Raw genomic sequence first — 57,671 nt, 5'->3', positions numbered from 1 at the left:
CGCTTTCGTGATGATGATGAGGCGGATTACGGCCGTACAAAAAGACAGCAGCAAGTTTTAACAGCAATTTTAGAGCAAATTAAAGATCCTACTAAACTTTTCACTGGTTCTGAAGCTCTTGGAAAGGTTTTTGCTATGACCTCAACCAATGCACCCTATACTTTCCTCCTAACAAACGGTTTATCTGTTTTGGATGGAGCAAAAAATGGTATTGAAAAATTGACGATTCCAGAACTGGGTGACTGGGTAGATGCCTACGATGTTTATGGAGGCTTAGGCTTGCTGGTCGATCAAAACAAGTATCAGAATAAATTAGCTCAGATGGGCTTGAGATAAGATAATACTCAATGAAAATCAAAGTTTGATAGCTATTTGGATAGCAATCAGGCTTTGATTTTTTACAGTCTGCAATAGATTTTCACCCCCTATTTGTGGTATAATGAAACGATACGATAGAAAGAATAATGAATAATATGACTGATTTAAAAGCAATTCAGGCTCGTAGTCTGGAGATGGCTGAATACTTTGTGGCCTTTTGCAAGGAGCATGATTTACTTTGTTATCTCTGTGGAGGGGGTGCTATTGGTGCCCTTCGAAACAAGGGTTTCATTCCTTGGGATGACGACCTAGACTTTTTTATGCCTCGTAAAGATTATGAGAAATTAGCAGAATTATGGCCTCGTTATGCAGATGAACGTTATTTCTTGTCAAAGAGTCACAAGGATTTTGTTGACCGCAATCTTTTTATTACCATTCGTGACAAGGAAACCACCTGTATCAAGCCTTATCAGCAGGATTTAGAATTGCCACATGGTTTGGCCTTGGACGTTTTGCCTTTGGATTATTATCCGAAAAATCCAGCTGAGCGGAAGAAACAGGTTCGCTGGGCCTTGATTTATTCTCTTTTTTGTGCGCAAACTGTCCCAGAAAAGCATGGTACACTTATGAAATGGGGAAGCCGTATTTTACTGGGTGTGACTCCAAAATCTCTCCGTTATCGCATTTGGAAAAAAGCTGAGAAAGAAATGACCAAGTATGATTTGTCTGAGAGTGATGGCGTTACAGAATTATGCTCAGGTCCTGGCTACATGAGAAACAAGTACCCAATCGCATCTTTTGAGGATAATCTTTTCTTACCATTTGAAGGGACAAAGATGCCTATTCCAGTTGGTTATGATGCCTATCTCAGCACTGCTTTTGGCGATTATATGACTCCTCCGCCAGCAGACAAGCAAGTACCACATCATGATGCTGTCCTCGCTGATATGGATAAGTCTTATACAGAATACAAGGGAGAATATGGTGGCTAAGAAAAAAATCTTATTTTTTATGTGGTCTTTTTCTCTCGGAGGCGGTGCAGAAAAAATCCTGTCTACCATTGTTTCAAATCTGGATCCAGAAAAGTATGATATTGATATTCTTGAAATGGAGCACTTTGACAAGGGATACGAATCTGTTCCCAAGCATGTAGGCATTTTAAAATCTCTTCAAGATTATCGCCAAGCTAGATGGTTACGAGCTTTTTTGTGGAGAATGAGAATTTATTTTCCAAGGCTGACTCGTCGCTTGCTTGTAAAAGAAGACTATGATGTTGAAGTTTCTTTTACCATTATGAATCCACCACTGTTGTTTTCTAAAAGAAAAGAAGTCAAGAAAATCTCTTGGATTCATGGAAGTATCGAAGAATTTCTTAAGGATAGCTCCAAAAGAGAATCACATAGACGCCAGTTGGATGCCGCGGATACTATTGTAGGGATTTCAAAAAAGACTAGTCATTCTATCAAGGAAGTCTATCCAGATTATGCTTCGAAATTACGGACGGTCTACAATGGATATGATTTTAAGACTATTTTAGAAAAATCTCAAGAGAAGATTGCTATCGAGATTGCGCCTCAAAGTATCTGTACTATCGGACGGATTGAGGAAAATAAGGGTTCTGACCGTGTGGTGGAAGTGATACGATTATTACACCAAGAGGGAAAATACTATCATCTCTACTTCATAGGGGCTGGTGATATGGATGAGGAACTGAAAAAACGCGTCAAAGAATATGAGCTTGAAGACTATGTACATTTCCTTGGTTATCAAAAAAATCCATACCAGTATTTGTCTCGGATGAAAGTTCTCTTGTCTATGTCTAAACAAGAAGGTTTTCCTGGAGTGTATGTGGAAGCCTTGAGTCTGGGACTTCCTTTTGTCTCTACGGATGTCGGAGGGGCTGAGGAATTATCCCAAGACGGACAATTTGGACAAATCATTGAGAGCAATCAAGAGGCAGCTCAGGCAATTACTGACTACATGACCTCTGCTTCAAACTTCGATGTCAATGAGGCTAGTCAATTCATTCAACAATTCACAATTGCCAAACAAATCGAACAAGTAGAAAAACTATTAGAGGAGTAGCATGGAAACTGCACTAATTAGTGTCATTGTGCCAGTCTATAATGTGGCGCAGTACCTAGAAAAATCGATAGCTTCCATTCAGAAGCAGACCTATCAGAATCTGGAAATCATTCTTGTTGATGATGGAGCAACGGATGAAAGTGGTCGCTTGTGTGATGCAATCGCTGAACAAGATGATAGGGTGTCAGTGCTTCATAAAAAGAATGAAGGTTTGTCGCAAGCACGAAACGATGGAATGAAGCAGGCTCACGGAGATTATCTGATTTTTATTGACTCAGATGATTATATCCATCCAGAAATGATTCAGAGCTTATATGAGCAATTAATTCAAGAAGATGCGGATGTTTCGAGCTGTGGTGTCATGAATGTCTATGCTAATGATGAAAGCCCACAGTCAGCCAATCAGGATGAGTATTTTGTCTGTGATTCTCAAACATTTCTAAAGGAATACCTCATAGGTGAAAAAATACCTGGAACGATTTGCAATAAGCTAATCAAGAGACAGATTGCAACTGCCCTATCCTTTCCAAAGGGATTGATTTACGAAGATGCCTATTACCATTTTGATTTAATCAAGTTGGCCAAGAAGTACGTTGTTAATACCAAACCCTATTATTACTATTTCCATAGAGGGGATAGTATTACGACTAAACCCTATGCAGAGAAGGATTTAGCCTATATTGATATCTATCAAAAGTTTTACAATGAAGTTGTGAAAAACTATCCTGACTTGAAAGAGGTTGCTTTTTTCAGATTGGCCTATGCCTACTTTTTTATTCTGGATAAGATGTTACTAGATGATCAGTATAAACAATTTGAAGCCTATTCTCAGATTCATCGTTTTTTAAAAGGCCATGCCTTTACTATTGCTAGGAATCCAATTTTCCGTAAGGGGAGAAGAATTAGTGCTTTGGCTCTATTCATAAATATTTCCTTATACCGATTCTTATTACTAAAAAATATTGAAAAATCTAAAAAATTACATTAGAACGGGGGTGAGCAAGTGATTGATGGGAAACGATTATTATTTAGTTTGACCATAGTCAGCTATGCCTTGACGCTAGTAAGTGGAATTGTGTATCTGTTTAATAATAACAATGTTAGCTTGCTTTCTACTTTATTGTTCTTACTGGTTAGTAGCTTAATTGCTTGTTGGAATGATATCAAGTATTACTTAATCCATTTTATTTTCTTTTTAACTATTTTTGTATTTCTGGTATCAAGGCCGACCATTGATTACTTTAGGGATGGTGCTTTGGATACCTATCATCCCATAGCCTATCGTTTTGCCTTTATAGTCGTCATGGTTTCGATTCTGGGCTTGACCACAGGAGGTCTCCTAGCTCGCTATTTTATAGCTAGAAAGAAGATACAAGTACCCAAGATAGGAAGTTCTCTAAAAGATGTTTACATCAAGCGGTTGCGCTTTGTATCACTAGGAGTTTTTCTTCTAACCTATCCTTTCTATTTCATTCGGTTATTTGAACGACTCCTGTATCGTTTGCAGACTTCCTACTATGCCTACTATGCAAATTTTGAAAGTAAGCTGCCTTATTTTACCTATATCTTATCAACCTTTACGGTCTACGCAATGTGTATGTATTTGGCAACCAAGCCAAAGAAATGGCAGGCAACAGCAGTGCTTGTCTCCTTTATTGCAGCCAATACAATTCATTTGGCAATCGGGACCCGAAATCCCTTTATTTTAAGTATTTTATTTGCTTTTGTTTATTACTTTATGCGGGAGCAAACTGAAAAAGGAAAATGGATTGGATTTAAAGAAAAGTTAGCGATTTTTGTAGGATCTCCTATTCTCATGTTAGCGATGGGAGTACTCAATTATGTACGGGATAATGTCCAAGTTTCCCATACAGGTTTCTGGGATATCTTACTTGACTTTATCTATAAACAAGGGACTAGTTTTGGTGTCTTGGCTCGAGGTTTTCTATTTAACAGTAGCCTCCCTTACCGAGATTTCCGTAATTTTACTTTTGGTCCTGTTCTTGATTATTTTGCAAGGGGGAGTTTGGGGGCCATTTTTGGAGGAAAAGCATTTGAGCATACAACCAATAGTGTGGAATTGGCTATTGATAGTAATAGTTATGCCCACAATTTATCCTATCTTGTTTTGAACAAGGAATATTTGAAAGGACATGGTATCGGAAGTAGTTATATCATGGAGTTGTATACAGACTATGGTATGATAGGAGTCTTTCTACTTAGTCTCTTACTCGGTATGTTATTCATAGCCATGCTGCAAGTAGCCTATCGCTCTAGAACAATCCTATTTGCCTTGTCCTTACTCATCTTGAATAATCTATTCTTTATGCCTAGAAGTAGCTTTTCAGAAAGTTTCTTCAATCTATTTACAATGCAATTCTGGGGAATTGTTCTTGTGATTATATTCGTAGCGAAAATGCTTACAAAGGAAAACCAGTATCTACTAAACAAAGGAGAAAAAAATCATGTTTGAACATTATTCAGTAGCTGATTTGTTTGCAAATCTTTATAAAAAACGAAAAGCAAATATTTTAGCTCTCATCGCTTTATTTGCTCTCATTGCTGTACCATTTACAATTAAAGCAGTTAAGAATAAAAATACTGTCAAAGACACAACAAGTTATTCAACTTATCTTAGCTATAAAATTACTCCTCCAGAAGATTCAGCGAAAACGATTTTGAATCATCAAATTGGTGGTTATAGTGATTTTTATGGGAAATTGATTGATGGGAATTTGAATGGAGCTTATCTTTTCAATGATGTAGAGCCCAGTGAGTTGAAAAAAATGGCCAGTGAATTGGATACGACAGAAACAACCTTGAAAAATTCTACGAATGATTATTGGTGGAAAAAACTGACCGTCTACTATATGATTGACGATGCAGGGGTCGGTGTGAAAATTTTGACACCAAGCAAGGATGTCAATGACTTGTTAGAGAGAAAATTTGATGGATTGATTGAGAAATTTAAACACACTTATGCAAATGTAAAAATTGAAAAATTGGAAACCATCAACTCTAAAGAATTGAATGCAAATGGTGAGACAGCGCTTGGATTAAATGTGAAGAATTTGATTCTCCGTTTAGCTGTTATTGGAGTAATCTGTGTGATTTTGGTTGTGATGGGAAATGTATTGGTTTATCTCTTTAATCCAACAATCAATAGAGCAGGTGATTTTTCTCAGTATCAAATTGATTTTGTAACAGAGATTACAACAATTGCCAACCTAGCAGATGTCTTGTCATACAAAAATGCTGGACAGGAATTGACCATCGTTAGCTCAAACAAAGCTATCCTAGATAAATTGAAACAAAATCAAGAGTCTTTAAAAGGAATGCATTTTGTCGATTTACAAGATGTGCCATCGCTTTTGGAAAGAGATACAGTCCTTCTTGTTGAAGAGTACGGAGTGACTCGTTATAAGAAGTTTGAGCAAAGTCTTCAAATTCTTCGAAACTTAAATCGCTCAATCCTCGGTGTAGCAACCTTTAAACTATAAGCTTTCTGATGTATTAGGTCTTCAAAGTCGGACAAGAGCCGATTTTGGAGGCTTTTTCTATTTGTTTGCAGAAATTTTCTCTTATACTCAATGAAAATCAAAAAGCAAACTAGGAAGCTAGCCGCAGGTTGCTCAAAGCACCGCTTTGAGGTTGTAGATAAAGCTGACGTGGTTTGAAGAGATTTTCGAAGAGTATTAGAGTCTTCTACAGAAGTTACCCTATGGAAAATCTATCCCGACAGAGGAGCCTTCTTTTGATAAAATCGTAAAAATCTAGTATAATAGATAGAACTGAAAGTATGAGGTTACTAGCAATGAAAATGAAACAAATTAGTGATACAACTTTGAAAATCACGATGTCTTTAGAGGATTTGATGGATCGTGGCATGGAGATTGCTGACTTTCTCGTTCCTCAAGAAAAAACAGAAGAGTTCTTTTATGCTATCTTGGATGAGTTAGAGATGCCTGAAAGCTTTTTGGATACAGGTATGTTGAGCTTCCGTGTGACTCCAAAACCTGATAAGGTTGATGTTTTTGTAACCAAATCAAAGATTGACCAAAATCTAGATTTTGAAGACTTATCGGATTTACCAGATATGGAAGAATTGGCTCAAATGTCGCCTGATGAATTTATCAAAACTCTGGAAAAAAGTATCGCGGACAAAACTAAGGATGATATCGAAGCCATTCAATCTCTAGAGCAAGTCGAAGCCAAGGAAGAAGAGCAAGAGCAGGTTGAACAAGAAGCTGAGAGCAAGAAAGAGCCTTACATCTATTACATCCTGTCTTTTGCTAAGTTGGCTGACTTGGTAGCTTTTGCCCAGACAGTGACTTTTGAAATGGAAACTTCTGAACTCTACAAGATGAATGAGCGCTATTATTTGACCATTTTAGTGGATATTGAAAATCATCCAAGTCCATATCCAGCTTGGCTGTTGGCTCGTATGCGTGAGTTTGCAGACGATAGTGATATCAGTCGCTCGGTCTTGCAAGAGTATGGTCAAGTCTTGATGAATCACGATGCAGTACTTAATCTGCAAAAGATTGGATAATCATTTCTGGAAAGCTATTTCTAGATTTCGAGAAGAGCGAATCGTCTGATTCGTTTTTTCTTTTCTAGATTGAAATAGTGATTTACTATAATAGGAATTTTCATAAAATTCTGTTATAATGGCTATAATAGAAAATTTCGAGGAGACAAACATGACAGTTAAAATTGCTTTACTAGGATTTGGTACCGTTGCAAGTGGCGTGCCTTTCCTCCTAAAGGAAAATGGAGAAAAAATCAATCAATCAGCACATTCAGAGATTGAAGTTGCTAAGGTATTGGTCAAGGATGAAGATGAAAAGAATCGCTTGCTTGCAGCAGGGAATGACTTTAACTTTGTAACCAATGTGGATGACATTTTGTCAGATCAAGACATTACGATCGTAGTGGAATTGATGGGGCGTATCGAACCAGCTAAAACATTTATCACTCGTGCCTTGGAGGCTGGGAAACACGTTGTGACTGCTAACAAGGACCTTTTGGCTGTCCATGGCGCAGAATTGTTAGAAATCGCTAAAGAGCATAATGTAGCACTTTATTACGAAGCAGCAGTAGCTGGTGGGATTCCAATTCTTCGTACCTTGGCAAATTCCTTGGCTTCTGATAAAATTACGCGTGTGCTTGGTGTAGTCAACGGAACTTCCAACTTCATGATGACCAAGATGGTGGAAGAAGGATGGTCTTACGACGATGCTCTTGCGGAAGCGCAACGTCTAGGATTTGCAGAAAGTGACCCTACAAATGACGTAGATGGGATTGATGCAGCCTACAAGATGGTGATTTTGAGCCAATTTGCCTTTGGCATGAAGGTTGCCTTTGATGATGTAGCCCACAAGGGAATCCGTAACATCACACCAGAAGACGTGGCTGTAGCCCAAGACCTTGGCTATGTAGTGAAATTGGTTGGTTCTATCGAGGAAACTCCTTCAGGAATTGCTGCAGAAGTAACTCCAACCTTCCTACCTAAAGCACACCCACTTGCTAGTGTGAATGGCGTAATGAACGCTGTCTTTGTAGAATCTATCGGTATTGGTGAGTCTATGTACTATGGACCAGGTGCTGGTCAAAAACCAACAGCAACAAGTGTGGTGGCGGATATTGTCCGTATCGTTCGTCGTTTGAATGATGGTACCATTGGCAAAGATTTCAACGAATACAGCCGTGACTTGGTCTTGGCAAATCCTGAGGATGTTAAGGCAAACTACTACTTCTCAATCTTGGCTCCAGACTCAAAAGGTCAGGTCTTGAAATTGGCTGAAATCTTCAACGCTCAAGATATTTCCTTCAAGCAAATCCTCCAAGATGGAAAAGATGGTGACAAGGCGCGTGTTGTCATCATTACACACAAGATTAATAAAGCCCAGCTTGAAAATGTCTCAGCTGAATTGAAGAAGGTTTCAGAATTCGACCTCTTGAATACCTTCAAGGTGCTAGGAGAATAAAATGAAGATTATTGTACCTGCAACCAGTGCCAATATCGGGCCAGGATTTGACTCGGTCGGTGTAGCTGTAACCAAGTATCTTCAAATTGAGGTCTGTGAAGAACGAGATGAGTGGCTGATTGAACACCAGATTGGCAAATGGATTCCACATGATGAGCGTAATCTCTTACTAAAAATTGCCTTGCAAATTGTACCAGACTTGCAACCAAGACGTTTGAAAATGACCAGTGATGTTCCCTTGGCGCGTGGTTTGGGTTCTTCAAGCTCGGTTATTGTTGCTGGGATTGAACTAGCCAATCAATTGGGCAAGCTCAACTTGACAGACCATGAAAAATTGCAGTTAGCGACCAAGATTGAGGGACATCCAGATAATGTGGCTCCAGCCATTTATGGTAATCTCGTTATTGCAAGCTCTGTTGATGGACAAGTTTCTGCTATCGTAGCAGACTTCCCAGAATGTGATTTTCTAGCCTACATTCCAAACTATGAATTGCGTACTCGAGACAGCCGTGGTGTCTTGCCTAAGAAATTGTCCTATAAGGAAGCTGTTGCAGCTAGTTCTATCGCCAATGTGGCGGTTGCGGCCTTGTTGGCAGGAGACATGGTGACAGCTGGGCAAGCAATCGAGGGAGACCTCTTCCACGAGCGCTATCGTCAGGACTTGGTGAGAGAATTTGCGACGATTAAGCAAGTAGCCAAAGAGAATGGTGCCTATGCAACCTACCTCTCAGGTGCTGGGCCAACAGTTATGGTCTTGGCTTCTCATGACAAGATGCCAACGATTAAGGCAGAATTGGAAAAGCAACCCTTCAAAGGAAAGCTTCATGACTTGAAGGTTGATACCCAAGGTGTCCGTATAGAAGCAAAATAAAGAATAGAAGATAGGATGGGGAAACTCTTGACCAGAGGGCTTCCTATCCTTTTTTTGAAAAGAAGTTTATACTCAATGAAAATCAAAGAGCAAACTAGGAAGCTAGCCGCAGGTTGCTCAAAGCACTGCTTTGAGGTTGTAGATAAGACTGACGAAGTCAGCTCAAAACAGTGTTTTGAGGTTGCAGATGTAAGCTGACGTGGTTGGAAGAGATTTTCGAAGAGTATTAGTTAAAAACTTGATAAAGGAGAAATAAAGATGGCAGAAATTTATCTAGCAGGTGGTTGTTTTTGGGGCCTAGAGGAATATTTTTCACGCATTTCTGGAGTGCTAGCAACCAGTGTTGGCTACGCTAATGGACAAGTCGAAACGACCAATTATCAGTTGCTTAAGGAAACAGACCATGCAGAAACGGTTCAAGTGATTTACGATGAGAAGGCAGTGTCACTCAGAGATATTTTACTTTATTATTTCCGTGTCATCGACCCTTCATCCATCAATCAACAAGGGAATGACCGTGGTCGCCAATATCGAACTGGGATTTATTACCAGGACGAAGCAGACTTGCCAGCTATCTACACAGTGGTGCAGGAGCAGGAGCGCATGCTGGGTCGAAAGATTGCAGTAGAAGTGGAGAAACTTCGCCACTACATTTTAGCAGAAGACTACCATCAAGACTATCTTAAGAAGAATCCTTCAGGTTACTGTCATATTGATGTGACCGATGCTGATAAGCCATTGATTGATGCCTCTAACTATGAAAAGCCTAGTCAAGAGGTGTTAAAGGAAAGCTTATCAGAAGAATCCTATCGTGTTACCCAAGAAGCTGCTACAGAGGCTCCATTTACCAATGCCTATGACCAAACCTTTGAAGAGGGAATTTATGTAGACATCACGACGGGTGAGCCACTCTTTTTTGCCAAGGATAAGTTTGCCTCAGGTTGTGGTTGGCCAAGTTTTAGCCGTCCGATTTCCAAGGAATTGATTCATTATTACAAGGATATGAGCCATGGAATGGAGCGAATCGAGGTTCGTTCTCGGTCAGGCAATGCTCACTTGGGTCATGTTTTCACAGATGGACCGCGTGAGTTTGGTGGCCTCCGTTACTGTATCAATTCTGCTTCCTTGCGCTTTGTGGCCAAGGATGAGATGGAAGAAGCAGGCTATGGCTATCTACTGCCCTACTTAAACAAATAAAACAGAGATGGTGGGTGCTTCCCACTTTCTTCATTTCTAGAAAACGAATAGAAGGGATTTATGAAACACTTACTATCTTACTTTAAACCCTACATCAGAGAATCAATTTTAGCACCCTTGTTCAAGCTACTAGAAGCTGTGTTTGAGCTCTTGGTTCCCATGGTGATTGCTGGGATTGTTGACCAATCCTTGCCCCAGAGAAATCAAGGGCACCTTTGGATGCAAATTGGGCTGCTCCTTATCTTTGCAGTGATTGGTGTTGTAGTGGCCTTAATAGCCCAGTTCTACTCAGCTAAGGCAGCGGTTGGGTTTACCAAAGAACTGACAAACGACCTTTATCGTCATATTCTTTCCTTACCCAAGAACAGTAGAGACCGTCTGACAACTTCGAGCTTGGTCACTCGCTTGACTTCGGATACCTACCAGATTCAGACTGGTATCAATCAATTCCTGCGTCTCTTTTTACGAGCGCCTATTATCGTTTTTGGTGCCATTTTTATGGCTTATAGAATCTCAGCTGAACTGACTTTTTGGTTCTTGGTCATGGTTGTCATTTTGACCATTGTTATTGTAGGGCTCTCTAGACTGGTTAATCCTCTCTACAGCAGTCTGAGAAAGAAAACGGACCAACTAGTTCAGGAAACACGCCAGCAATTACAAGGGATGCGAGTTATTCGTGCTTTTGGTCAAGAAAAACGAGAGTTACAAGTTTTTCAAACCCTTAACCAAGTCTATGCTAGATTACAAGAAAAGACAGGTTTCTGGTCCAGTTTATTAACACCCCTGACCTATCTGATTGTAAATGGAACTCTCCTCGTCATTATATGGCAAGGCTATATTTCTATTCAAGGAGGATTGCTCAGTCAAGGTGCTCTCATTGCCCTTATCAACTATCTCTTACAGATTTTGGTGGAATTGGTCAAGCTAGCCATGCTGATAAATTCTCTCAACCAGTCCTATATCTCAGCTAAGCGAATTGAGGAAGTCTTTGCCGAAGCTCCAGAAGACATCCATTCAGAATTAGAACAAAAGCAAGCTACCAGTGATCAGGTTTTACAAGTTCAAGAACTGACCTTTACCTATCCTGATGCGGCCCAGCCTTCTCTGAGAGACATTTCCTTTGATATGCAGCAAGGGCAAATTCTTGGTATCATTGGGGGAACGGGTTCTGGTAAATCAAGCTTGGTGCAAGTCTTACTTGGTCTTTATCCAGTAGATAAGGGAAGCATAGATCTTTATCGAGATGGATCTAGCCCTCATAATTTAGAGCAATGGCGGTCCTGGATTGCTTATGTACCCCAAAAAGTCGAACTTTTTAAGGGAACTATTCGTTCCAACTTGACTCTAGGTTTAGATCAAGAAGTAACTGACCAAGAACTCTGGCAGGCCTTGGAGATTGCGCAAGCTAAGGATTTTGTCAGTGAAAAGGAAGGACTCTTAGATGCCCTAGTTGAGGCAGGAGGGCGAAATTTCTCAGGTGGACAAAAACAAAGGCTGTCTATCGCACGAGCAGTCTTGCGCCAAGCCCCTTTTCTCATCCTAGATGATGCTACCTCCGCGTTGGATACCATTACGGAGTCCAAGCTCTTGAAAGCTATCCGAGAGAACTTACCAAATACAAGCTTAATCTTGATTTCTCAACGAACCTCGACTTTACAGATGGCTGACCAGATTCTCCTCTTGGAAAAAGGTGAGCTTTTAGCTATCGGCAAGCACGAGGACTTGATGAAGTCCAGTCAAGTTTATCGCGAAATCAATGCATCCCAACATGGAAAGGAGGACTAGCATGAGACGACAAACTGCAAACCAGACGCTTAAACGTTTGGCCAAAGATTTAGCAAGCCATCCCTTCCTCCTTTTCTTAGCCTTTATAGGAACCATTGCCCAGGTTGCCTTATCGATTTACCTACCTATCTTGATTGGTCAGGTTATTGACCAAGTCCTAGTGGCCGATTCATCATCAGTTTTTTGGCACATTTTCACTCAGATGATCTTGGTGATCATAGGAAACACTTTAGTTCAATGGATCAATCCTCTTCTTTATAATCGCTTAATCTTCTCTTATACTAAAGATTTGCGAGAGCGAATTATCCATAAGCTCCACCGTTTACCGATTTCCTTTGTAGATCGACAAGGAAGTGGGGAAATGGTCAGTCGGGTAACCACAGACATAGAACAGTTGGCAGCTGGCTTGACCATGATTTTTAACCAATTTTTCATTGGAGTCTTGATGATTTTGATTAGTATTCTAGCCATGCTTCAAATTCATCTCCTCATGACTCTCTTAGTCTTGCTGTTGACACCACTTTCTATGGTAATCTCACGCTTTATTGCTAAACGGTCCTATCATCTCTTCCAAAAACAAACAGAGACGAGGGGGATTCAGACACAATTAATTGAAGAATCGTTGAGCCAGCAGACTATTATTCAATCTTTTAATGCTCAATCAGAGTTTATCCAAAGGCTGCGAGAGGCTAATGACAACTACTCAGGTTATTCGCAGTCAGCCATCTTTTATTCTTCAACGGTCAATCCTTCGACTCGCTTTGTAAATGCACTCATTTACGCACTTTTAGCTGGAGTGGGAGCTTATCGTATTATGATAGGGTCCACCTTGACCATCGGGCGTTTAGTGACCTTTTTGAACTATGTTCAGCAATACACCAAGCCTTTTAACGATATTTCTTCAGTTTTGGCCGAGTTGCAAAGTGCCTTGGCATGTGCAGAGCGTGTTTATGCTGTCTTAGAAAGTCCTGAGGTGGCTGAAACAGGTAAGGAAGTCTTGACCAGTGACCAAGTTAAGGGAGCTATTTCCTTTAAACATGTCTCTTTTGGCTACCATCCTGAAAAGATTTTGATTAAGGATTTATCAATTGATATTCCAGCTGGTAGCAAGGTGGCAATCGTTGGTCCTACAGGTGCCGGAAAATCAACCCTTATCAATCTTCTCATGCGCTTTTATCCCATTAACTCGGGAGATATCTTGCTAGACGGACGATCCATTTATGACTATAGTCGTGCCTCTTTACGCCAGCAGTTTGGAATGGTGCTCCAAGAAACCTGGCTCAAGCAAGGGACCATTCATGACAATATTGCCTTTGGAAATCCTGATGCCAGTCGGGAGCAAGTGATTGCTGCTGCAAAGGCAGCCAATGCAGACTTTTTCATTCAACAGTTGCCGCAGGGATACGATACCAAGTTGGAAAATGCGGGAGAATCTCTCTCTGTCGGTCAGGCTCAGCTCTTGACCATCGCCCGAGTCTTTCTGGCTATTCCCAAGATTCTTATCTTAGACGAAGCAACTTCATCCATCGATACGCGGACAGAAGTACTGGTTCAGGATGCTTTTGCCAAACTCATGAAGGGGCGCACAAGTTTTATCATCGCCCACCGCTTGTCTACCATTCAGGACGCGGATTTGATTCTTGTCTTGGTGGATGGCGACATTGTTGAGTATGGGAACCATCAGGATCTCATGACTAGAAAGGGTAAGTATTACCAAATGCAAAAAGCTGCAGCTTTTAGCTCTGAATAATCCTTTCTCTTTTGAAATTTTATGGACGAAAAAAGTTGCCTTCAGGTGACTTTTTTGTTACAATAGCTAGAAAAATTATTCACTGTAAATTGTTTTTTAGAAAAGGAGCCTATAATGAAAGTCTATCAGCATGTAAATATCGTGACTTGTGACCAAGATTTCCATGTCTATCTAGATGGAATCTTAGCCGTTAAGGATTCTCAAATCGTATATGTCGGTCAAGAGCAGTCAGAGATTTTAGAGCAAGCTGAGCAGATTATCGACTATCAGGGAGCCTGGATTATGCCTGGATTGGTCAATTGTCACACCCATTCTGCTATGACAGGATTGAGAGGAATCCGAGATGATAGCAATCTCCATGAATGGCTCAATGATTATATCTGGCCAGCAGAAGCTGAGTTTACTCTCGACATGACTACTAAGGCGGTCAAAGAAGCGCTGACAGAAATGCTCCAGTCAGGAACAACAACCTTTAATGATATGTATAATCCCAATGGAGTGGAGATTGAGCGGATTTATCAGGCAGTGAAAGATTCCAAGATGCGTTGTTATTTCTCACCTTCTCTTTTTTCTTCAGAGGCAGAGACAACTGCTGAAACTATAAGTAGAACTCGAGCAATCATTGAAGAAATTATTGGATATAAAAATCCAAATTTCAAGGTTATGGTAGCCCCACATTCTCCCTACAGCTGTAATAGAGACTTGCTGGAAGAAAGCATAGACATGGCAAAAGAGTTTGCTATTCCAATCCATATCCATGTGGCTGAGACCAAGGAGGAATCAGGGATCATCCTGAAACGATATGGCAAACGCCCCCTCGCCTTTCTAGAAGAACTGGGTTACTTAGATCATCCGTCTGTCTTTGCTCACGGGGTCGAATTAAACGAGAGAGAAATTGAACGCTTGGCAACTTCTCAAGTGTCTATTGCCCACAATCCTATTAGTAACCTCAAACTGGCATCAGGGATTGCTCCTATAATTCAACTGCAAAAAGCAGGAGTAGCAGTCGGAATTGCGACGGATTCGGTTGCCTCCAATAACAATCTAGATATGTTTGAGGAAGGACGGACAGCAGCCCTTCTTCAGAAGATGAAGAGTGGGGATGCCAGCCAATTCCCGATTGAAACAGCTCTCAAAGCACTAACAATCGAAGGGGCTAAGGTTCTAGGAATGGAAAATCAGATAGGAAGTCTAGAAGTCGGCAAGCAAGCAGATTTTCTCGTTATTCAACCACAAGGGAAAATTCATCTCCAACCTCAAGAAAATATGCTTTCCCATCTGGTTTATGCTGTTAAATCCAGTGATGTTGATGATGTCTATATCGGTGGAGAACAGGTTGTTAAGCAAGGTCAAGTCCTAACAGTAGAACTTTAAAAGAAAAATTACGAAAAAATCTTAAAAAAAGTTTGCAAAAATCTTGCATTCTTTTTTTGACTATGCTATACTTATATACGGTTTGAAAAAACTGCCTAAGACAGTAGGGGAGCTCGACTCATAAATATCCTACCGAGGACAAAACGTATCATGTAAAAAGAAGCGTATTGTACTTTCGTGTCTAGGTTTGGGCGCGTTTTTCTTTTGGAAAAATTCCCCAAGCAAAATAATTACGGAGGTGAACACACTAATGAGTGAAGCAATTATTGCTAAAAAAGCGGAACTAGTTGACGTAGTAGCTGAAAAAATGAAAGCTGCTGCATCTATCGTCGTTGTAGACGCTCGTGGTTTGACAGTTGAGCAAGATACAGTTCTTCGTCGTGAGCTTCGTGGAAGCGAAGTTGAGTATAAAGTTATTAAAAACTCAATCTTGCGTCGTGCAGCTGAAAAAGCTGGTCTTGAAGATCTTGCATCTGTATTTGTTGGACCATCTGCAGTAGCATTTTCTAACGAAGATGTTATCGCACCAGCGAAAATCTTGAACGACTTTTCTAAAAACGCTGAAGCACTTGAAATCAAAGGTGGTGCAATCGAAGGCGCTGTCGCATCTAAAGAAGAGATTCTTGCTCTTGCAACTCTTCCAAACCGCGAAGGACTTCTTTCTATGCTCCTTTCTGTACTTCAAGCGCCAGTGCGCAATGTTGCTCTTGCAGTCAAAGCGGTTGCAGACAACAAAGAAGACGCAGCTTAATCTTAAGCTACGCAGCGTAGCCTAGCTACGAAAATCTATTATAAATTTAAAAACATATTTGGAGGAAATAACAATGGCATTGAACATTGAAAACATTATTGCTGAAATTAAAGAAGCTTCAATCCTTGAATTGAACGACCTTGTAAAAGCTATCGAAGAAGAATTTGGTGTAACTGCAGCTGCTCCTGTAGCTGTTGCTGCAGCTGGTGCTGCTGACGCTGGTGCTGCTAAAGATTCATTCGACGTTGAATTGACATCTGCAGGCGACAAAAAAGTTGGCGTTATCAAAGTTGTACGTGAAATCACAGGTCTTGGTCTTAAAGAAGCTAAGGAACTTGTTGACGGTGCACCAGCACTTGTTAAAGAAGGCGTTGCAACTGCAGAAGCTGAAGAAATCAAAGCTAAATTGGAAGAAGCTGGAGCTTCAGTTACTCTTAAATAATAGAGTGACTACATTAGTAGCTTAAAACATGATTAAACCGCTATTCTTGGGAGTAGCGGTTTTTCTTTTTTCTCCGAAATGGGATAAAATGGGGTAAGTAAGTAATTATCCAACTGTTTAACTCAACATAAAAATCCTCAATCGAAGCGATTGAGGATTAAGCAAATGAATCTTAAACAATACCTTGTGCAATCATAGCGTTTGCTACATTTTCAAAGGCAGCAATGTTAGCTCCTGCAAGGTAGTCTTTATCAAGACCGTATGTTTCTGAAGTTGTTTTAGCTGTGTTGAAGATGTTTGTCATGATGTCTTTGAGACGGCCATCAACTTCTTCACGAGTCCATGAGAGGCGAAGACTGTTTTGGCTCATTTCAAGGGCTGAAACGGCTACACCACCAGCGTTGGCAGCTTTGGCAGGTCCGTAGAAGATACCATTTTCTTTATAAACTTTGATAGCATCAAGGTCGCTCGGCATGTTGGCACCTTCAGATACACAGATAACTCCTTGAGCAACCAAACGTTTAGCTGCTTCACCGTTGATTTCATTTTGAGTAGCACATGGAAGAGCAATGTCATAGTTTCCAGCGTAAGTCCATACAGAACCTTCGTGGTATGTTGCAGTTGCTTTTTCAGCTGCATACTCAGTCAAACGAGCGCGACGTTTTTCTTTAACATCAGCCAATAGATCGAAGTCGATACCATTTTCATCGATGACATAACCATTCGAATCAGATACAGAGATAACAGTTGCACCGAGTTCAGTCGCTTTTTGAAGAGCGTATTGAGCAACGTTACCAGAACCTGAAATAACCACTTTCTTACCAGCAAAGCTATTACCGTTAGCTTTGAGCATTTCTTCAGTGTAATAAACCAAACCGTAACCAGTTGCTTCTGGACGAATCAAGCTACCACCAAATCCAAGAGGTTTACCAGTCAAGACACCAGCATCAAATTGGTTAAGGCGTTTGTATTGACCGTAAAGGTAACCAATCTCACGTCCACCAACACCGATATCACCAGCAGGTACGTCAAGTGATGGTCCGATGTGTTTTTGCAATTCAGTCATGAAGCTTTGGCAGAAACGCATCACTTCAGCATCTGTTTTACCTTTAGGATCGAAGTCTGATCCACCTTTACCTCCACCGATAGGAAGTCCAGTCAAGACGTTTTTAAAGATTTGTTCAAATCCGAGGAATTTCAAGATCCCTTGGTTTACAGTTGGGTGGAAACGAAGTCCGCCTTTGTATGGTCCAACAGCTGAGTTGAATTGAACACGGTAACCGCGGTTTACTTGAACTTTTCCATCACGGTCAACCCAAGGAACACGGAAAGAAATCACGCGCTCAGGCTCAGTAATACGTGCCAAGATATTTTCTTCGATATACTCAGGGTGTTTTTCAAATACAGGTTCTAAAGTGTTGAAAAATTCTTCAACAGCTTGGAGGAATTCAGCCTCGTGCCCGTTACGAGCTTTTACAGTTTCAAACACGCTTTGGATATATTCTTTAGCAGATGTCATATCGTTCTCCTTTTATTGTCATATTTTATTACATGAGTCATTATAACAGAATTTTTTTTCACTGTAAAGAGAAAAACAAAAATTTTCTAAAAATTCTTTCAATTCAGTTTTTGGGATTTTTTGAAAATAGATAAAAATCAAACCTTTTTCTTATAAATGACTTTTTTTAAAGAGAAAATCTAAAAATATGCTATAAGAAAGGAAAATGTTTAGCAATTCAGAAATCACTTGTTAATTTATCCGTGATATGTTAGATTTGCCAGTAAAACTATGACCATTTTGGAGGAAAGCAATATTTACATCTCCTTATTCAGGGCAGAATTTTCTATACAAGTATAGATGTCTTGCTGGAGTTGGATCATGGAACCCAAACGGTTATTAAGATTTAGAACTATCATCGGAATTTTTTCATTAGACTTGTTCGGTAACCATAAAGTACTATACTATCCATGAACAAGACCCAGAAAAAGTAGCTTTATTTCTTAAAAATTTTAATAGTTTAAAGCATCTAGCACCTGTTTATATTGATGAAACAGGATTCGATACTTATTTTTATCGAGAATATGGTCGCTCATTAAAAGGCCAGCTAATAAAAGGTAAAGTATCTAGAAGAAGATATCAGAGGATTTCTTTGCTTGCAGGGCTAACAAATGGTGAGTTAATCGCTCCAATGACTTACGAAGAAACGATGACGAGCGACTTTTTTGAAGCTTGGTTTCAGAAGTTTCTCTTACCAACATTAAACACACCATCAGCTATTATTATGGATAATGCAAGATTCCATAGAATGGGTAAGCTAGAGCTCTTATGTGAATAATTTAGGCATAAACTTTTACCCCTTCCTCCCTACTCACCTGAGTACAATCCTATTGAGAAAACATGGGCTCATATCAAAAAGCACCTCAAAAAGGTATTACTAAGTTGAAATACCTTTTACGAGGCTCTTTTGTCCCACTCTTGTTTCAATTTGTTATAAATGCCTAAGATAAGACCTGTACTAGGTAAATAAAAATCTCTATACTATCTGAAAGTGAAGATTACTCACTGTGAGATAGTATAGAGTCTTTTTGTTATAGTTAAATTATCCTACCCATTCCCCATTGTAATTAACACGATAACCGTCAGGGGTCGTCGTATTGATTGCTAGGGCACCAGAGCTATAGGCATAGTACCATTTACCAGATACTTTCATCCAGCCTGTTTTCATAGCACCTGAGCTATCAAGATAATACCAGCTACCATTATCTTTGAGCCAACCAGTCTTCATAGCGCCTGAACCGTCGAGATAGTACCAGCTACCGTCTTTTATCCAGCCAGTTTGCATCCAGCCAGAGTTGTCAAAGCGATACCAAGTTCTATTTATTTTTTCCCATCCATTACTCGTGTATGAGCCGTCATTGTGTTTAAACCACCAATGTCCGTTTGATTGAATCCAACTTCCGAAGTATTGGGAATGATTGAACCCATTTTTCTGACTTGAATTTGTATTTTCATTTTTGGTTTTATGGGTTCCGATAGCATTCAAGTCTTTGTCAAAAAGATTCGCCTTAGTCGCAAATGTTTGAGTCTGAGAAGAATTTGCTTCTGTATATTGAATGGCCTTTCCATAACCACCAGCTAATTCTTCAGAGCCACCAGATGCTGTTCCGAAACTTTGTGCAACGGTAATCCATCCATTTTGAGTGACAGGGTTTTCAAAGGCTGCAAGCCCCATATAGGTCAATTTTGGGTTAATTAAGGATTCGTAGTGTCCAGTTTGACCTGTAACACTGACACCACTACGAGATTTAACATAATCGGCTTTTTCATCATACCATTGCTGGATGGCCTTCATAAATCCGTCATAGTTCCAAGCCAAATTTTCTGAAAGGGAGAAATTTCCTGCAGGCCAAGCGCTCCAAATGTCCTTACTAGATAAGCGTGTGTGATCAATGGTGATCGAAGCTTCTGCTGCACGAACGAAGGCTGTTTTTTCTAGCGCAGTTGACCATTTGATAGGAACATAGCTAGTAACTAGACCTTCGTCTGCTGCCTCTTTTCGAATGGCATTGATACGGTCTAAGATAGCCTGTTTATCTGGCGTTAAGAAAGTCCCTTCAACCCCAACTAGAGTAGTACCAGAAGAAGTACTAGTGACCTCAGAGTTTAAGATATTGTAGGATTGACCATTGATTGCTTGAGTGGAAAGCAGCCTATCATTAGCGGCTACTGATTCTGATGTAAGAGTTCCAGCTCCTAACAAGGAAAGTACTAAAACTGTAGCAAGTGTGAACTTTTTAGTTTTATTGTTCATTTTGTGTCCTCCTATTTTTATTATAACATCTCTACTGGGCAGAGTAAACTAAAATTCGGTATAGCTAGGGACTAGATTTATTTTAAATTTAGATGTTAGCAAAAATTTTTCTTAAATTTGGTGTATAATATAAATAGATGATTTTAATGAAATCTACTCGACTTGTTCGATAACTATCTGAAGCGAAATTAGGTGTTCAGAAATTGAATTTTTAAGGTTCCAACTTAGCCATACTTTTTAGGTTTCACATCTTTAAATAAGCTAAACACTCCATGATGTCATATAAATTATAGTTTAGAGGATGTAGAACAAATCTTCTTTCATCAAGGAAGTCAAAGAACTCAATAAAACAGGGATTCCATTCCCCTAGAAAGGTTAAATAAATGAAATCATATAAGAAATTTACGATTCTTGCTCTAGCTCTTCTTGGATTTACTAGCCAAACAGTTTTAGCTAATGATGCTAGTCATCCTACGAATAACTCTATCGGTAGTTCAACTACTAGCTCTGCAAATGTTTCTCAAGCAGCTACAGAAAACCAGCCAACGACTCCTAGTTCGAGTGAGCAGGAGACAAAGCCAACTCTTCCTACTGAGTCTAAGCTACAAACTGGTTGGGTAAAAGAAGACGGGAAGTGGACTTATTATAGTCAAACAGGTGTCAAATTTACAGATACTCTTTATGAGGGCTACCTATTTGATAAGAATGGTTACTTACTTGAAAATAGCTGGTATCAGATGGCTAACAAGTGGTACTACGCCAATGGTTCAGGAAAATATCTGTCTAACCAATGGCGTCAAATCAATGGTAAATGGTATGCATTTGATCAAAATGGTGTCATGATGGCTAATACCTGGAAGGGAAATTATTATCTGAAGTCCAGTGGGGCTATGGCAGATAAAGAATGGGTGTACGATCCTAACTACTCTAGCTGGTTTTATCTCAAGTCAGGCGGACATTATGCTGAACAGCAATGGGTTGGCTCTTACTATCTAAAATCTGGTGGCTACATGGCTCACAAAGAGTGGCTTTATGATCAAGATTATCAAGCTTGGTATTATCTTAAAGAAGATGGCGTTTATGTCACTGGAACTTATACTATTGATGGAAGTAGTCATTTTTTCAAAGATAATGGTAAATGGGTGCAAGAACTTCCAAAAGGATTTGAAAAGGGGCACTATAGTAAGACTATCTTCCTAGATCCTGGGCATGGTGGACGTGATTCGGGCGCTTACTATTATGGAATAGCTGAAAAAGATTTGAATCTACAGGTCTCTCGTAAATTACGGAAACGTTTAGAGGAACTGGGCTATACAGTTTTAACATCTCGTGATAGTGATGTGGATGTTGACTTTGTGACGGAGCGTTCTCGTATGGTAAATAAGACGAATGCAGACTTCTTTATTAGTATTCATTTTAATGCTACTGGGAATGACACAACACTGAATCTGGGAATACAGACTTATTCTTATAAGGAAGAAGTGGGTTATCCGAGCAAGATTAACCAGTACTGGCATAATAATCCAGACCGTATAAGTGAAAGTAATCGTTTGGCAGCTGACCTTCATTCATCTCTCTTGACTGAGACAGGAGCTAGAGATGCTGGGCTTTTGCAAGCCACCTTCGCTGTTCTTCGTGAGACTGCGAAACCTGCTGTGTTATTAGAGTTGGGTTATATGGATAATCCAGAAGAAAACCAACGAATCCGTAGTGATCAATACCAAGATAAGTTAGTTGAAGGTATTATTAAAGGAATTCAAAAATATTACGCTGGAAATTAAGAAACTAGATCAAACTAAGCTTTGGAGATTGTCCTAGGCTTAGTTTTTTATTGGTAAGGAACTGAAAATCAAGATAAGGAAGACTAAATCTTGTCAAATTAAAAAACTTTGTACTCTGGAAACCATCGTGTGGCTATCTAGAGTGCAAAGTTTTTTTGAGTTTCTAGTTAAAATGAAGACTGTATTCTTTATAATTACAAGGCTATTAAGGGAGCAGTGGACATTAAAATGATGATTTTGAATTTTTATTATTTTTGCTTTGTAGCAAGGTAACATAGTCACTTTTGGTGTGGAATAAGTGGGAAAGAAAAACAGTTCTTTGGGTTTGATCGATAAAGTAAAGCAAGATATATTGCCCAATAATTTTTCCCCGTGTTGGGTACTTACTGTTGATTTTTAGTCCAATTTTTTCATCTGCATCAAAGCCAGCTTCAGGAAAGGTTTCTAAACTTTTTAAGCCGTCTAAAATTCTAGCAACAGTATTTTTGGCAGACTGAGGTGATAAAAGAACGGTAGTAATATAGTCATGAATACTGTCAATTGCCTGACTCACTTCAGTAGATAGAATCACTTTATAAGCCATATCGTAGCCTCATATCGTCTAGGGAAGTTCCTTGTCCAGATTCATATTCTCTTAAGGCGCGTTCAGATTGGGCTTGTAGCTCCTGAATCAATCGTTCACGGTGTAAATCTTCTGCGGTTTTTATTGGTAAATCCTGTTCGAGAACAATCTGCTCGATAAAAAGACTAATAGCATCCGTCATAGTCATTCCTTTTTCCTTGATGATAGCTCTAGCTTGTTCCATTGATGACTCGTTGATTTTAAAATTGTATTGCTTAGTAAGTGATGTCGTCATGGTATATCTCCAATCTATACTATATATAGCTAGTATATATCTTTTCTATTTTTTAGGCAAGAAAAAACTCTATATTCTGAAAACCATCGAGTGGCTATCGAGAGTGCAAAGTTTTTTTGAGTTTGGAACATGAAAACAGCAGTTGATTTCAAGAAAGAAAAAAGAACAGCCGAAACTGTTCTTTTTATCATTATTTGAGACCGTATTTTTTGTTGAAACGATCCACGCGTCCATCTGCTTGAGTGAACTTTTGACGTCCAGTGTAGAATGGGTGTGAGTCTGATGAAATTTCCACACGGATCAATGGGTAAGTTTCGCCTTCGAACTCAACTGTTTCGTTAGAGCGTTTTGTTGAACCGCTAAGGAATTGGTAACCAGTAGTTGTGTCCATGAAGACAACTGGGCGATATTCTGGATGGATATCTTTTTTCATTTTGCAATAGTTCCTTTCTGCCATGGTCTCTTTGCGAGCCATAGATTGTTACCATACTAGTCTATCAGATTCTGAAAAGTTTGGCAAGTATTTTATCAGTTTTTAAGCAAGTTTTTTAACTTTTGGTAGATGATTTCGTTTTCCTCTAGACTATAGGAATTAGCACCGCTTGCTAGAGGGTGGCCTCCTCCATCATGTTCTTTGGCAATTTCATTGATAGGATGAATTTTACTGCGTAAGCGAACGCGGTAGTGGCCATCAGCCTGCTCTACAAAAATTCCCCAGAGACTCACACTATCAATACGTCCAGGTGCACCGACAACAGCTGCAGTTTCAGCATCGGTAACATTGAATCGTTTTAAGATTTCCTGACTCAGGATAACGCGAGCTGCACCATTTTCATCCACTTCCAGATGGTCGTAGATGTAGCCTTGAAGTTTAGCAATTTTGTAGCTCATAGTGTCCATTTTGCGAGTGAGAGCCGCAAAGTCAAAGTTCTGTTCTCTCAGAGAGGCAGCTAGATGGAGGGTGCGTGCAGTGGTAGAAGGGTAGAGGAATCGACCTGTATCACCAACAATTCCTGCAAAGAGCAACTCAGCAGCACGATCTGATAAGGCCAGTTGGGTTGTTTGGGCAAATAGGGTAATCATCTCGCTAGCGCTACTTGAATCAGTATCTACCCAAGATAGGTCACCGTATACATCATCATTTGGATGGTGGTCAATCTTAATGAGAAAATCACCTTGACGATAGCGCTTATCATCGATACGAGCAGTATTCGCCGTATCACAGACGATGACAAGTGCTCCCTGGTAGGCACTATCTTCAACAAGATCCATCTCAGCTATCCAAGTAAGAGTTGGTTCATCAAAACCAACGGCTTTGATGGTTTTTTCTGGGAAATGATGTTTGAGAAGAGTTTTCAATCCCACCTGACTTCCCAAGGCATCAGGGTCTGGTTTCATATGACGGTGAATGATAATCGTGTCGTATTCTTTAATTTTTTCTAAAATTTGATGGCAAATTTCCATAAATAACCTCAATTCTTTCTCATTTCATTGTAGCACAAGAATTTTTATTTTTAAAATGAAAAAGATGTGATATAATGGAGAAAGATAAATTGAGGAGGACGATATGGCATTAGCAAAAATTGTATTTGCCAGTATGACCGGTAATACCGAAGAAATTGCAGATATTGTAGCAGACAAATTACGTGACTTGGGCTTGGATGTCGATGTTGATGAATGTACAACTGTTGACGCTTCAGACTTCTTGGAAGCAGACATCGCTATCGTTGCGACCTATACTTATGGTGATGGAGAATTGCCAGATGAGATGATGGACTTCTACGAAGACCTAGCTGATCTCAATTTGAATGGTAAAATCTACGGAGTGGTTGGTTCAGGTGACACCTTCTACGATGAATTCTGTAAGGCTGTTGATGACTTTGATCGTGTCTTTGTGTCAACAGGAGCAGAAAAAGGTTCAGAGTGTGTTAAAGTTGATCTTTCTGCCGAGGAGGAAGATATTGAACGCTTAGAACAATTCGCAGAAGAATTGGCTGCTAAAGTAGGATAAGCATAAACGTGCGCTGATGCAATCAATCAGTGCATTTTTCTTATCGTGACTTGGGATTTTACTAGCCTATTTAGTGGCTTTTTGATACAATAATTCAAATAAAGGAGGAGACTGTATGGATTTAGATAGTATTCGTCAAGAAATTGATCAAATCGACGACCAAATCGTCAAGCTCTTAGAAGAACGAATGCATTTGGTTGAGGGTGTAGTTGCCTATAAGAAAGCTTCAGGTAAACCGATTTTAGATACTAAGAGAGAAGCGGTTATTTTTGAAAAGGTTAGAAGTCGTGTAGAGGACAAGCGCTATCAGGAGACTATTGTCGCGACTTTTTCGGACATACTCAAACGTTCGCGTGATTATCAGGATAAAAATATCAAATGAAAAAAGAACAATTTTATCCGCTAGGGATTTTTCTAGCTGCTATGTTGGGCGGACTTGTCCGCTATCTAGTTTCCACTTGGTTACCAGCCAGTCCAGATTTTCCTTGGGGAACCCTTCTTGTTAACTATCTAGGTATTTTCTGCTTGGTTTATCTTGTCAAGGGCTATCTGGTCTATAAAGGAACCAGTAAGGGCTTGGTTTTAGCACTAGGTACAGGTTTTTGCGGAGGTCTAACAACCTTTTCCAGTCTCATGCTTGATGTTGTAAAACTGCTTGATACAGGGCGCTATGTTAGCTTAGTCTTGTATCTCATTTTAAGCATTGGTGGTGGCCTGCTCTTAGCCTATTGTCTGGGGAGGAAGAAATGGTAATGGTCTATCTTGCAATTGCTTGTGGTTGCGGAGCTTTAGTGCGCTATTTCTTTTCCCGCTATAATCAATCTTCTAAATTGCCACTTGGAACGCTTATAGCAAATCTTTTAGGGTGTTTTTTGATTGGATTATTCTACAATCATGTGGAGTCTAAGGAAGTCTATGCTATTCTAGCAACAGGATTTTGCGGAGGGTTGACAACTTTTTCGACCTTGAATGACGAACTCCAAAGGTTGCTAAGTGATAAGAAGGTTTTTTATTCTTACCTGACTTTGACTTACCTAGGTGGTTTAGTTGCGATTTTTTTAGGAATTCTGCTATAAATTTCTTTACTTTTTTGTGGAAATTTGGTAAACTGTATCTTGTGTGTAATGGACGCACAAAAATACAGTTTATCCGCTGAGGAAGATTCCTCAAGATTGACAAAGATAGGAGAATAAAATGAATCCATTAATCCAAAGCTTGACTGAAGGTCAACTTCGTACTGATATCCCATCATTCCGTCCTGGTGACACTGTTCGTGTACACGCGAAAGTTGTCGAAGGTAACCGTGAACGTATCCAGATTTTTGAAGGTGTTGTTATCGCACGTAAAGGTGCTGGCATTTCTGAAAACTACACAGTTCGTAAAATCTCTAACGGTGTAGGTGTTGAGCGTATCTTCCCAATCCACACTCCACGTGTTGAAAAGATCGAAGTTGTTCGTTACGGTAAAGTACGTCGTGCGAAATTGTACTACTTGCGTGCTCTTCAAGGTAAGGCAGCTCGTATCAAAGAAATCCGTCGTTAATTCGACTAAAAAACTCTGCTTTTCAGCAGAGTTTTTATCTAGCTCCCTTAGTTCAATGGATATAACAACTCCCTCCTAAGGAGTAGTTGCTGGTTCGATTCCGGCAGGGGGCAGTAATTAGACATCAAAGAAGTTTGTCAAAAAGTCCTTGATATTAAAAGAACGCATAATATAGGGGATTTATGTACTGACCCCCAAAAGTTAGATTTTTTCTGTCTAACTTTTGGGGTGCAGTTCATTATCTCCATAATATTATGCGTTTTATTATTGAAAAATTTGGGCAATCATCAGATAAAATTGAGACTATATCGAGTATATAAATGTTTGTATAATCAATTTATTCAAAATCGTCAAGTTCTAAATTATTTAAAGGACTATAACATTCATATTTCTTTAAGTAATTGTTTATTTCTTCAGCAGTAGAACAAGGTAAATTAACTCTTAAATAGTCAATATCTTCTTTAGATAAAAAATGATTTACATTCAAAATTGAGAAGCGAAATAATGCTTCATCAAAAGCAAAATCATAATCGTCATCAGATAATGATTCCATTAATGTTTGAATATGTTTTAGTGAGTAGTCAGGTATCGAATCGGGATAATATACTGGATAATCAGTGGCTGAAAAATTGTTTTCTAATCCTGAACTAGTAATTATCAAAGATTCTATGTAATATATTAAAGAATGTTTAATATTACCTTCTTGTTCCAAATGTCTTCCTTGAGCCTTTCGTGTGTTAGATAAACATCCAAAATCTCCTGATACAGTATTCCTATGAGCTTGTTTATTTAAAAGACTCCATTTTATATCACCAAAAGTTGCTTTAAAAGAGATATTATTTTTTTCTTTACAATAATCTTCCATAGTTATGTCTTTATCATAGTATGCTTTGATATAGTCACTATGTTCGATAATAAGATTTTGTGCTTCTTTTGTTAGTTTAAATTCGAACGGAATATCTAATTTGTCAACGTTGATATTATTAATTATTCTTGTAATTAATTCTGCTTTTTTTCCAGAAGTAGGTAAATTATGTTTAGATAATATAGTTTTTAATTCTACTACTTTAAGATATGATAAAGTCTTATTTTTAGTGAAGTATCCTAATTTGTATAATTGATTGTGTGTAGATTCAGGGTCAATTTGAAGAGAGTATTTAAAATATCTTGGGAAATTATAATTTCTCCCTGTTTTTTGAGTCCAATCTATGAGTATGAGTTGCCCAGGAGTAAGGCCGCACTCTAATTTGTTTAGGTAAAAATTGTTACAATCAGAATTTGTGTCTCTATTATGATTATTTTGTTTTAAATTAAATAGTTTGCTAAAAAAATTCATTGGATTATATTGCTAATCAATTCTTATTGAAAAATGATACTTTTACAGTACCCATGTACGGATAGCATGGGCTACGCCGGATTCATCGTTAGATTTAGTGATGTATTTGGCGATTTTTTTGATTTCTGGATTTCCGTTTTCCATGACTACAGGGTTGCCAACGACTTCCAGCATGGCACGATCATTTTCTTCGTCACCGATAGCCATGGTTTCATCTTTGGTCAATTCGAGTTTTTCAGCTAAATGAGTAATAGCTGAACCCTTATCTACATTCTTTTTAAGGAGTTCGAGGTAGAAAGGAGCAGATTTGTTAATAGAGTAGCGTTCGTAAAATTCTGCTGGAATTTTTTCAATGGCAGCATCGAGAATTTCTGGTTCATCGATAAACATACATTTAACGATTTCCTTGTCAGCCATTTCTTCAGGTGTGCGGTAGAAGATTGGCATGCTGACGAGGGTTGATTCGTGCACAGTGTATTTTCCGATATTGCGATTGGCAGTGTAGATACCGTCCTTGGTAATGGCATGCATGTGGACACCGAGCTTGCGACTGAGGAATTCCATATCCAGATAATCCTCATAAGACAAAGATTCGCTGATAATCTCATGGCCTGTAGCAGTTTCTTGGACAAGGGCACCATTGAAGGTCACGACATAGTCGCCTTCATCTCTCAACTGCAAGTCATCCAGAAGTTTGGCAACACCTGCGATAGGGCGGCCTGTTGTAATCACGACTTTGACACCAGCTTCTTTGGCATCTTGGATGGCAGAAAAGACTTCAGGAGTAATCTCCTTTTGGCTATTGACTAGGGTTCCGTCAATATCGACGGCGATTAGTTTAATACTCATAAATTTCCTCTTCTAGTTTTTATTTGGGGTAAAATGATCGTTCTCAATCAAGTGTAAAAATTGCTGGGTAATGCTTGCAAAGATGCTGTTTTGGTCCAACATTTCTTTCGGAAAATAGAAACGATTATCTCCGTGACGACTACCAGCAAGGGATTGGACGATAGGAGACAGGCTAGAGAGCTCTGCCAGTTGACCATTCTTTTGTAAAATCTCAATCTGTGTTCGTGGATTTTCAGATTCGGGACGATAGATATCATAAGGGAGGTCAAAGTTCTTATGAATGGCAGTATAGTAGTCGGGATCAAAGCCAATGTCCTCAACCAATTTTCTCATGCTGGCGAGCTGGTCTTGGTCTTCTTGTGAAAAAGTAATGGATTTAAAGACCTTGCGGTTGACAAAGCGTTGCGACAAGTCTGCAAGAATCTTATCAGGACTGGTCATCCAGAGCTGGAAGTAGGTATTCATCACACCATCATCCAGAGCTAGATAATCAGACAAGGTCACATTTTTTTCAAAGAAAGGTAGGAGGTGTGGAGAAGTTCGGGCAAAGAAGTCTTTTTCTTTAGGATAGAGTTCCTTGGCGCGTTTGAGGAGATTTTGCAGGAGAACTTCCATGGCGCGTGTTGCTGGGTGGAAATAAACCTGCATATACATCTGGTAGCGACTGAGGACGTAGTCTTCGATGGCATGCATGCCATTGCGCTGAAAGGCAATACCGTTTTCGACAGGACGAATGACTCGGAGAATTCGAGTTAGGTCAAATTCCCCATAAGATGCTCCTGTAAAATAGGAGTCGCGCAAGAGATAGTCCATGCGGTCTGCATCAATCTGACTGGAAATGAGTTGCACAACCTGCTTGTTAGGGTAGGTATGGTCTATGACACTGGCAACTTTTTCTGGGAAATCGGGCGCTACTTGTAGTAAGACTTGGTGAATCTCTGTCTCAGGACTTTGAATAATCTCCTGAGTAATGGCTTCGTGGTCTGTATCAAAGAGATGTTCAAAAGTATGGGAGTAGGCACCATGCCCAAGGTCATGTAGGAGAGCAGCTGTCATGGTCAAGAGAGACTCGGCAGGATTCCATTCCTCAGGATATTTTTCTTCGAAAATCTCTGTGATGCGTCGTGCAATTTCATAGACTCCTAGACAGTGAGAGAAGCGACTGTGTTCTCCACCGTGGAAGGTATAACTGGAAGTCCCCAGTTGCTTGATTCGACGCAAACGCTGAAATTCTTTTGTATTGATCAAGTCATAGATGATTTGATTATTGACATGGATGTAGTTGTGAACTGGGTCACGGAATACTTTTTCGTTCATATGACCATTATAGCAAAATCCTGCTCTTTTTGGTAAAATAGTAGGACAAGAGACAAGAAAGAGGACTTGATGTGAAGATTCGGATGCGAAATACGATTCAGTTTGATGAACAGTTGGAAGTGATTGACCAGCTTTATGATGTTGAAGTGCATGAAAAGGGAGATTATAGCTACCTGCTTTTCTATAATGAGGAAAAGGAAAAAGTAGTGATTAAATTCCATGGTCAAGAACTGGTGATGAGCCGTTTTTCAAATCCCAAGACCATTATGCGCTTTCTAAAAAATAGCGATAGTTTAGCCTATATTCCCACACCTATGGGCATGCAGGAGTTTGTCATCCAAACGAGCCATTATCAAGTTGATGGGCAAAAGATTGAACTAGATTATCAGCTACAAAATCAAGAGGGACATCCCTTTGCCAGCTATCAATTGGAAATTACTTGGGGCTAGGATTATGTCTTTTTCAAATTTAGCTAGCTATCTTCTTGGAGCGGCTTCCTAGTGTGGTAGATTAGGCTAATTTTTGGTATAATAAAAGTTATGGAAATTGAAAAAACCAATCGTATGAATGCGCTCTTTGAATTTTATGCGGCGCTTTTGACAGATAAGCAAATGAATTATATCGAACTCTACTATGCTGATGATTACAGCCTTGCTGAGATTGCAGAAGAGTTTGGTGTCAGTCGTCAGGCTGTCTATGATAATATCAAGCGGACAGAAAAGATTCTGGAAGATTATGAGATGAAATTGCACATGTACTCGGACTACATTGTCCGCAGTCAGATTTTTGATCAGATTTTGGAGCGCTATCCCAAGGATGACTTTCTGCAGGAGCAGATAGAAATTTTAACAAGTATTGATAATAGAGAATAAGAGGAAGAAAAATGGCATTTGAAAGTTTAACAGAACGTTTGCAGAACGTCTTTAAAAATCTACGTAAAAAAGGAAAAATCTCTGAATCTGACGTCCAAGAGGCAACCAAAGAAATTCGCTTGGCCTTGCTTGAGGCCGACGTTGCCTTGCCTGTTGTAAAGGACTTTATCAAGAAAGTTCGTGAGCGTGCAGTCGGACATGAGGTTATTGATACCCTTAATCCTGCGCAACAAATTATTAAAATCGTTGATGAGGAACTGACAACCGTTTTAGGTTCTGATACGGCAGAAATTATCAAGTCACCTAAGATTCCTACCATCATCATGATGGTCGGTTTGCAGGGGGCTGGTAAAACAACCTTTGCTGGTAAATTGGCCAACAAACTCAAGAAAGAAGAAAATGCTCGTCCTTTAATGATTGCGGCGGATATTTATCGTCCTGCGGCTATTGACCAGTTGAAAACTCTGGGTCAACAGATTGATGTGCCGGTTTTCGCTCTTGGGACAGAGGTTCCAGCTGTTGAGATTGTTCGTCAAGGTTTGGAACAAGCCCAAGCCAATCATAACGACTATGTTTTGATTGATACGGCAGGTCGTTTGCAGATTGATGAGCTATTGATGAATGAGCTTCGTGACGTAAAAGCATTGGCTCAACCAAATGAAATTCTCCTCGTCGTTGATGCCATGATTGGTCAGGAAGCGGCCAATGTTGCGCGTGAGTTTAATGCTCAGTTGGAAGTGACTGGGGTCATCCTTACCAAGATTGATGGGGATACTCGTGGTGGTGCGGCCCTATCTGTTCGTCACATTACTGGAAAACCAATCAAGTTCACTGGTACAGGTGAAAAGATTACGGACATTGAAACCTTCCACCCAGATCGCATGTCTAGCCGTATCCTTGGTATGGGGGATATGCTCACTTTGATTGAGAAAGCTTCTCAAGAATACGATGAGCAAAAAGCCCTTGAAATGGCTGAGAAGATGCGTGAAAACACCTTTGATTTCAATGATTTCATCGATCAATTGGATCAGGTGCAAAACATGGGGCCAATGGAAGACTTGCTCAAGATGATTCCAGGTATGGCCAACAATCCAGCCCTTCAAAACATGAAGGTAGATGAGCGCCAGATTGCGCGCAAACGTGCCATTGTGTCTTCCATGACACCTGAAGAACGTGAAAATCCAGATTTGTTAAATCCGAGCCGTCGCCGTCGTATCGCAGCTGGTTCTGGAAATACCTTTGTCGAAGTTAATAAATTCATCAAAGACTTTAACCAGGCTAAACAGCTCATGCAGGGAGTCATGTCTGGTGATATGAACAAGATGATGAAGCAGATGGGAATCAATCCAAACAACCTTCCAAAAAATATGCCAAATATGGGAGGAATGGATATGTCTGCCCTTGAAGGAATGATGGGACAAGGCGGTATGCCTGACCTGTCAGCTCTCGGAGGGGCAGGAATGCCAGATATGAGCCAAATGTTTGGTGGCGGACTCAAAGGTAAAATCGGTGAATTTGCTATGAAACAGTCCATGAAACGCATGGCGAATAAAATGAAGAAAGCGAAGAAGAAACGCAAGTAAGACAAGAGATTGAGCCAAATAAAGCAAATATTATAACAAAATGCATAGTATCAAGGTTTATGAACACTTGATATTATGCGTTTTTGATTTTAATAATTTTGTTAAGATACTTTTATTATGATATGCGAAAAATCCACTCAGTTGTCTGAGTGGATTAGGTGTATTTAGGCTTTTAGTCTTTATTTTCGTATGGCAAGATTAAGTTCAAGATGATTCCTGTCATGGCTGATAGGGCAGTACCTGAAAGGGTAACTGGACCGAGTTTAAGGATAGCTCCTCCAAGTCCAAGGACTAACATAGCACTTGCGATGATGAGGTTACGCATTTGCCCAAAATCCACACGTTCTTTGATCAAGACTTTCAAACCATTACTTGCGATAACTCCATAGAGAAGGATTGACATACCACCAAGTACAGCGTTTGGAATAGTTGAAATCAAGGCAGTGAATTTACCAAGGAAGCTAAGGGCAATCGCGATGAAGGCAGCGTTACGGATAACTGAGACAGAAGCGATACGAGTCATACCAATAACCCCTGTATTTTCTCCGTAAGTTGTATTGGCTGGTCCACCAAGGAAGGCAGAAACAGAAGTTGCGATACCGTCACCAAGAAGAGTACGGTGAAGACCTGGTTCTTTCAAGAATTGACGGCCACAGATTTGACCCAAAACAGTATGGTCTCCGATGTGTTCAGAAATTGTTACGATAGCGATTGGCAAGATAGCGATGGTTTCTGGCCCAAAGTAAAGATTGTACTCTTTAAAGGCACCACCTGTGCTAAATGGCAAGTAGAAACCAGGAATTTCGAACCAGTTGGCTTTAAGAACTGGTGTAAAGTCAACTAAGCCAAGAGTTAGTGCGAAGAGGTAACCACCGATAATGGCAAATAGGAATGGAATGATTCGTAGGAAGCCTTTTCCCTTTGTATTGATAAAGGCAGCAATCAAGAAAGTAACAACTGCTACAAGAGCATTTTTCCAATTCCCGTCTGCTACAAGACCAGCATTGGTAACAGCTGAACCTGCAAGTCCAAGACCGATAACGATGATCATAGGACCGATAATGATTGGTGGCAAGAGTTTATCAATCCATTTTGTTCCTACAAATCGGATGCTGGTAGCAACAAGGACATAGACCAAACCAGTCAAGATAACCCCTGTTTGAGCAGCAGATACATCACCACCCATTTCTTTCATAGCCAGTGACATAGCTGTGATAAAGGCAAATGAAGAACCTAGATAAACTGGAACTTTAAAACCAGTTGAAATCATGTAGATGAGTGTTCCAACACCTGAAGCAAAAAGGGCAACGGATACAGGCATTCCCAAAATCAATGGTACCAAGATGGTCGCACCAAACATGGCGAAAACGTGTTGGAAGCTAAGGAGAATTCCTTTTCCAGCCGAAGGACGTTGGTCAACGTCTAGTAACAAATCAACAGTTGATTCTTGTTTCATATAAACCTCACTTTTGGGCATCAAAAAAGAGCCCATTATTTTACAGCAATAGGCCCTCAGAGTAAGACTTCTTTAAAATTTAGATTTTAAAGAGTTTCAAATATTTCTGCGTCTTCGTCACCTCACGGGATGACATTAAAAACCTTTGCTTAGGATAGTATAGCAGAAAAAAATGATTTTGTAAATCATTTTTTCCCGAGCCTAGAAATAAAAGAGCGAGGCTGATTTTGTAAATATTTTTTACTTAAAAATTTAAAGCGGGCGTTTATTTGGCATGCCAGCCTTACGTGGGTATTTGTTGGGCGTTTCTTTTTTCTTTTCTACCACTGTGATGTAGCGCGGATCTCCATTTGGTAGGGCGTAGCTGAGATTGTCTTCGACCTTACTAAAAAGGAGGTTGAGGGCATTCTTAGCTTCTAATAATTCCTCAGGCGCATTGCTGGCCTTGAGTGCTAATAGTTTGCCACTAACTTTAAGGTAGGGGATAGTCAATTCAGACAAGACCTGCATACGGGCAACCGCACGAGCTGTTACAAAATCATAGTGAGCACGGAAGTTCTTGTCTTGGGCAAAATCCTCGGCACGTCCATGGTAGAAATGAACATCGTCCAAATCCAGTTCTTGGGCCAAAAGTTGCAGGAAGTTGATGCGCTTATTGAGTGAATCAATGATGGTCACATCTAGCTGAGGATAGAGAATTTTCATCGGCAGACTAGGAAATCCTGCCCCAGCTCCAATATCAAGCAATTTGATATTTTCATTTGAAATCAAGCCTTGAAGGATGGGTGCAATCGAATCGTAAAAATGTTTGAGATAAACTTCATCCTTGTCTGTAATAGCTGTTAGATTAATTTTTTCATTCCATTCGACCAAGAGTTCAAAATAACGTTCAAATTGTTTTTTTTGCTGGTCCGAAAGTGGAAGATTCTGCTCGGCAAGCAAGTTGTAAAATGTTTCTGGTTTCATAGTTATTTCCTTCTTTAGTATCATCTTATTTTACCACAATCATAAAAAATTTGATATACTGGTACTAATCTAAAAGCAGAAAGGACTTATATAATGACTTGGATTATTCTTGGAGTTTTAGCTCTTATTGTTATTTTTGTGATTGTTAGCTATAACGGTTTGGTTAAAAATCGTATGCAAACAAAGGAGGCTTGGAGTCAGATTGATGTTCAGTTGAAACGTCGAAATGATCTCTTGCCAAACTTGATTGAGACTGTAAAAGGTTATGCCAAATATGAAGGTTCTACCCTTGAAAAGGTGGCAGAACTGCGTAACCAAGTGGCGGCAGCGACTTCACCAGCAGAAGCTATGAAAGCTAGTGATGCCCTTACTCGTCAGGTTTCAGGTATTTTTGCAGTTGCAGAAAGCTATCCAGATTTGAAAGCTAGTGCCAACTTTGTTAAATTGCAAGAGGAGTTGACAAACACGGAAAATAAAATTTCTTACTCTCGTCAACTCTATAACAGTGTTGTCAGCAACTACAATGTAAAATTAGAAACTTTCCCAAGCAATATTATCGCTGGAATGTTTGGATTTAAAGCAGCAGATTTCCTTCAAACACCAGAAGAGGAAAAGGCAGTTCCTAAAGTTGATTTTAGCGGTTTAGGTGACTAAGATGTTGTTTGATCAAATTGCAAGCAATAAACGAAAAACGTGGATTTTGTTGCTGGTATTTTTCCTACTCTTAGCTCTTGTTGGCTATGCGGTTGGTTACCTCTTTATGCGGTCTGGGCTTGGTGGTTTGGTTATCGCACTGATTATCGGCTTTATCTATGCCTTGTCTATGATTTTTCAATCGACAGAGATTGTCATGTCAATGAATGGAGCGCGTGAGGTTGATGAGCAAATGGCACCAGACCTCTACCATGTAGTGGAAGATATGGCTATGGTGGCTCAGATTCCTATGCCTCGTGTTTTCATCATTGATGATCCAGCCTTAAATGCTTTTGCGACAGGTTCTAACCCTCAAAATGCGGCGGTTGCTGCGACGTCAGGTCTCCTAGCTATCATGAATCGTGAAGAACTAGAAGCTGTTATGGGACATGAAGTCAGTCATATTCGTAATTACGATATCCGCATTTCGACTATTGCTGTTGCCCTTGCTAGTGCTATCACCATGCTTTCTAGTATGGCAGGTCGTATGATGTGGTGGGGTGGCGCAGGTCGCAGACGAAGTGACGATGATAGAGATGGAAATGGTCTTGAAATCATTATGCTAGTGGTTTCCCTACTAGCTATTGTGCTGGCGCCTCTCGCTGCAACCTTGGTGCAACTAGCTATTTCTCGTCAGAGGGAATTCCTAGCTGATGCTTCCAGTGTCGAGTTAACCCGCAATCCTCAAGGGATGATTAATGCTCTACGTAAGTTGGATAATAGTAAACCAATGAGTCGTCCTATAGATGATGCCAGCAGTGCACTTTATATCAATGATCCCAAGAAAGGGGGAGGGTTCCAAAAACTCTTTTACACCCACCCACCTATTTCAGAACGGATTGAACGTTTAAAACATATGTAAAAAGAATCCAGAGGTCATCTCTGGATTTTTGCTATGTTCAAGATTTATATATCTTGTAGATCAACGACCTCTAAACTGTGTTCTGTTAAGCGATAGATAGTCGAACAGACCTCTTTTAAGAAACGACGGTCATGCGAAACAGTGATGAGACCGCCTGGATAGGTTGCAAAGAGTTTTCTGATTTGGGGTTGAGAAGTTGGAGAAAAGTTTCGTGTAGGTTCATCCAACAGGAGAAAGTTTGGTTTGCACAAGACTAAATCCAAAAGCAGGAGTTTACCCTGTTGTCCGCCAGATAAGGAGTGAATTTGATGCTGCATTTCTGGATAACTGAAATTGAGACTGGCTAAGTGAGATTGGATTTTTTGTAGTTCCTCTTTTTCCCCAGTTTTGCTGAGATAGGCTATTGGTGATAAATCCAATTGCAGTTTTTTGTGGTAATCTTGTGGCATAAAACCAAGCGAAATTTCTCTTTTGGCGCTAAGCAGCTGTTGAAACTTGGCTAGCAGAGTCGATTTCCCAATACCATTTGGGCCAATGATACCGATTTTTTCTTGGCCACGAACAGTTAGTTGAAGTCCTTGAGCCAAAACTCGCTCACCAATGGACAAATTCTCTTTTTCCAGTTGGATTAAGACTTTAGATGCCGGTAATGGCTGTATATCTGAGAAAAAAAGTCTGATTTCTTCCTCTTCAAGTGGTTTTTGGGTCATGGACTGAGCTGTCTTTTCAAAGCGTTTTTCTTGAGAGAGAACATTTTTCATCTTTTTAGCTAATAAGCGACCGGCAGTACTGTCTTTGGTAGCTCGAAGGGCAGTTTCTACATTTTGCTTGACCAGGCGATGCTTTTTCATGGTTTTGTCATAGGCTCTCTGGTCGTTAGCAGCTTGCTGGCTTTGTCTGACAAAATTAGCCTTTCTCTGCTCACTATAACTATCATAGTCTAAGTGCTCTACTAACGTTTCTGCTTCTTTACGGTGCTTGACCAGTCGCAAGTGAACAATAGTGTCTGCCGTTTGAGAAAGAAAGTCTTCATCATGGGAGATGAAAATAACAGTTTGCCTCATCTTCTGTATCTGTCTTTTTAGCCAATCAACCGTCTCAAGGTCTAGGTCATTTGAAGGTTCATCTAAAAATAGGATTTCAAAGGGTTTAGCTAACTCATGGATGAGCTGAATTTTCAAAGCTTCACCCCCTGATAGACTACCAATCTCTTGGTCGCTTGCGAAACGATTGCTATCAAAATGCAACTCCTCAGCCAAACGATAGAGGACACTGTAATCTAAATCGATAGTATCTAAAAAGAAGTAGTCGTGTAGAGTTTTCTTTTTCAGGTCCTCAGGGACTTTTTGAGGAATGTAGGCTATTGACTGAATGTCAGACAGGATGTCACCCCTGATAGTGAAATCATGCAAAGCTTCCCCCATTAAAGTTTTAAGTAAGGTGGATTTGCCATTTCCTTCTTCGCCAATAATAGCTACCTTTTCCTCATCCTGGATGGTCATGCTTAGATCAGAGACAAGGTCTCGTAAATCTTTTTTTTGTGTGATGGTCAGGTGATTGATTTTTATCATATGATTGCCCTTTCTAGAATGTCAATAGTGCATAACAAAAAGCTCTACTTTATCTAGTAGAGCCAAAGTTTATGTCAAAAAAACTCTATTAATACTCTTCGAAAATCTCTTCAAACCACGTCAGCGTCGCCTTACCGTAGATATATGTAACTGACTTCGTCAGTCTTATCTACAACCTCAAAGCAGTGCTTTGAGCAACCTGTGGCTCGCTTCCTAGTTTGCTCTTTGATTTTCATTGAGTATAAAATGCCAGAAGAAAGAGCATAAAAGAGTACACAAAAAGAGACAAAAACAAGATCTACTAAATAAAGGTTCTTTATTTGATAGACTTAGTTGTTCATGTCTCCCTTACCTCCGAGTATTAGTATCTTTATACTATACCTTTAAGGAAATTTTGTCAACAGAAAACTGGAAATTCCAAGTTCTAAAATCCAAAAACAGGTCCATAAAGAGTCAGTACGTGTTTGACATGCTCGTAATGGAATTTGTCGTAGTTTCGCCAAGCAATGCGTGCTTGGTCGTTCAGTTTTAGGCTACCGAGGCCTATCAGAAGACTGGTACGTTGGTAAAATTTCTCAAGGTCGATTAAGATACTGTTGTTCAACTTTTCCGCTTTTTTGAGCTCTTGCAGAGTAGTATTTAGCAGCTCTTGCAGTCGAATATCATCTGCCGTACCTTGTTTACAGTTTTGGTAGCTTTTATTTAACTCGGATAGGAGTTGGGTTGCATTTGTAATGAGTTCTTTGTCTTCCATAGGGGCATCATCCTTGCTATCATGTATTCTTGCCTATAGTATAGCACCAAAAAATATAGTGATAAATATATTAAAAAAATCGAATTTTAATTACAAAGTTTGGTGGGCTGATTTGTAGCCTTTTCATGGTATAATCAAGAGAGTAAATCTTTATGGAGGAAGTATGAAATTAAATATTCAAGAAATTCGTAAGCAGTCTGAAGGCTTGCATTTTGAACAAACCTTAGACCTAGCCGCAGACCTGCGTGCACGTAATCAAGAAATTTTAGATGTAAAAGATATCCTTGCAGTTGGGAAAGTACAGTACGAAGACCGTATGTATTTCTTAGAATATCAGTTGTCTTATACCATTGTTCTTGCTTCAAGTCGCAGTATGGAGCCAGTTGAGTTAGTTGAATCTTATCCAGTAACGGAAGTTTTCATGGAAGGCGCAACCAACCAGCTAGATCAAGAAGTTTTAGATGATGATTTGGTCTTGCCTATCGAAAATGGAGAACTTGACCTTGCTGAGAGCGTGTCAGACAATATCCTACTAAACATTCCTATCAAGGTCTTGACGGCTGAAGAAGAAGCTGGTCAAGGATTTGTGTCAGGAAATGACTGGCAAATCATGACTGAGGAAGAATACCAAGCTCAACAAGCTGTTAAGAAAGAAGAAAACAGTCCTTTTGCTGGCTTACAAGGACTATTTGATGGAGACGAATAATGGTCTTGTCAAAAAAACGTGCACGAAAGGTGCTAGAAGAAATCATTGCTCTTTTTCCAGATGCTAAGCCAAGTCTTGATTTTACCAATCATTTTGAACTCTTGGTTGCGGTCATGTTGTCAGCACAGACAACGGATGCAGCGGTAAATAAGGCCACACCAGGTCTCTTTTCTGCCTTTCCAACGCCACAAGCCATGTCTGTGGCGACTGAAAGTGAGATTGCTTCACACATTTCTCGCCTGGGACTGTATCGAAATAAGGCTAAATTCCTTAAAAAATGTGCCCAACAGTTACTAGACGATTTTGATGGTCAAGTCCCTCAAACACGAGAGGAATTAGAGAGTTTGGCAGGTGTTGGTCGCAAGACAGCTAATGTTGTCATGAGTGTAGGATTTGGGATTCCAGCCTTTGCAGTGGATACTCATGTGGAGCGTATTTGCAAACACCACGATATCGTCAAAAAATCAGCGACACCACTTGAGGTGGAAAAGCGGGTCATGGATATCTTGCCGCCTGAGCAGTGGTTAGCTGCCCATCAGGCCATGATTTATTTTGGAAGAGCCATTTGTCATCCTAAAAATCCAGAGTGTGACCAGTACTCACAGTTATATGATTTTAGCAATTTATAAGATGGGGTTTCAAAAGTTTTTGCTTGATTTTAAGCATGCTTTGTGCTATAGTATTTGATAACTAAATATTCCTTTAAACCTGTCCCGTGAGGCAGGCAAGGAGAACGATTAAGTAGTAGGGTGAAGTCTATACTGTTTGCAGTAGGGCTCGCTTGGCTATACATTTCAAGTCTCCTTGTTTAAGGAGACTTTTCTTTTTGGAGGTTTATCATGAAGGCAAAAGAAGTTGTAGACGAATTGACTGTCAAACGAGCGATTACGCGTATTACTTATGAGATTATCGAACGCAACAAAGATTTGAATAAGATCGTCTTGGCTGGTATTAAAACTCGTGGTGTATTTATCGCCCACCGAATCCAAGAACGTTTGGAGCAACTAGAAAATCTTTCAGTTCCTGTTGTGGAATTGGATACAAAACCTTTCCGTGATGATGTTAAAAGTGGAGAAGATACTTCTTTGGTTTCTGTCGATGTGACAGACCGCGAAGTTATCTTGGTGGACGATGTGCTTTATACAGGCCGCACTATCCGTGCTGCTATTGATAATATTGTAGGTCATGGTCGTCCTGCGCGCGTGAGTTTAGCAGTTCTAGTAGATCGTGGACATAGAGAATTGCCAATCCGTCCAGATTACGTTGGAAAAAATATCCCAACCAGTCGTTCTGAAGAAATCATCGTAGAGATGACAGAACTTGATGGCCAAGACAGAGTTCTGATTACTGAAGAAGCTTAGAAAGCTAAAGGAGTAGCCATGTCAGAAAATCAACAAGCATTGAACCATGTGGTGTCCATGGAAGACCTCACTGTCGATCAAGTGATGAAATTGATCAAGCGAGGAATTGAGTTTAAAAATGGAGCTCAGCTTCCCTATGAAGACCATTCAATTGTCTCCAATCTTTTCTTTGAGGATTCTACACGGACGCATAAGTCCTTTGAAGTGGCAGAGATTAAACTGGGATTGGAACGACTTGACTTTGATGTGAAGACTAGTTCAGTCAATAAGGGTGAAACACTTTATGATACCATTTTGACTTTGTCTGCTTTAGGAGTTGACGTCTGTGTGATTCGTCACCCAGAGGTTGACTACTACAGAGAGTTAATTGCTAGTCCCACGATTACGACTTCCATCATCAATGGTGGAGATGGTTCGGGCCAACACCCTAGCCAGAGCTTGCTTGATTTGATGACTATTTATGAGGAATTTGGTCACTTTGAGGGGCTCAAGGTCGCTATTGCAGGTGACTTGGACCATTCACGCGTTGCCAAATCCAATATGCAGATTTTGAAACGCTTAGGTGCAGAACTTTATTTTGCTGGACCTGAGGAATGGAGAAGTCAAGAGTTTGCAGACTATGGACAGTTTGTAACTATTGATGAAATCATTGATCAGGTGGATGTCATGATGTTTCTCCGTGTGCAACATGAACGCCATGATAGTGGTGCAGTCTTTTCAAAAGAAGACTACCATGCCCAACATGGCTTAACACAAGAACGTTACGAGCGCTTGAAAGAAACAGCAATCCTTATGCACCCAGCTCCAGTCAATCGTGATGTAGAAATCGCAGACCACTTGGTTGAAGCACCAAAATCACGGATTGTCCAACAAATGACCAATGGTGTTTTTGTTCGAATGGCAATCTTAGAATCCGTACTGGCGAGTAGAAACGCCAACTAAAACACAAGACGTTAAAAGACGCCAGTGAGCGTCCACGAGAGGTGAAAATATGACAAAAAGACTTCTAGTATTAGAAGATGGCACAGTTTTTGAAGGCAAGGCCTTCGGAGCAGATATTGATGTAACAGGCGAAATCGTCTTTAATACAGGGATGACCGGCTACCAAGAATCCATTACAGACCAGTCTTATAATGGACAAATCTTGACCTTTACTTATCCTTTGGTAGGAAATTATGGAATTAACCGTGATGATTATGAATCCATTATTCCAACTTGTAAGGGAGTTGTTGTTTTCGAAGAAGCGCGTAGAGCAAGTAACTGGCGTAATCAAATGACCTTGGATGAATTTTTGAAAGCCAAGAAAATTCCTGGTGTTTCAGGGATTGATACGCGTGCACTTACCAAGATTATTCGTAAGCATGGTACCATGCGTGCAACCTTGACCCATGTTGGGGACAGCATGGACCATGTGACTGACCAGCTCCAAGCAACAGTATTGCCGACAGACAATATTAAGCAGGTTTCTACTAAAACATCTTATCCAGCTCCAGGAGTTGGTTTGAGCGTGGTGTTAGTGGACTTTGGTCTCAAGCACTCAATCTTACGTGAACTTTCTAAGCGCAACTGTAATGTGACCGTGGTTCCATACACGACAACTGCAGAAGAAATTCTTCATCTTAATCCTGACGGAGTGATGTTGTCAAATGGTCCTGGGAACCCAGAAGATGTTCCGGCTGCACTAGATATGATTCGTGGTGTGCAAGGAAAAATTCCAATCTTTGGTATTTGTATGGGGCACCAACTCTTTGCTATGGCAAACGGGGCTAAGACCTATAAGATGAAGTTTGGTCATCGTGGCTTTAACCATGCGGTACGGGAGATTGCTACAGGACGCGTAGATTTTACCAGCCAAAACCATGGTTATGCAGTCAGCCGTGAGGATTTGCCAGAACACTTGATTATCACCCACGAAGAAATCAATGACAAGTCAGTGGAAGGTGTGCGCCACAGATATCAACCTGCTTTCTCTGTTCAATACCATCCAGATGCAGCCCCTGGTCCACACGACGCAAGCTACCTATTTGACGAGTTTATCGAGATGATGGAAGCTTTTAAACAATCAAACTAAGAACGAGTAAAAGCTCGTCGGAGAATTTATGTAACTGAACACGGACGGAAAGCTCGGAATTTAGAGAAACCAACTTGGATTGTCAATCCTTCCTTGGTTTCCTAAAATTCAATCGCTCTCTATTCGTCCTTTGTATCTTATTTAATGTCGCTCTGTGAGGCGACGAATATAAAGGCAGGTCGTTTCTTTTAGTCGCTATCAGGCGAACTAAAAACTCCCTGCACTAGATTTTTTACCGAAAAGTATCGTTTCGCTAAAAAATCGTCGGAGAATTTATTTAATGGCAACCTGAGAGTTGCCGAATAGAAAGGAGAAGGGTGGTCCGTATTTGCTGAACTGAATACGGGCTACGGACGGTGCTAAAAAGATAGTTATTCCTAGAACTGATAGTTTTTCGTCATAACTCCTATTTTAGCTTTGTCCGCTTGACGCCCTTAATATCTTATAAATGCCTAAACGTACTGATATTCAAAAAATTATGGTGATTGGTTCTGGTCCGATTATTATTGGTCAGGCTGCTGAGTTTGACTACGCTGGGACCCAGGCTTGCTTGTCGTTGAAAGAGGAAGGTTATGAGGTTGTCTTGGTTAACTCAAACCCTGCAACCATCATGACGGATAAGGAAATTGCGGACAAGGTTTATATTGAACCGATTACACTTGAGTTTGTAACGCGTATTCTTCGTAAGGAACGTCCAGATGCCTTGCTACCAACCCTTGGTGGGCAAACTGGTCTTAATATGGCCATGGAATTGTCTAAAAATGGTATCCTAGATGAGCTTGGTGTTGAACTTCTGGGTACTAAACTATCTGCCATTGATCAAGCGGAGGACCGTGACCTCTTTAAACAATTGATGGAAGAGCTCAACCAACCAATTCCAGAATCTGAAATTGTCAACACAGTCGAAGAAGCTGTTGCCTTTGCAGCAACAATTGACTACCCAGTCATCGTCCGTCCAGCCTTTACACTTGGTGGTACTGGTGGTGGTATGTGTGCCAACGAGGAAGAATTGCGTGAAATCGCTGAAAATGGTTTGAAATTGTCACCTGTTACCCAGTGTTTGATTGAACGTTCCATTGCTGGTTTCAAGGAAATCGAGTACGAAGTCATGCGTGACTCAGCTGACAATGCTTTGGTTGTTTGTAACATGGAAAACTTTGACCCAGTTGGGATTCACACAGGGGATTCCATCGTATTTGCCCCTGCGCAAACCATGTCAGACTATGAAAACCAAATGCTTCGTGACGCAAGCTTGAGCATCATTCGTGCCCTTAAGATTGAAGGTGGATGTAACGTTCAGCTGGCCCTTGATCCACATAGCTTTAAGTATTATGTTATCGAAGTAAACCCCCGTGTATCGCGTTCGTCAGCCCTTGCTTCTAAGGCGACAGGATATCCGATTGCTAAGTTGGCTGCTAAGATTGCAGTTGGCTTGACCTTGGATGAGGTTATCAACCCAGTTACAGGTTCAACCTATGCCATGTTTGAGCCTGCCCTTGACTACGTGGTTGCTAAGATTCCTCGTTTCCCATTTGATAAGTTTGAAAAAGGTGAGCGCCGTCTTGGTACCCAGATGAAGGCGACTGGAGAAGTCATGGCAATCGGTCGTAACATCGAGGAATCTCTCCTTAAAGCTTGTCGTTCTCTTGAAATTGGTGTGCACCACAATGAAATGCCTGAGCTTGCAGCAGTTTCTGATGATGCCTTGATTGAAAAGGTTGTTAAGGCCCAAGATGACCGTCTCTTCTATGTGTCAGAAGCTATTCGCCGTGGTTACACACCAGAAGAAATTGCAGAACTTACAAAAATCGATATCTTTTATCTCGATAAACTCCTACATATCTTTGAAATTGAGCAGGAGTTGGGTGCCCATCCACAAGATCTTGAAGTTTTGAAAACTGCAAAATTGAATGGATTTTCAGACCGTAAGATTGCTGAACTATGGGAAACGACTGCAGACCAAGTCCGTCAGCTTCGTTTGGAAAACAAGATTGTCCCAGTCTACAAGATGGTAGATACTTGTGCGGCAGAATTTGACTCTGAAACACCATACTTCTATTCAACCTATGGATGGGAAAATGAATCTATCAGATCTGATAAGGAATCTGTACTAGTCCTAGGTTCTGGTCCAATCCGTATCGGTCAAGGGGTTGAGTTTGACTACGCAACTGTTCACTCGGTTAAGGCTATCCAGGCTGCTGGCTATGAAGCTATCATCATGAACTCAAACCCAGAGACCGTTTCTACAGACTTCTCTGTATCAGATAAGCTTTACTTTGAGCCATTGACATTCGAAGATGTTATGAACGTCATTGACTTGGAGCAACCAAAAGGGGTTATCGTTCAGTTCGGTGGTCAAACAGCTATCAACCTTGCGGAGCCATTGGCAAAAGCAGGTGTGACCATCCTTGGTACACAGGTTCCTGACCTAGACCGTGCCGAAGACCGTGATCTCTTCGAGCAAGCTCTAAAAGACCTGGGTATTCCACAGCCACCAGGACAAACGGCTACCAATGAAGAAGAAGCAGTGCTTGCAGCTCGCAAGATTGGCTTCCCAGTCTTAGTTCGCCCATCTTATGTTTTAGGTGGACGTGCTATGGAAATCGTAGAAAATGAAGCAGATCTTCGTTCTTACATGCGTACAGCGGTTAAGGCTAGTCCTGACCATCCAGTCCTTGTAGACTCTTATATCGTTGGACAAGAGTGCGAAGTTGATGCCATTTCAGACGGAGAAAATGTCCTCATCCCTGGTATCATGGAGCATATCGAACGTGCCGGTGTCCACTCAGGTGACTCAATGGCCGTTTACCCACCACAAACCTTGTCGCAAAAGGTGCAAGAAACCATCGCAGACTATACGAAACGCCTAGCAATCGGCCTTAACTGTCTTGGTATGATGAACATTCAGTTTGTCATCAAGGATGAAAAAGTCTACGTTATTGAGGTCAATCCGCGTGCCAGCCGTACAGTTCCATTCCTTTCTAAGGTAACCAATATTCCTATGGCTCAAGTAGCGACCAAGCTCATTCTTGGGCAAAGTTTATCAGAACTTGGCTACCAAGATGGTCTTTACCCTGAAAGCACTCGCGTTCATATCAAGGCACCTGTCTTCTCCTTCACGAAACTAGCTAAGGTAGACAGCTTACTTGGTCCTGAAATGAAGTCAACAGGGGAAGTTATGGGTTCTGATACGACTTTGGAAAAAGCTCTCTATAAGGCCTTTGAAGCTTCTTACCTCCACTTACCAACTTTTGGTAACGTTGTATTTACCATCGCTGATGATGCCAAAGAAGAGGCCTTGGACTTGGCTCGTCGTTTCCAAAATATTGGCTATGGAATCCTCGCGACAGAAGGGACAGCAGCCTTCTTTGCTAGTCATGGATTGCAAGCCCAACCTGTTGGTAAGATTGGTGATGATGATCAGGATATCCCAAGCTTTGTTCGCAAAGGAAGAATCCAAGCTATCATTAACACAGTAGGAACCAAACGAACTGCTGACGAAGATGGAGAGCAAATCCGTCGTTCAGCCATTGAACACGGGGTGCCCCTCTTCACAGCCCTAGATACAGCTAATGCCATGCTTAAGGTACTTGAAAGCCGTAGTTTTGTCACAGAAGCGATTTAAATAGAAAAAAGAGAAGGTGTAACGATCTTCTCTTTTTTGTTATATTTTTTCTTGTAAACTACTGATTAATCAGTTTTTGCGATAAGCTTTAATACTGTGACTATACCACTCTTGCATTTCCTTTGATGGTGGTGTCATATAATCCCCATACATCTGAGTTAAAAATTGGTCATATTTTTTTGGAACTGGTAACATACGACCTTCAAACTCAGTTAAGATGAGTTCTTTAAAGGTATCAACTGGGAAGACTTCTTTCATTCCTTCCTTACCGATCCCAACTCCTCCTTCATATTGAGGAGTGCTGGTTGCAGCATTTTTGACTAGCTGATCAATTTTCTTGTAAAAGTAACGGGGATTGACCAATCGGAGGGCGTACCAGCTACATAATCTTAGAAAATCTTTTAATTTGCTATCACCGTGAACTGCGCGTGATTTTTTTATATAAGCTAGTTGACGAAGGGCTACATACTTATAACTCTTGTCGACAATGCTCAAGTCTGTAAATCGATCAATTGGGAAGACATCGATGAAAAGGCTGGTATCATGACGCTTGTACTTAACATGGTCTTCTATAACAGTAGAAGTGTCCAAAATCGATGCGAAATTATGGAAGTACCAAGAAGATGTATCGTAGGAAAGAACCTTGTAGCGAGGGTGATTTTCTGCTTCAATAATCTTAAGTAAACGCTCATAATCCTCACGATAAAGGGAAATATCAATATCATCATCCCAAGGAATCATACCTTTGTGGCGGATAGCTCCAAGCATGGTTCCATAACTGAGAAAATAAGGAATATCATGTTTCTTACAAGTCTCATCAATATAGTCTAGCAGGGCTAGTTGAATTTCTTTAATTTCTTTTTTTTCTAAATACTGCATCCTAATCCTCCAATTTATAAGCGTGAAATTCATGACTGTAGAAGCGTTTTTCTTCTGGTGGTAGGGTCATATAATCTCCATAAAATTGTGTCAAAATAGTATCAAATTTTTCAGGTGCTGGAAGGCTTAAATTTTCAAAGGGCAAATCGATTGTTTTATCAAAAGTACCACTTGGGAAGACTTCCTTTTCCTTAAATTTAGAAGGGATAAAAGCCATATACTGCCCATTCTCACGGCTATATTTTTTAATTTCTTTCTCGATTTTATGTGCAAAATAACGAGGAGAAACCGGTCGAAGGAGCAACCAAAAGGCTGTTCGTATCCAATCTTTTAAAAGGCTATCCTTATAGACAATATTTTTGTGTTTACTGAAAGATAGAAGTTTGAAGCTTTCCAGTTTATAACAAGTATCAATGACCTTAGGATCATCAAAGCGATCCATAGGGAAAATATCGATAAAAACACCTGACTCATAGGTTTTTGTATTCCGAGTATCAATAATTTTAGTTGTACTGTCTGTTATTTTGATAAAGTTATTAAAGTAGTTTTTATCAGTTTCTAAGGATAGGAGATTATACTTACTTTTTTCCTTTTGAAAAATGTTTATAAATCGTTGGTAGTCTTCTCGAGGCATGGATAAATCAATATCGTCGTCCCAAGGGATAAAGCCCTGATGTCGAACTGCCCCAATCAGAGTTCCGTAGTTAATAATATAGTTGATATTGTGCTTTTTACAGAGAGTATCAATATAATCCAAAATTTCTAATTCAATCTGTTTGGCATCTTCAATGGTTAGTTGTTTCATTTTAAACTCCTATGATCTTTTGAATTTATTTTTTAAGGCTAGGACATGGTTTAAAAATTCATAGAAAATGCTATCTTTGGTGAAGGCAAGTAGACCAATATAAGAGATGGCTGATAGCAATACAATCAAACCAGTATTAATCAAAAATGGCAAATTAATGACCATATCCACAGGATACAAGAAATTAATCAGGAAATAAATTCCTACAAAGGAAAGTGAAAAGAGCGAGTATCGAACAGTATAGCTAAAGATATGTCCTAAGTGGATGAGTTGTTTTCTATGGATGAAAATGATATAGAAAACAAGTAGAGAGGCCTCTGATAGCATAGTTGTCAGTAAGTAGGATTCAGGAGCCACGATGTGGTTGAAAAAGAGGAGACTATTTAAGCCCAAATTGAGTAGCCCAGCAAAGACTGTGTAAACTGTGATACGTTTTTCATAGCCATTTGTAAAGAGAATTTGGGAACCAAGAATGGTATCTAAGGCCAGGATAATCGTACGAAAAGCGAAGAGAGAGGTTAAGATACCACCTCCGATATATTTTTCACTACCGTAAAGTAGAATGGCATTTGGTCCTAAAACCATGAGTCCAAAACTGAGTGGGATGATAAAGAAGTTAAAGATTCGACTTCCTCTGTTAACCAGAGAAACATAGGCTTCTTTGTCTCCTTTACCCAAATAGTAACTGAGACGAGGCACACTCACTCCGATAGCTCCTGTTACAACACCAGCTATAACGGTCACAATTCGTTGAGCCATGGTATAGTAACTAACGTTGACATCAATCCCTGTTTTAACGAGGAAGAGGCGATCCAAAAAAGTGAAGAGCATATTGGCATTGGCAAAGACCAACATGGCTGTTAGAGGGAGAAAGAGCGGTTTAAAATCACTTATGTGAATCTTAACAAGCTTAATGTCTCTTTTAATCCAAAAATAACTAATCAGATAGTTAATCAGTGTCGATAAACTCATCACAAGTGTATAGACAACAATATCATGTTCATTTTTGACAAACAGGAAAATAGAGACCAGCATCAGGATGCGGATGAAGGCAGTCTTGTAAAAAAGAAAACTGTAATTTTCCAGAGCTTCATTAACCCATTCGATTGAAAAAATCTGGGCAATGAGTTGAATCCCCATAACAAGGTAGACTTTTTTGACGATTGGATTATCTGTAAAGAAGAGAGGATAGGCAAGGATATAGACAGCGGTGGTCAAAATCGTACAAGCTATGCACAAATAAAAAAGACTGGAGAAGGTTCTATTCAGATCTTTTTTGTTATCCTTGACATTACTGATGGCCCGTAAACCGTAGTTATAGACTCCATAAGTTGCAAAGGGTAAGAAAAATGACAAAATTGTGTCGACAGAGTTGAAGTAACCATAGTCAGTTCGGTCTAAGACACGCGCGACGTAGGTACCAGTTAAGATGGGAAAAATAATATTCAAGACACGAATTCCCATATAAGATAGAGCATTTAATTTTATACTTTTCATTCAATTTACCTCGTTTTTCATTATATCATAAAGTCAGCTAATAAGAAATGAAGGGCAGTAATACTCTTCGAAAATCAAATTCAAACCACGTCAGCGTCGCCTTACCGTACTCAAGTACAGCTTACGGCTAGCTTCCTAGTTTGCTTTTTGATTTTCATTGAGTATAAGTCAAGTAATCACTTTGAAGTCTCAAAGCTTAATTTTAAGTTTTCTTTAAGGAAATTATATTATTCTGAAGGACTCTAAAATTTCACAGCCATTTATTGGTAATGACTACAGAATTCCTAGTCATTACTAGAAGTGGACTAATTTCTATGAATAATGGAACTGCTTAATCCTCCTATTCTAGAACGGGATGACTAGTATTTCTTTTATGATAGGACTAGATTGTGGTATAATAGAGAGAATAAGTTTTTTTAGTAAGACAAAGGAGAAAATAGATGATTTATGCAGGAATTCTTGCTGGTGGAACTGGCACACGCATGGGAATCAGTAACTTGCCAAAACAATTTTTAGAGCTAGGTGATCGACCTATTTTGATTCATACAATTGAAAAATTTGTCTTGGAACCAAGTATTGAAAAAATTGTGGTTGGGGTTCATGGAGACTGGGTTTCCCATGCAGAGGATCTTGTAGATAAATATCTACCTCTTCATAAGGATCGTATCATCATTACAAAGGGTGGTGCTGACCGCAATACAAGTATTGAGAAAATCATTGAAGCCATTGATGCTTATCGTCCGCTTACTCCAGAGGATATCGTTGTTACCCACGATTCTGTTCGCCCATTTATTACGCTTCGCATGATTCAGGATAATATCAAACTTTGTCAAGATCATGATGCAGTGGACACAGTGGTAGAAGCGGTTGATACTATCGTTGAAAGTACTAATGGTCAATTTATTACAGATATTCCAAATCGTGCTCACCTTTATCAAGGGCAAACACCTCAAACATTCCGTTGCAAGGACTTCATGGACCTTTATGGATCTCTTTCTGATGAAGAGAAGGAAATTTTGACAGATGCATGTAAAATCTTTGTGATCAAAGGAAAAGATGTAGCCTTGGCCAAGGGTGAATATTCAAATCTGAAGATTACAACCGTAACAGATTTGAAGATTGCAAAAAGTATGATTGAGAAAGACTAGTAAAATGATTAATCAAATTTATCAACTAACTAAGCCTAAGTTTATCAATGTCAAATATCAGGAAGAGGCTATTGACCAAGAGAATCATATCCTCATCCGCCCTAATTATATGGCGGTCTGTCATGCGGATCAGCGTTACTACCAAGGAAAACGTGATCCCAAGATTTTGAATAAAAAGCTTCCAATGGCAATGATTCACGAGTCATGTGGAACCGTTATTTCTGACCCTACGGGAACCTATGAGGTTGGTCAAAAAGTTGTCATGATTCCTAATCAGCCTCCTATGCAGAGCGATGAAGAATTCTATGAGAACTACATGACAGGGACCCATTTCTTGTCTAGTGGCTTTGATGGCTTTATGAGAGAATTTGTTTCTCTCCCTAAAGATCGTGTGGTGGCTTATGATGCTATCGAAGATACGGTTGCAGCCATTACAGAGTTTGTCAGTGTTGGCATGCACGCTATGAATCGTCTATTGACCCTTGCTCATAGCAAGCGGGACCGAATCGCCGTTATCGGAGATGGAAGTTTAGCATTTGTGGTTGCCAATATTATCAACTATACTTTGCCAGAAGCAGAGATTGTGGTTATTGGTCGTCATTGGGAAAAATTGGAACTTTTCTCTTTTGCCAAAGAATGCTATATCACTGATAATATTCCCGAAGATTTGGCCTTTGACCATGCTTTTGAGTGTTGTGGTGGTGATGGTACTGGACCAGCTATTAATGACTTGATTCGCTATATTCGTCCTCAGGGAACGATTCTCATGATGGGCGTTAGCGAATATAAAGTCAATCTCAATACACGCGATGCTTTAGAAAAAGGCTTGCTCTTAGTTGGATCTTCTCGTTCTGGTCGCATCGATTTTGAAAATGCAATCCAAATGATGGAAGTCAAGAAATTTGCCAATCGTCTTAAAAATATCCTTTATCTAGAAGAACCTGTGAGAGAAATTAAAGATATTCACCGTGTCTTTGCAACCGATTTAAACACAGCCTTTAAAACTGTGTTTAAGTGGGAAGTATAAGTGCTGGAGGTTAATTGTGGAGAAAATCATTAAAGAAAAAATTTCTTCCCTACTTAGTCAAGAAGAGGAAGTCCTCAGTGTTGAACAACTGGGAGGTATGACCAATCAAAACTATTTGGTCAAAACAACAAATAAGCAGTACATCGTTAAGTTCTTTGGTAAAGGGACAGAAAAGCTGATCAATCGTCAAGATGAAAAGTATAATCTTGAACTACTAAAGGATTTAGATTTAGATGTAAAAAATTATCTTTTTGATATTGAAGCTGGTATCAAAGTAAATGAGTATATCGAATCTGCGATTACGCTTGATTCAACTACAATCAAGACCAAATTTGATAAAATTGCTCCAATATTACGAACTATTCATGCTTCTGGCAAGGAATTAAGAGGAGAATTTGCTCCTTTTGAAGAAATCAAAAAATACGAATCTTTGATTGAGGAAAAAATCCCTTATGCCAACTATGAAGCTGTTCGAGAAGAAGTCTTCTCCTTAGAGAAAAGACTGGCTGACTTAGGTGTTGACAGAAAATCTTGTCATATCGATTTGGTGCCTGAAAACTTTATCGAATCACCTCAAGGACGACTTTATCTGATTGACTGGGAATATTCATCAATGAACGATCCAATGTGGGATTTGGCTGCCCTCTTTTTAGAGTCTGAATTCACTCGTCAAGAGGAAGAAGACTTCTTGTCTCGCTATGAGAGTGAGCAAACACCTGTCTCTCGTGAAAAGATTGCCATTTATAAAATTTTACAAGACGCTATTTGGAGTTTATGGACAGTTTACAAAGAAGAGCAAGGTGCAAATTTTGGTGATTATGGTGTGAGCCGTTACCAAAGAGCTATTAAAGGTTTGTCATATTATGGAGGTTCAGATGAAAAATAAAAATGGAGTTTCTTTTGCTCTACTCTCAGGTGTTTTCTGGGGATTAGGTCTAACGATTAGTGCTTATATCTTTTCGATTTTTACAGATTTGTCGCCCTTTGTGGTGGCTGCTGCTCACGATTTCTTGAGTATCTTTATCTTACTAGCTTTTCTTTTGGTAAAAGAAGGAAAAGTTCGTCTCTCAATTTTCTTAAATATTCGCAATGTGAGTGTTATCATCGGAGCCTTGCTAGCTGGTCCTATCGGTATGCAGGCCAATCTTTATGCGGTTAAGTATATCGGAAGTTCCTTAGCTTCATCTGTATCGGCTATTTATCCTGCGATTTCAGTTTTATTGGCTTTCTTCTTTTTGAAGCACAAGATTTCGAAAAATACTGTATTTGGGATTGTCTTGATTATTGGAGGGATTATTGCTCAGACCTATAAGGTTGAACAGGTCAATTCCTTCTACATTGGGATTCTCTGTGCTTTAGTTTGTGCCATTGCATGGGGAAGTGAGAGTGTTCTAAGCTCTTTTGCTATGGAAAGTGAATTGAGTGAAATCGAAGCCCTCTTAATCCGTCAAGTAACTTCATTCTTGTCCTATCTTGTGATTGTGCTCTTCTCTCATCAGTCATTTGCAGAAGTGGCCAATGGACAATTGCTAGGTCTCATGATTGTCTTTGCAGCCTTTGATATGATTTCCTACTTGGCTTATTATATCGCTATCAATCGCTTGCAACCAGCCAAGGCTACAGGCTTGAACGTGAGTTATGTAGTTTGGACTGTCTTGTTTGCAGTTGTTTTCTTGGGTGCACCGCTAGATATGCTGACCATTATGACGTCACTTGTCGTCATTGCTGGAGTTTATATTATTATTAAAGAATAAAGGAGATTCGTGTGAAAGCCATTATCTTAGCCGCGGGATTGGGAACTCGCTTGCGTCCTATGACTGAAAATACCCCTAAAGCCTTGGTTCAGGTTAATCAAAAACCCTTGATTGAATACCAAATTGAGTTTCTCAAAGAAAAAGGAATTAATGACATCATCATCATTGTTGGTTATCTTAAAGAACAATTCGATTATTTAAAAGAGAAATACGGAGTTCGCCTCGTTTTCAATGATAAATACGCTGACTACAATAACTTTTACTCTCTCTATCTTGTAAAAGAAGAATTAGCCAACAGCTATGTTATCGATGCCGATAATTATCTCTTTAAAAATATGTTCCGCAATGATTTGACACGTTCTACGTATTTTAGTGTCTATCGTGAGGATTGTACTAATGAATGGTTCTTGGTCTATGGAGACGACTACAAAGTTCAAGACATTATTGTTGATAGCAAGGCAGGTCGCATCCTTAGTGGTGTATCCTTTTGGGATGCTCCAACAGCAGAAAAGATTGTTAGCTTTATCGACAAGGCCTATGCAAGTGGTGAATTTGTCGATTTATATTGGGACAATATGGTTAAGGATAATATCAAAGAGCTAGATGTCTATGTTGAAGAATTAGAAGGCAATAGCATCTATGAGATCGATAGTATCCAAGACTACCATAAATTAGAAGAAATTCTTAAAAACGAAAATTAAAGATTTTGTATGTGAGTTATAGTCTCGATAAAAATAGTTACATCAAAATGAAATAGGAATTAGGCGAATCAATTGGGGAAGTCAAATTAATGTGTTCGTATCCTATTTCAATCTATTATACAAGAAAAGTACAAATAAAAAATCTCCAGATTAGGAACCGTCAGTGAGTTCTCTAGTCTGGAGATTTTTCAATATACTTCGTTATTGGGCGGTTACGATTTACTATAAATGAGTATAAAATTGAGTTTTATCTAGCTTCCGGCTCATTTATTTGTTGATTTAGCCCCATCCCTATCCAGCGGATATGTCGGTGTAATGGAATCCCTAGACAGAGGCGAAACTAAGTCCTTATTTAGTACTCGATCTGTTCCTTGTTGAACATAAGCCACGATAAGACGTAGCGGTTTATCGCCTATGGATTGCTTTTTATACTGAGTCGGATATAATACTGATGTTCCATCTGCTCCTACTAGCCCCCATGCAACGATGTCATAACCTTCTGCTGAGGTTTCAATTCCACCAAAATTTTCATTATGTCCACCTTGAACCAAATACATTTTCAATTGAGAGCCTTGCGGAATATTAGAACTAGAGAATCCATTTGGTGGAGTAGGAATTTTCCCCTTAACTATAGGTTTTTCTCCTGCTTTTCCCTCTACATCTTGTTGAGCAGTCTTTCCTGGATTTAGTGGAGATTCATCAAATTCTGGTTTTGGTAGTTGATACAGAACCTCTTGAATCTTACTAGACACGTGACCGCTTCCTTCAGTTACTGTTAAGGTTGTATTGTATAGCCCATAGAGATTTTTAGGAGACTGACCGGTAATAGTTAAAACAGCTCGTTTTCCATTACTATCAATTCTTGTTTTGAGTGTAGCCCAAGTTTTACCGTCCTTACCCACCGTTGGGAACCCTGATAAAGAAATATTTCTAATAGTTCCAGTTTCTACAGTAGCAATATATTTTAAAGGTATCTCGTTTAAGTTTTGACCGTTATATAAATTACGAGTGTCTCTTTCTCTTCCTGAATCATCCCTAGAGCTTTTTTCGTTCCCGGTACTTCCTGTAGCAAACCCATAAACAAGACCGGAAACACTTCTACGATTCCTGGTTCCTCCAGTTTCCTCTGCATCTTTCTTTAGATGAGCAGCCTTTTTATACTCCTCAAGTGCAGCATTAAAGACCTCCTGATTGACAAGCCCATTTTCTGATTGCCCCAATGCTTCGTTGAATTTATCATAGGCTTCCTTGAGTTTTTGGACTTGTTCTGGATTTTCAGTGCTGGTCTTCAGTTCTTGGAGGAGATGATGGATTTTGTCCGATAGAGGATAGCTTCCTCTACCTAAATAGGAGATTTTAACTTTGATTTAACAGAGATAGAATCATAATAAGAATGATACAGCAAACTGAAGCTAGAATAGTAGACCTTGTTTTCTAAAATATTGTTAAAAATTAGTTTGAATTTCTCAACTAATTTTATTCAGTTACTACTTTATTATGCTATAAAAAATCAAACGCTCCCTTCTCATGATGGCAAAAACAAGCATGTAATAAAAAATTAATAATTCTGACATTTTAAGATACAGAGCTTGCCATCATTGATAAAATCAGCTACCATAGAGTAAGTAAGTAAGTGAGTAAGTAAGTAAGTAAGTAAGTAAGGTAAGGTAAGTAAGTAAGTAAGTAAGTAAGTAAGTAAGTAAGTTTTTTTGTCCCGATTATGATATAATGATTAAATCAGGTGAATTTTGCTAGTAGGAGAAGCGATATTTTGCCACTAGATATAAACATGAGACTTCCTTTCCAAAATAACATGACAACATTATTAATATTTGCTAAACCTACTAGACAGTTATCCTAGTTTTTTGAATAGAATGAATAGATAAAAGGGGTTACGAACATGACGCCAGAAGAAATGTATCTGACAGATCGATTGGATGTACAGATAGCTTATTTTTTAAAGAAAAGCGTTCAACATCGTAGACGCTATAAGGTATTAAAAATAACAGAAATCGTGGCAGGTTTTCTCATAGCTGTTTTTTGTGCTATTCCTATGCCAGGTGATCGCTACCGTTTGATTTCGGTTGCCTTATCCAGTCTAGGCTTGCTGTGTGAGGGGATTCTCAATTTGTATAATGCCAAGGAACACTGGATTTCTTACCAAAAGACTGCGCAACTCCTGGAGAGAGAAAAATTCCTCTATCAATGCCAAACGGAGAAATATGCAGGAAAAACCAAGGCTTTTGCCCTATTTGTCAAGACATGCGAAGGTCTTATCTCAGAGGAAATCAACCAGTGGGAAAGTATCCAGTCAAAAGAAGTGGCAGCTAGTGCAGATGCTCCAGAGAAAAAAGAGTAGGAGGTGGAGGAAATGTCTCAATCCAGCTACCTATTGCCCTTGCTCTGGTTGAAAAAAGAAGCCGATAAAGAAGAGATGAGCGCGACCCAGTGCCAGATATTTTTCTTTTATTATCAACTGTTTGAACTCTTATTTGCTAGAGAAAGCGACTTGAGAGACTTGTGTCTGGGAAGGCAAGGTTTTTATTTCTCGCAGTTAGAGAAAGATTTGCTTTCTGGAGTTTCCCACTTTCTAAAAAACTTGGAGGGAAAAGGGACTCTCAAGGCTAATCAAGAAGTATCAGCTCGCAAAGCTCTTTTTCTAGCCTTGACAACTAGCCAGTCAGATTGGCAGGAGTTAGCTCCTGTTTTTGATTTTTATCAGACTGTCGGGAGGCTTGAACATCCTTCTCTCTTGAGTTCTCAGGACAGACAAGATCTGATGTGGATTTACCAGTCAGCTTTGGAGAAGGATTATAGTGTCAAGGTAATTGGCGACAAGCATTTTGTATTGAAGAGACAAGATGCTACTAAATTGACAGCGCGCCAAACTCAAACTTTGGAAGCACTGAGTCAATCAGAAGACTTGGTCAATCCTGTCTATGTTACATTAGGAGAAAAGGGGGTGCTCTTGCTTGATTAAGAGAGGAGATGTTGTAGCTCTTTATTTGCCTTTTCCGACTATTAGTAGCGATTTGGCTGTGAAGAATCATATGTATATCTGTATTGACAACAGCATGACTAAAAACAAAGAGTTGGTTAAAAATCAGACCTTCAAACCAGCCCTCTTGACCAGACGTTTGGTCAAGAACTTTATGATAGAAGAGCCGGATCTAGCTCGTAATCCTTTTACAAGACCAACCTTGATTGACTTAGATAAGGTATTTATGTTATATAATACGGTCATTCCGACTTCTTATCTGCCAGACGGCGAC

The 57,671-nt window shown here is 39.7% G+C and carries 57 protein-coding genes, 1 tRNA gene, 2 pseudogenes and 1 other annotated feature (1 of these 61 running past the window's edge); of the genes and pseudogenes, 43 read left to right on the top strand and 17 right to left on the bottom strand.

The annotated features are described in order from the left end of the window. The 16 genes from psr to rplL form a co-directional block, all read left to right on the top strand. Positions 1–336 carry the end of a polyisoprenyl-teichoic acid--peptidoglycan teichoic acid transferase Psr gene (gene psr, locus OC530_RS05060; RefSeq protein ID WP_164226467.1) on the top strand. It extends 939 nt beyond the left edge of the window, so the window shows 336 of its 1,275 coding nt (coding positions 940–1,275); its start codon lies off the left edge, out of view; its stop codon occupies positions 334–336. 128 nt (positions 337–464) lie between these two features. Continuing rightward, positions 465–1,310: a phosphorylcholine transferase LicD gene (locus OC530_RS05055; RefSeq protein WP_262080153.1), complete on the top strand. Its 846-nt coding sequence runs from the start codon at positions 465–467 to the stop codon at positions 1,308–1,310. Continuing rightward, entirely contained in the window at positions 1,300–2,403 is a 1,104-nt protein-coding gene (locus tag OC530_RS05050) for a glycosyltransferase (RefSeq protein WP_262080151.1), read from the top strand. Before OC530_RS05055 ends, OC530_RS05050 begins: the two co-directional genes overlap by 11 nt. Before the next feature lies 1 nt (position 2,404). Then, positions 2,405–3,391 carry a glycosyltransferase family 2 protein gene (locus OC530_RS05045; protein WP_262080149.1) on the top strand — a complete coding sequence of 329 codons (987 nt, stop codon included), beginning with the start codon at positions 2,405–2,407 and terminating at the stop codon, positions 3,389–3,391. Between the two features lie 15 nt (positions 3,392–3,406). Continuing rightward, positions 3,407–4,876, top strand: coding sequence for an O-antigen polysaccharide polymerase Wzy family protein (locus OC530_RS05040; RefSeq protein WP_262080147.1), 1,470 nt, complete (start codon positions 3,407–3,409; stop codon positions 4,874–4,876). Continuing rightward, the gene (locus tag OC530_RS05035; RefSeq protein WP_262080143.1) at positions 4,869–5,903 is read left to right on the top strand and encodes a prephenate dehydratase; all 1,035 of its coding nucleotides are present in this window, start codon (positions 4,869–4,871) and stop codon (positions 5,901–5,903) included. Before OC530_RS05040 ends, OC530_RS05035 begins: the two co-directional genes overlap by 8 nt. A gap of 314 nt (positions 5,904–6,217) precedes the next feature. Then, the gene (mecA, locus tag OC530_RS05030) at positions 6,218–6,955 is read left to right on the top strand and encodes an adaptor protein MecA (RefSeq protein WP_262080141.1); all 738 of its coding nucleotides are present in this window, start codon (positions 6,218–6,220) and stop codon (positions 6,953–6,955) included. A 151-nt stretch (positions 6,956–7,106) separates the two neighbouring features. Next, complete coding sequence (locus OC530_RS05025) at positions 7,107–8,393, top strand: homoserine dehydrogenase (protein ID WP_261063164.1); 1,287 nt, start codon at positions 7,107–7,109, stop codon at positions 8,391–8,393. Between the two features lies 1 nt (position 8,394). After that, positions 8,395–9,264 carry a homoserine kinase gene (gene thrB, locus OC530_RS05020; RefSeq protein WP_262080139.1) on the top strand — a complete coding sequence of 290 codons (870 nt, stop codon included), beginning with the start codon at positions 8,395–8,397 and terminating at the stop codon, positions 9,262–9,264. A 75-nt stretch (positions 9,265–9,339) separates the two neighbouring features. Further along, entirely contained in the window at positions 9,340–9,462 is a 123-nt protein-coding gene (locus OC530_RS05015; RefSeq protein WP_262080138.1) for a hypothetical protein, read from the top strand. 60 nt (positions 9,463–9,522) lie between these two features. Beyond that, positions 9,523–10,461, top strand: a complete 939-nt coding sequence (gene msrB / locus OC530_RS05010) for a peptide-methionine (R)-S-oxide reductase MsrB (protein ID WP_262080136.1) — start codon at positions 9,523–9,525, stop codon at positions 10,459–10,461. 60 nt (positions 10,462–10,521) lie between these two features. Then, complete coding sequence (locus OC530_RS05005) at positions 10,522–12,246, top strand: ABC transporter ATP-binding protein (protein WP_262080134.1); 1,725 nt, start codon at positions 10,522–10,524, stop codon at positions 12,244–12,246. Position 12,247: 1 nt separating this feature from the next. After that, positions 12,248–13,996, top strand: coding sequence for an ABC transporter ATP-binding protein (locus OC530_RS05000; RefSeq protein WP_262080130.1), 1,749 nt, complete (start codon positions 12,248–12,250; stop codon positions 13,994–13,996). 114 nt (positions 13,997–14,110) lie between these two features. Beyond that, positions 14,111–15,370, top strand: a complete 1,260-nt coding sequence (locus OC530_RS04995) for a TRZ/ATZ family protein (protein ID WP_262080128.1) — start codon at positions 14,111–14,113, stop codon at positions 15,368–15,370. Between the two features lie 76 nt (positions 15,371–15,446). Beyond that, positions 15,447–15,582: a sequence feature (ribosomal protein L10 leader region), on the top strand. A 38-nt stretch (positions 15,583–15,620) separates the two neighbouring features. Further along, positions 15,621–16,121, top strand: coding sequence for a 50S ribosomal protein L10 (gene rplJ, locus OC530_RS04990; protein ID WP_001287277.1), 501 nt, complete (start codon positions 15,621–15,623; stop codon positions 16,119–16,121). A gap of 73 nt (positions 16,122–16,194) precedes the next feature. After that, the gene (gene rplL, locus OC530_RS04985) at positions 16,195–16,563 is read left to right on the top strand and encodes a 50S ribosomal protein L7/L12 (protein ID WP_001196965.1); all 369 of its coding nucleotides are present in this window, start codon (positions 16,195–16,197) and stop codon (positions 16,561–16,563) included. 172 nt (positions 16,564–16,735) lie between these two features. Here the strand turns inward: rplL and gdhA are convergent, their stop codons facing one another. Then, a complete protein-coding gene (gene gdhA, locus OC530_RS04980; protein ID WP_262080125.1) occupies positions 16,736–18,082 on the bottom strand; it encodes an NADP-specific glutamate dehydrogenase in 1,347 nt (448 codons plus the stop codon). Positions 18,083–18,515: 433 nt separating this feature from the next. Here gdhA and OC530_RS04975 point away from each other — a divergent pair. Continuing rightward, positions 18,516–19,007 (top strand): annotated as a pseudogene (locus tag OC530_RS04975) (transposase); the annotation flags it as partial. Between the two features lie 156 nt (positions 19,008–19,163). On the opposite strand, the gene OC530_RS04970 reads toward OC530_RS04975, so the two are convergent. Next, complete coding sequence (locus OC530_RS04970; protein WP_262080123.1) at positions 19,164–20,375, bottom strand: CAP domain-containing protein; 1,212 nt, start codon at positions 20,373–20,375, stop codon at positions 19,164–19,166. A gap of 383 nt (positions 20,376–20,758) precedes the next feature. Between OC530_RS04970 and OC530_RS04965 the strand changes: the two genes are divergently transcribed. Then, positions 20,759–22,156 (top strand): N-acetylmuramoyl-L-alanine amidase, encoded by a 1,398-nt coding sequence (locus OC530_RS04965; protein ID WP_262080121.1) that lies wholly within the window; start codon positions 20,759–20,761, stop codon positions 22,154–22,156. 223 nt (positions 22,157–22,379) lie between these two features. On the opposite strand, the gene OC530_RS04960 is transcribed toward OC530_RS04965, so the two are convergent. From OC530_RS04960 to OC530_RS04945, 4 genes are all read right to left on the bottom strand, one after another. After that, positions 22,380–22,739 (bottom strand): type II toxin-antitoxin system RelE/ParE family toxin, encoded by a 360-nt coding sequence (locus OC530_RS04960; RefSeq protein ID WP_112445221.1) that lies wholly within the window; start codon positions 22,737–22,739, stop codon positions 22,380–22,382. Continuing rightward, the gene (locus tag OC530_RS04955) at positions 22,729–23,013 is read right to left on the bottom strand and encodes a type II toxin-antitoxin system RelB/DinJ family antitoxin (RefSeq protein WP_000213594.1); all 285 of its coding nucleotides are present in this window, start codon (positions 23,011–23,013) and stop codon (positions 22,729–22,731) included. The genes OC530_RS04960 and OC530_RS04955 overlap by 11 nt, the downstream gene beginning before the upstream one ends. A 190-nt stretch (positions 23,014–23,203) precedes the next feature. Then, complete coding sequence (locus OC530_RS04950) at positions 23,204–23,446, bottom strand: type B 50S ribosomal protein L31 (RefSeq protein WP_000710764.1); 243 nt, start codon at positions 23,444–23,446, stop codon at positions 23,204–23,206. 95 nt (positions 23,447–23,541) lie between these two features. Then, positions 23,542–24,477, bottom strand: a complete 936-nt coding sequence (locus OC530_RS04945; protein WP_173275576.1) for a bifunctional oligoribonuclease/PAP phosphatase NrnA — start codon at positions 24,475–24,477, stop codon at positions 23,542–23,544. A gap of 103 nt (positions 24,478–24,580) precedes the next feature. On the opposite strand from OC530_RS04945, the gene OC530_RS04940 reads away from it, so the two are divergent. The 6 genes from OC530_RS04940 to OC530_RS04915 all read left to right on the top strand — a co-directional run bounded on the left by OC530_RS04940 (position 24,581) and on the right by OC530_RS04915 (position 26,679). After that, on the top strand, positions 24,581–25,024 hold the full coding sequence (locus tag OC530_RS04940; protein WP_001162128.1) for a flavodoxin: 444 nt from the start codon (positions 24,581–24,583) through the stop codon (positions 25,022–25,024). A 115-nt stretch (positions 25,025–25,139) separates the two neighbouring features. Then, positions 25,140–25,406, top strand: coding sequence for a chorismate mutase (locus tag OC530_RS04935; protein WP_173226983.1), 267 nt, complete (start codon positions 25,140–25,142; stop codon positions 25,404–25,406). Beyond that, on the top strand, positions 25,403–25,777 hold the full coding sequence (crcB, locus tag OC530_RS04930; RefSeq protein WP_173226986.1) for a fluoride efflux transporter CrcB: 375 nt from the start codon (positions 25,403–25,405) through the stop codon (positions 25,775–25,777). The genes OC530_RS04935 and crcB (OC530_RS04930) overlap by 4 nt, the downstream gene beginning before the upstream one ends. Next, on the top strand, positions 25,771–26,100 hold the full coding sequence (crcB, locus tag OC530_RS04925) for a fluoride efflux transporter CrcB (RefSeq protein WP_173226988.1): 330 nt from the start codon (positions 25,771–25,773) through the stop codon (positions 26,098–26,100). Before crcB (OC530_RS04930) ends, crcB (OC530_RS04925) begins: the two co-directional genes overlap by 7 nt. A gap of 118 nt (positions 26,101–26,218) precedes the next feature. Further along, positions 26,219–26,566 carry a 50S ribosomal protein L19 gene (gene rplS / locus OC530_RS04920; protein ID WP_001068669.1) on the top strand — a complete coding sequence of 116 codons (348 nt, stop codon included), beginning with the start codon at positions 26,219–26,221 and terminating at the stop codon, positions 26,564–26,566. Between the two features lie 41 nt (positions 26,567–26,607). Beyond that, a tRNA-Arg gene (locus OC530_RS04915) sits at positions 26,608–26,679 on the top strand. A gap of 224 nt (positions 26,680–26,903) precedes the next feature. Here OC530_RS04915 and OC530_RS04910 read toward each other — a convergent pair. Genes OC530_RS04910 through OC530_RS04900 form a run of 3 tightly spaced genes read right to left on the bottom strand, consistent with a single transcriptional unit; the run spans position 26,904 to position 30,068 of the window. After that, entirely contained in the window at positions 26,904–27,902 is a 999-nt protein-coding gene (locus tag OC530_RS04910; protein WP_262080104.1) for an SAP domain-containing protein, read from the bottom strand. 42 nt (positions 27,903–27,944) lie between these two features. Next, positions 27,945–28,751, bottom strand: coding sequence for a sugar-phosphatase (yidA, locus tag OC530_RS04905; RefSeq protein WP_164226581.1), 807 nt, complete (start codon positions 28,749–28,751; stop codon positions 27,945–27,947). Between the two features lie 12 nt (positions 28,752–28,763). Further along, positions 28,764–30,068 carry an HD domain-containing protein gene (locus OC530_RS04900; protein WP_173219064.1) on the bottom strand — a complete coding sequence of 435 codons (1,305 nt, stop codon included), beginning with the start codon at positions 30,066–30,068 and terminating at the stop codon, positions 28,764–28,766. A gap of 71 nt (positions 30,069–30,139) precedes the next feature. Between OC530_RS04900 and OC530_RS04895 the strand changes: the two genes are divergently transcribed. From OC530_RS04895 to ffh, 3 genes are all read left to right on the top strand, one after another. Further along, positions 30,140–30,517, top strand: a complete 378-nt coding sequence (locus OC530_RS04895) for a DUF1934 domain-containing protein (RefSeq protein WP_078374381.1) — start codon at positions 30,140–30,142, stop codon at positions 30,515–30,517. 90 nt (positions 30,518–30,607) lie between these two features. Beyond that, positions 30,608–30,940, top strand: a complete 333-nt coding sequence (locus tag OC530_RS04890; RefSeq protein WP_000402066.1) for a putative DNA-binding protein — start codon at positions 30,608–30,610, stop codon at positions 30,938–30,940. An 11-nt stretch (positions 30,941–30,951) separates the two neighbouring features. Further along, positions 30,952–32,523: a signal recognition particle protein gene (gene ffh, locus OC530_RS04885; protein ID WP_042751012.1), complete on the top strand. Its 1,572-nt coding sequence runs from the start codon at positions 30,952–30,954 to the stop codon at positions 32,521–32,523. A gap of 172 nt (positions 32,524–32,695) precedes the next feature. Here ffh and OC530_RS04880 read toward each other — a convergent pair whose 3' ends face one another. Further along, a complete protein-coding gene (locus tag OC530_RS04880) occupies positions 32,696–33,979 on the bottom strand; it encodes a solute carrier family 23 protein (protein WP_262080096.1) in 1,284 nt (427 codons plus the stop codon). 252 nt (positions 33,980–34,231) lie between these two features. Continuing rightward, the gene (gene rsmG, locus OC530_RS04875) at positions 34,232–34,945 is read right to left on the bottom strand and encodes a 16S rRNA (guanine(527)-N(7))-methyltransferase RsmG (RefSeq protein WP_262080094.1); all 714 of its coding nucleotides are present in this window, start codon (positions 34,943–34,945) and stop codon (positions 34,232–34,234) included. A gap of 93 nt (positions 34,946–35,038) precedes the next feature. On the opposite strand from rsmG, the gene OC530_RS04870 reads away from it, so the two are divergent. Then, a complete protein-coding gene (locus tag OC530_RS04870; protein ID WP_000219833.1) occupies positions 35,039–35,599 on the top strand; it encodes a LemA family protein in 561 nt (186 codons plus the stop codon). Between the two features lies 1 nt (position 35,600). Then, positions 35,601–36,500, top strand: coding sequence for a zinc metalloprotease HtpX (gene htpX, locus OC530_RS04865; protein WP_173214160.1), 900 nt, complete (start codon positions 35,601–35,603; stop codon positions 36,498–36,500). A gap of 44 nt (positions 36,501–36,544) precedes the next feature. Here htpX and OC530_RS04860 read toward each other — a convergent pair whose 3' ends face one another. Next, the gene (locus tag OC530_RS04860; RefSeq protein ID WP_262080089.1) at positions 36,545–38,071 is read right to left on the bottom strand and encodes an ATP-binding cassette domain-containing protein; all 1,527 of its coding nucleotides are present in this window, start codon (positions 38,069–38,071) and stop codon (positions 36,545–36,547) included. Between the two features lie 424 nt (positions 38,072–38,495). Next, positions 38,496–38,825, bottom strand: a complete 330-nt coding sequence (locus OC530_RS04855; protein ID WP_060805711.1) for a hypothetical protein — start codon at positions 38,823–38,825, stop codon at positions 38,496–38,498. A gap of 163 nt (positions 38,826–38,988) precedes the next feature. On the opposite strand from OC530_RS04855, the gene OC530_RS04850 reads away from it, so the two are divergent. The 6 genes from OC530_RS04850 to carB all read left to right on the top strand — a co-directional run bounded on the left by OC530_RS04850 (position 38,989) and on the right by carB (position 46,588). Then, positions 38,989–39,531: a DUF177 domain-containing protein gene (locus tag OC530_RS04850; RefSeq protein ID WP_262080086.1), complete on the top strand. Its 543-nt coding sequence runs from the start codon at positions 38,989–38,991 to the stop codon at positions 39,529–39,531. Then, positions 39,531–40,160 (top strand): endonuclease III, encoded by a 630-nt coding sequence (gene nth / locus OC530_RS04845; protein ID WP_219966591.1) that lies wholly within the window; start codon positions 39,531–39,533, stop codon positions 40,158–40,160. Before OC530_RS04850 ends, nth begins: the two co-directional genes overlap by 1 nt. A 210-nt stretch (positions 40,161–40,370) precedes the next feature. Continuing rightward, the gene (pyrR, locus tag OC530_RS04840) at positions 40,371–40,892 is read left to right on the top strand and encodes a bifunctional pyr operon transcriptional regulator/uracil phosphoribosyltransferase PyrR (protein ID WP_004257972.1); all 522 of its coding nucleotides are present in this window, start codon (positions 40,371–40,373) and stop codon (positions 40,890–40,892) included. 18 nt (positions 40,893–40,910) lie between these two features. Further along, entirely contained in the window at positions 40,911–41,834 is a 924-nt protein-coding gene (locus OC530_RS04835) for an aspartate carbamoyltransferase catalytic subunit (RefSeq protein WP_023942684.1), read from the top strand. Between the two features lie 49 nt (positions 41,835–41,883). Further along, positions 41,884–42,963: a carbamoyl phosphate synthase small subunit gene (locus OC530_RS04830; RefSeq protein WP_262080082.1), complete on the top strand. Its 1,080-nt coding sequence runs from the start codon at positions 41,884–41,886 to the stop codon at positions 42,961–42,963. Between the two features lie 448 nt (positions 42,964–43,411). Beyond that, the gene (carB, locus tag OC530_RS04825) at positions 43,412–46,588 is read left to right on the top strand and encodes a carbamoyl-phosphate synthase large subunit (protein ID WP_262080080.1); all 3,177 of its coding nucleotides are present in this window, start codon (positions 43,412–43,414) and stop codon (positions 46,586–46,588) included. 69 nt (positions 46,589–46,657) lie between these two features. Here the strand turns inward: carB and OC530_RS04820 are convergent, their stop codons facing one another. Genes OC530_RS04820 through tacF form a run of 3 tightly spaced genes read right to left on the bottom strand, consistent with a single transcriptional unit; the run spans position 46,658 to position 49,769 of the window. Further along, positions 46,658–47,467 (bottom strand): phosphorylcholine transferase LicD, encoded by an 810-nt coding sequence (locus OC530_RS04820; protein WP_173249670.1) that lies wholly within the window; start codon positions 47,465–47,467, stop codon positions 46,658–46,660. A 1-nt stretch (position 47,468) separates the two neighbouring features. Continuing rightward, positions 47,469–48,272 (bottom strand): phosphorylcholine transferase LicD, encoded by an 804-nt coding sequence (locus OC530_RS04815; protein ID WP_262080076.1) that lies wholly within the window; start codon positions 48,270–48,272, stop codon positions 47,469–47,471. A gap of 9 nt (positions 48,273–48,281) precedes the next feature. Beyond that, positions 48,282–49,769, bottom strand: coding sequence for a type IV teichoic acid flippase TacF (gene tacF / locus OC530_RS04810; protein WP_000835911.1), 1,488 nt, complete (start codon positions 49,767–49,769; stop codon positions 48,282–48,284). A 440-nt stretch (positions 49,770–50,209) separates the two neighbouring features. Here tacF and OC530_RS04805 point away from each other — a divergent pair, with 440 nt between their 5' ends. From OC530_RS04805 to OC530_RS04785, 5 genes are read left to right on the top strand one after another with little or no spacing between them, the layout of a single operon-like run. Continuing rightward, on the top strand, positions 50,210–50,917 hold the full coding sequence (locus tag OC530_RS04805; RefSeq protein WP_262080073.1) for a 2-C-methyl-D-erythritol 4-phosphate cytidylyltransferase: 708 nt from the start codon (positions 50,210–50,212) through the stop codon (positions 50,915–50,917). A gap of 4 nt (positions 50,918–50,921) precedes the next feature. Then, positions 50,922–51,944, top strand: a complete 1,023-nt coding sequence (locus tag OC530_RS04800) for a ribitol-5-phosphate dehydrogenase (protein WP_000609877.1) — start codon at positions 50,922–50,924, stop codon at positions 51,942–51,944. Between the two features lie 16 nt (positions 51,945–51,960). Then, positions 51,961–52,830: a phosphotransferase family protein gene (locus OC530_RS04795; RefSeq protein WP_261090814.1), complete on the top strand. Its 870-nt coding sequence runs from the start codon at positions 51,961–51,963 to the stop codon at positions 52,828–52,830. Continuing rightward, positions 52,820–53,698 carry a DMT family transporter gene (locus OC530_RS04790; RefSeq protein WP_262080070.1) on the top strand — a complete coding sequence of 293 codons (879 nt, stop codon included), beginning with the start codon at positions 52,820–52,822 and terminating at the stop codon, positions 53,696–53,698. Before OC530_RS04795 ends, OC530_RS04790 begins: the two co-directional genes overlap by 11 nt. A gap of 11 nt (positions 53,699–53,709) precedes the next feature. Further along, complete coding sequence (locus OC530_RS04785) at positions 53,710–54,399, top strand: sugar phosphate nucleotidyltransferase (protein WP_262080068.1); 690 nt, start codon at positions 53,710–53,712, stop codon at positions 54,397–54,399. A gap of 263 nt (positions 54,400–54,662) precedes the next feature. On the opposite strand, the gene OC530_RS04780 is transcribed toward OC530_RS04785, so the two are convergent. Next, positions 54,663–55,619: a hypothetical protein gene (locus OC530_RS04780; protein ID WP_262080066.1), complete on the bottom strand. Its 957-nt coding sequence runs from the start codon at positions 55,617–55,619 to the stop codon at positions 54,663–54,665. Positions 55,620–56,299: 680 nt separating this feature from the next. On the opposite strand from OC530_RS04780, the gene OC530_RS04775 reads away from it, so the two are divergent. The 3 genes and pseudogenes from OC530_RS04775 to OC530_RS04765 form a co-directional block, all read left to right on the top strand. Then, complete coding sequence (locus OC530_RS04775) at positions 56,300–56,758, top strand: DUF4231 domain-containing protein (RefSeq protein WP_173261663.1); 459 nt, start codon at positions 56,300–56,302, stop codon at positions 56,756–56,758. 12 nt (positions 56,759–56,770) lie between these two features. Continuing rightward, positions 56,771–57,379, top strand: a complete 609-nt coding sequence (locus OC530_RS04770; protein ID WP_262080063.1) for a hypothetical protein — start codon at positions 56,771–56,773, stop codon at positions 57,377–57,379. A 70-nt stretch (positions 57,380–57,449) separates the two neighbouring features. Further along, positions 57,450–57,671, top strand: a pseudogene (locus OC530_RS04765) (hypothetical protein); the annotation flags it as partial.

It is taken from the genome of Streptococcus sp. Marseille-Q5619 (assembly GCF_946901205.1).
GTDB lineage: Bacteria > Bacillota > Bacilli > Lactobacillales > Streptococcaceae > Streptococcus.
The sequence above is the reverse complement of the archived record's forward strand: the minus strand, read 5'-3'. Positions and strand labels throughout refer to the sequence as shown.

Excerpts from the sequence above, each read along its gene's own strand:
- OC530_RS04960 (WP_112445221.1), bottom strand. The coding sequence starts at position 22,739 with ATGGCTTATAAAGTGATTCTATCTACTGAAGTGAGTCAGGCAATTGAC.
- OC530_RS04860 (WP_262080089.1), bottom strand. The coding sequence starts at position 38,071 with ATGATAAAAATCAATCACCTGACCATCACACAAAAAAAAGATTTACGA.
- yidA (WP_164226581.1), bottom strand. The coding sequence starts at position 28,751 with ATGAGTATTAAACTAATCGCCGTCGATATTGACGGAACCCTAGTCAAT.
- OC530_RS04800 (WP_000609877.1), top strand. The coding sequence starts at position 50,922 with ATGATTAATCAAATTTATCAACTAACTAAGCCTAAGTTTATCAATGTC.
- ffh (WP_042751012.1), top strand. The coding sequence starts at position 30,952 with ATGGCATTTGAAAGTTTAACAGAACGTTTGCAGAACGTCTTTAAAAAT.
- OC530_RS04970 (WP_262080123.1), bottom strand. The coding sequence starts at position 20,375 with ATGAACAATAAAACTAAAAAGTTCACACTTGCTACAGTTTTAGTACTT.
- OC530_RS04900 (WP_173219064.1), bottom strand. The coding sequence starts at position 30,068 with ATGAACGAAAAAGTATTCCGTGACCCAGTTCACAACTACATCCATGTC.
- OC530_RS04910 (WP_262080104.1), bottom strand. The coding sequence starts at position 27,902 with ATGAATTTTTTTAGCAAACTATTTAATTTAAAACAAAATAATCATAAT.
- rplJ (WP_001287277.1), top strand. The coding sequence starts at position 15,621 with ATGAGTGAAGCAATTATTGCTAAAAAAGCGGAACTAGTTGACGTAGTA.
- OC530_RS04935 (WP_173226983.1), top strand. The coding sequence starts at position 25,140 with ATGGATTTAGATAGTATTCGTCAAGAAATTGATCAAATCGACGACCAA.
- OC530_RS05050 (WP_262080151.1), top strand. The coding sequence starts at position 1,300 with ATGGTGGCTAAGAAAAAAATCTTATTTTTTATGTGGTCTTTTTCTCTC.
- OC530_RS04870 (WP_000219833.1), top strand. The coding sequence starts at position 35,039 with ATGACTTGGATTATTCTTGGAGTTTTAGCTCTTATTGTTATTTTTGTG.
- crcB (WP_173226986.1), top strand. The coding sequence starts at position 25,403 with ATGAAAAAAGAACAATTTTATCCGCTAGGGATTTTTCTAGCTGCTATG.
- OC530_RS05015 (WP_262080138.1), top strand. The coding sequence starts at position 9,340 with ATGAAAATCAAAGAGCAAACTAGGAAGCTAGCCGCAGGTTGCTCAAAG.
- OC530_RS04940 (WP_001162128.1), top strand. The coding sequence starts at position 24,581 with ATGGCATTAGCAAAAATTGTATTTGCCAGTATGACCGGTAATACCGAA.
- tacF (WP_000835911.1), bottom strand. The coding sequence starts at position 49,769 with ATGAAAAGTATAAAATTAAATGCTCTATCTTATATGGGAATTCGTGTC.
- crcB (WP_173226988.1), top strand. The coding sequence starts at position 25,771 with ATGGTAATGGTCTATCTTGCAATTGCTTGTGGTTGCGGAGCTTTAGTG.
- OC530_RS05005 (WP_262080134.1), top strand. The coding sequence starts at position 10,522 with ATGAAACACTTACTATCTTACTTTAAACCCTACATCAGAGAATCAATT.
- OC530_RS04850 (WP_262080086.1), top strand. The coding sequence starts at position 38,989 with ATGAAATTAAATATTCAAGAAATTCGTAAGCAGTCTGAAGGCTTGCAT.
- OC530_RS04995 (WP_262080128.1), top strand. The coding sequence starts at position 14,111 with ATGAAAGTCTATCAGCATGTAAATATCGTGACTTGTGACCAAGATTTC.
- OC530_RS04790 (WP_262080070.1), top strand. The coding sequence starts at position 52,820 with ATGAAAAATAAAAATGGAGTTTCTTTTGCTCTACTCTCAGGTGTTTTC.
- OC530_RS05045 (WP_262080149.1), top strand. The coding sequence starts at position 2,405 with ATGGAAACTGCACTAATTAGTGTCATTGTGCCAGTCTATAATGTGGCG.
- gdhA (WP_262080125.1), bottom strand. The coding sequence starts at position 18,082 with ATGACATCTGCTAAAGAATATATCCAAAGCGTGTTTGAAACTGTAAAA.
- rplS (WP_001068669.1), top strand. The coding sequence starts at position 26,219 with ATGAATCCATTAATCCAAAGCTTGACTGAAGGTCAACTTCGTACTGAT.
- pyrR (WP_004257972.1), top strand. The coding sequence starts at position 40,371 with ATGAAGGCAAAAGAAGTTGTAGACGAATTGACTGTCAAACGAGCGATT.
- OC530_RS05055 (WP_262080153.1), top strand. The coding sequence starts at position 465 with ATGAATAATATGACTGATTTAAAAGCAATTCAGGCTCGTAGTCTGGAG.
- rsmG (WP_262080094.1), bottom strand. The coding sequence starts at position 34,945 with ATGAAACCAGAAACATTTTACAACTTGCTTGCCGAGCAGAATCTTCCA.
- OC530_RS05000 (WP_262080130.1), top strand. The coding sequence starts at position 12,248 with ATGAGACGACAAACTGCAAACCAGACGCTTAAACGTTTGGCCAAAGAT.
- carB (WP_262080080.1), top strand. The coding sequence starts at position 43,412 with ATGCCTAAACGTACTGATATTCAAAAAATTATGGTGATTGGTTCTGGT.
- OC530_RS04775 (WP_173261663.1), top strand. The coding sequence starts at position 56,300 with ATGACGCCAGAAGAAATGTATCTGACAGATCGATTGGATGTACAGATA.
- mecA (WP_262080141.1), top strand. The coding sequence starts at position 6,218 with ATGAAAATGAAACAAATTAGTGATACAACTTTGAAAATCACGATGTCT.
- OC530_RS04820 (WP_173249670.1), bottom strand. The coding sequence starts at position 47,467 with ATGCAGTATTTAGAAAAAAAAGAAATTAAAGAAATTCAACTAGCCCTG.
- OC530_RS04835 (WP_023942684.1), top strand. The coding sequence starts at position 40,911 with ATGTCAGAAAATCAACAAGCATTGAACCATGTGGTGTCCATGGAAGAC.
- htpX (WP_173214160.1), top strand. The coding sequence starts at position 35,601 with ATGTTGTTTGATCAAATTGCAAGCAATAAACGAAAAACGTGGATTTTG.
- OC530_RS05025 (WP_261063164.1), top strand. The coding sequence starts at position 7,107 with ATGACAGTTAAAATTGCTTTACTAGGATTTGGTACCGTTGCAAGTGGC.
- rplL (WP_001196965.1), top strand. The coding sequence starts at position 16,195 with ATGGCATTGAACATTGAAAACATTATTGCTGAAATTAAAGAAGCTTCA.
- OC530_RS04955 (WP_000213594.1), bottom strand. The coding sequence starts at position 23,013 with ATGACGACATCACTTACTAAGCAATACAATTTTAAAATCAACGAGTCA.
- OC530_RS04770 (WP_262080063.1), top strand. The coding sequence starts at position 56,771 with ATGTCTCAATCCAGCTACCTATTGCCCTTGCTCTGGTTGAAAAAAGAA.
- OC530_RS04945 (WP_173275576.1), bottom strand. The coding sequence starts at position 24,477 with ATGGAAATTTGCCATCAAATTTTAGAAAAAATTAAAGAATACGACACG.
- nth (WP_219966591.1), top strand. The coding sequence starts at position 39,531 with ATGGTCTTGTCAAAAAAACGTGCACGAAAGGTGCTAGAAGAAATCATT.
- OC530_RS05035 (WP_262080143.1), top strand. The coding sequence starts at position 4,869 with ATGTTTGAACATTATTCAGTAGCTGATTTGTTTGCAAATCTTTATAAA.
- OC530_RS04805 (WP_262080073.1), top strand. The coding sequence starts at position 50,210 with ATGATTTATGCAGGAATTCTTGCTGGTGGAACTGGCACACGCATGGGA.
- OC530_RS04815 (WP_262080076.1), bottom strand. The coding sequence starts at position 48,272 with ATGAAACAACTAACCATTGAAGATGCCAAACAGATTGAATTAGAAATT.
- thrB (WP_262080139.1), top strand. The coding sequence starts at position 8,395 with ATGAAGATTATTGTACCTGCAACCAGTGCCAATATCGGGCCAGGATTT.
- OC530_RS04880 (WP_262080096.1), bottom strand. The coding sequence starts at position 33,979 with ATGAAACAAGAATCAACTGTTGATTTGTTACTAGACGTTGACCAACGT.
- OC530_RS04950 (WP_000710764.1), bottom strand. The coding sequence starts at position 23,446 with ATGAAAAAAGATATCCATCCAGAATATCGCCCAGTTGTCTTCATGGAC.
- OC530_RS04890 (WP_000402066.1), top strand. The coding sequence starts at position 30,608 with ATGGAAATTGAAAAAACCAATCGTATGAATGCGCTCTTTGAATTTTAT.
- OC530_RS04830 (WP_262080082.1), top strand. The coding sequence starts at position 41,884 with ATGACAAAAAGACTTCTAGTATTAGAAGATGGCACAGTTTTTGAAGGC.
- msrB (WP_262080136.1), top strand. The coding sequence starts at position 9,523 with ATGGCAGAAATTTATCTAGCAGGTGGTTGTTTTTGGGGCCTAGAGGAA.
- OC530_RS04855 (WP_060805711.1), bottom strand. The coding sequence starts at position 38,825 with ATGGAAGACAAAGAACTCATTACAAATGCAACCCAACTCCTATCCGAG.
- OC530_RS04965 (WP_262080121.1), top strand. The coding sequence starts at position 20,759 with ATGAAATCATATAAGAAATTTACGATTCTTGCTCTAGCTCTTCTTGGA.